Below are 57,671 nucleotides of genomic sequence, written 5' to 3' on the forward strand. Positions count from 1 at the left end.
ATCCCTTCTGGGACGTAGCTAAACTCTCCTATGGAGAGTTTTTTTAAGTTTAAACTTACATACGGCTAGGCGCCGGCAAGCCAAGCACCTGCAGTGCATCCCCTAACGTCTCTTTAGCTTTGGCGGTCAACCAAATGCGAAAGTGCTGGACTTCACCGTCTGCTTTCAGAATCCTGCAAGCCGTATAAAAGTTATTAAACAACGCAGCCAATTGGTAGGCATAACCGCATATTGTATTTGGCGTCAATTCCTTGCTCGCACTGTGCAGAGTATCGAGCCAGCCGCTGATATGCCTCAGCAAAGCTCTTTCGGCGGACTCCAGCGAAGTTATTTTGACCGGATCATTATACTGCTGAATATTCAGTTCCTGCGTTTTCCTTAACACACTACTGGCACGGGCATAAGCGTATAACAAATACACGCCTGTATTGCCTGAGATTTCAGTGGCCTGTTGTAAGTCAAATACCACCTCGGTCTGAAGGCTGAAGCGCAGCAAATAATACCTTATCGCAGCGGCCGCAATCTCTCTGCTGGACGGTCCGCTTTGCTCCGTGCGCTTAGGCTCGATCACGCTCTCCATGATATCCAGTAACTCAGTTACTTTGATTCCAATCCCTTGGCGTCCGGACATGGCATAGGAGCTCTTGCCATCGGATATGTCGATCCCTAGTTCCGAGGCCGACGAAGGGCTCAAAGAGACGACACCGTAGCTTACATGATGCAGCTTCTCCGCTTCTTTCGAATAACCCAATGCCTGAAGCGCCTGCTTCACCATGGCCTGAGGATATTCCTGCCGGTAGTCAATGACGTTAATAACCGAACTGGCTTTGCCGAAATTATTTTTCTCGATCCCGTAAGAGCGGGTTATCCATAAATCACCGGTAAATTTCTGATACGCAAAATCTTTGTCCAGCAAGCCGTATTTCCACAAATGGTATGCAATATCTTTGGCTGTGTAGGTTAAAATACCGTTGGAACGCACCAGAACTTTCTCTGCGGCATGATCGGTTGTTCCCTGCTGCAAGCTGCCCTCAGCCTGACTCTCTGCGTTTTGCTTCAAAACCCAGCAGCCAGCCAGCTTTCCTTCGGTTTCTTGATAAAATGATGGGGTTTTCTGCAGCAACTGAAACGCCGAATGCCAGAACCCTTCTCTTACGATGCTGCTCTCCCAGACGAGGAGATCGTATTGAATACCAAATGCGCTCATATCCTCAAGATGCTCACGAACGATCCGCTCCGCCGCAAGCATGCCAATCCACGATACGTTGGAGTTGCCGCTCTCCAGGTCATGAAGCACTGTGATGCGGTTCTCAGCCAGCTCGGGGTTCATTGCATACGCTTTGTTGGTCGTTGCGTATAGGTCCCAGCAATAATCCCCGAAACGCCCGTGTTCTCCCGGTAAAGGAATGTGCAGCAATCCCACCACGGTATCCGCTAATTGATTGCCTAAATCATCGATGTAATTATGAACTTCGACATGATAGCCGACTCTTCTGAGCAGCCTTACTAACGTATCGCCAATGCATGAGTTCCTTAGATGGCCGATATGCGCTGACTTGTTTGGATTGATGGAGGTATGCTCGATGACTACTTTTTCAGGTGGGCACTCCGGTAGCTCGAATTCACGCTGCATCCATTCTTCCCAGTTGATATATAAATTTAAAAATCCAGGAGAAACGACTTCGATTCGGCTCAATAAATTTTGCATATTCCCCTGTTGGATGATCTTCGCCTTGATTAGCTCTGCGATTTGCAGAGGAGGCTTCCTAAGTGGCTTTGCTAACTGCATCGCGATATTACTGGAATAGTCGCCATGTTCGAGGTTTGCGGGTTGTTCAATTTTGACAGTAAACTCAAAATCGTCTTCGCCTAAGTTTTCAAACAGACTTTGAACAGCATCGGCTACATGTTTCATAACCAAATGACTTAACATTTATAATCCCCCCAATAAAATTTCTTGTTAAAATAAAAAAAGCCCACGTCTCATAAGAGACGAGGACTTATTGTGCTCGCGGTACCACTCTTGTTGTTAAACATAAAGTTCAACCACCTTATAGAATAACGGCTCTGACCGGGGCTTCCTACTTTACAGTTCAGAAGTCCATCTCATGGATCCGCTTCATTATTGACTCCGGCCGGCTCTCACTATCCCGGCTCGCTTGGACGTAGAGGACAATAATTACTCTTCCAATCATTGATTCGCATATAAACTTTGGACTATTATAACCAGATTCGCCAAGAAATATCTACCTTTTTTTGAAGAACCCATTCACCTAAGCAATAATTTCTTTTATCTTGTTTAGAAGAAAACGCTTGCAGTGCGAAAGAGGATATGGTATAAAAAATATAAATCTAAACGTTTAGATTTACGATAATTTATTAATTTGAGGAGGTGGAGTATGGCTAACATTAGCATCAAAGATATAGCAGCCAAAGCGAATGTGTCTACTGCTACCGTCTCCTACGTCCTGAATGGCACACGAAATGTCCGTCCCATAACGCGTGAACGGGTATTGGCCGTGATCGAAGAGCTCAATTATAAGCCGAACGACATTGCCAAGAGCCTGAAGCGCAGACGTACAGACACGATCGGCGTAATTGCGGAAGACGTTACCGTATTTAACACGCCGGAAATTATCGACGGCATTAACGATTACGGCGACCGCCATGATCTGCATATTTTGCTGACGAACCTGCGTCTGGATAAACGGATCGGCCGCGATTTCGATAACATCGACAAGTACAAAAAATATGCTACAAGCGCCGTGTCCGAGCTGCTCAGCAAGCAGGTGGACGGGATCATTTACATTGGCGTACATACCCGAGACTTGAGCGGATTGATCAATACGGAGGGCAAACCGATCGTTTACACGTACGGGTATACTCAGGACGATGTCGCAATTCAATATAACGATGAGCAGGCATCTTATGAAGCAATGTCCTATTTAGTTCAAAAAGGACACCGGCGAATTGCCATAATTAGCGGCTTGATGGACTCGATTCCGTCACGTCTCCGCTTGAATGGATATTACAAGGCAGTAACTGAGTTCGAACTGCCCTTCGATCCGCTCTATATCAAGATGGGGGATTGGGAGCGGGTATCAGGTTACCGGTTGACGAAGGAATTATTGGCTTTGCCGGAGCCGCCGACAGCGATTTTGTCTATGAATGATGTTATGGTTGTCGGGATTCTGGAAGCGGCAAACGAAGCCGGAGTAAAGGTGCCGGCGGACTTGTCCGTGATCGGGTTCGATAATCGTGAATTCAGCGATTATTTGACTCCCCGCATTACAACTATGGATATTCCGTTGCATGAAATGGGATACCAAGCGATGGAGGTTCTCCATGATCTTATGCAAGGAAAGAAAAACGAGCCTATGAATATGCCGGCCTGTCGGTTGATTGAGCGTGATTCCGTAGCTGCCCCGAAGAAATGAAGGAATTTTTTCGTGACAGCTCCTCTTTTCCAATAAAATCTAAACGTTTAAATTTTTGACGGAATGGTGACAACTTGCTGATGGAGGCAAGCTCACATATACATGTACCACACATTAGGGAGGGGTCAAAGTGAAAATGAGCATGAGTACAAGCAAGGGCAAAAGCAGGAACAAAAGATGGTTTATGCTATCCCTGGTAGCTGCGTTGTGTCTCGGTTTGCTGTCCGCCTGTGGCGGCAAAAATGAAAGCGGTGCCAACTCACCTGGGACAGCGGCTAATGGGGGGAATAAAGAAGCATCCGGAAATGAAGTGACGCTTCGTTTTATGACTTGGGATTCCGGACAGACGCTTCAGCCTTACCAGAATGCGATTAATGCTTTTATGGAGAAACACCCTAACATTAAAGTCAAAGTCGAATCCGTGCCTGATAACTACGACCAGAAGTTGCTGACATCGCTCGCGTCAGATACTGCTCCTGATGTGTTTATGGCCTGGAACTATCCGCTGTACGTGCCGGGCGGAGCCCTTGAAGATATGCAAGCCTGGGTAGATAAGGACAATTACGATCTCGGCAAATATTATCCGATCTTAATGGATTACATGAAATATGATGGCAAACTGTGGGGACTTCCGACCACGTATTCCACACGTGCAATTTACTACAATAAAAAGCTGTTTGATGAGGCAGGCGTACCATATCCGCAAGATGGATGGAAGTGGGATGAATTTGTCGATACCGTCCAGAAGCTGACCAAGCCTGGACAATACGGATTCATTATGACGCCGGATGATGTAATGACGATGCAGCCGTATGTCTGGAGCAACGGCGGAGACATGGTAAGCGATGACGGGAAAACGGTTGAAGGCGTGTTGAACAGTGCTGAGAATGTGAAGGCGATGACTTTCCTGAAACAACTGTACGATGCATCCTCCAAAATCAACTCTGCGGGCAAATTCAGCACGAACAACGGCTTGGAATCGTTCCAGACAGGACAAATCGCGATGTTCGACAACGGGATGTGGCCGCTCGGGGACATTCTGAAGGAAGGTAAGCTGGATATCGGAACCGTGACGCATCCTCTGCCGGAGGGCGGCAGCTTAAAAGGCATTATCCATACGTCTGGCTACTCGATGCCGAAGTCGGGCAAGAACAAAGAGGCGGCATGGGAATTGATCAAGTTCATGTCGGGTGAAGAAGGAATCAAAATTATCACTGCGAATAAGTTCGCATTCTCGCCAGTCATCTCCGTAGACGAAGAAAATGGCTATGCCACGGATCCGTACTTGGAAGCCTTTGCAAAAGAATTAGAGGGCAGCGACAAGCTGATTGCGAGCATGCGGAACGAAAAATGGAGTGAGGCTGAGGATATGATTCGCGCAGGGGTGCAGTCGATCTTCTATAATAATGCCGATATTCAGAGCACTTTGAATGATGCGGCCAAGCAGGCTCAAGCGGTTTTGAAATAACGGGTTCAGTATGGATTTACAGTAATGGAAGGATGGGAGGCTTGGGGCTTACAAGCTGACAAGCAAGGACTGCAAAGCTGTCAAGCTGTCAAGCTGTCAAAGCCTCCCCTTCTCCTCAAATTGAGGTGATGACAACATGGCACAATCCAGCGTAGATCAGACTCTATTGAAACGTTCCTTCAGAAGGAAAAGGCTTCGTGAGAATGCGGCGGGCTTATTCTTTATCTCGCCGTGGCTCATCGGCTTTCTTCTGCTGATGTTTGGCCCTATGGTTTTCTCTTTAGGGATCAGCTTCACCGAATGGAATATGGTTGGCAGCCCGAAATTTATCGGCGTTAAAAATTACATCCATATGTTCACGAGCGATCCCTTCTATTTTAAGTCGATGATCGTCACATTTAAATACGTGTTCATTATGGTGCCCTTGCAGGTCGTGTTTGCGATTCTCATCGCTGTCCTGCTCAACCGGGCCACCTATGGCATTAAATTTTTCAGATCGATTTTTTATTTGCCATCCCTAATTCAAGGGGTAACGCTCGCGCTAATTTTTAGCTGGATGCTGAACGACGACTTTGGGCCGGTCAATTATATGCTGGAGTTCGTCGGGCTTCCACGAGTGCACTGGTTGACCGATCCAAACGTTGCTCTATACGCGCTTATATTCATTGCTCTATGGGGCGTCGGCTCTCCGATGGTGCTGTACCTGTCAGCGCTTCGCTCGGTATCCTCCGAATATTACGAAGCAGCGGATATTGACGGGGCAGGACCCGTACGTAAATTTTTCAACATCACAATTCCGCTAATTACGCCGACGATTCTATTTAATATTTTGACGAGCCTGATCTCAGCATTCCAGACGATCGTTCTTGCGTTTGTGCTGACAGGAGGAGGGCCGGCGAACTCGACGTATTTCTATTCTCTTCACGTCTATCGCAATGCGTTCACCCACTTCAAAATGGGTTACGCCTCGGCCATGGCCTGGGTGATGTTCATTCTGATCGTGCTATTGACGGGGCTTGTTCTGGCATCTTCTAAATACTGGGTTCATTATGAAGACGACGGAGGTGGTCGCTAATGCACGCGATAGAGGGCAAAAAACGTATTCAATCTATCCTGTTTATGGTTTTAATTGTGCTCTGTGCAGCAGCTTTCCTCTTTCCGATCGCCTGGATGCTGTCCACTGCGGTGAAAGCGCCGGAGGATATTTTTACAGCCAAGCCGGAGCTCATACCAGCAAATTGGCAGCTGCATAACTTCGCTGATGCTTGGAACGCGCAACCTTTTGGCCGCTTCCTTCTGAATACACTGATCGTAGTGGCCGTATCGACTCCGTTTGCCATGCTGTCCGCTACGATGGTCGCCTTCGGATTTGCCCGGATCAATTTTTGGGGCAGAAATGCTCTGTTCCTTTTCGTGATCGGTACGATGGTAATTCCTTGGGATGTGACGGCTATTCCGTTATACATCCAGTACAACAAGATGGGACTCATTAATACGCTTTGGCCCATGATTTTGCCGGGGGCGTTTGGCTCCGCGTTTTTCATCTTCCTAGCCCGGCAGTTCATTATGGGGGTTCCGCGAGATCTGGATGAAGCGGCTGAGATTGACGGGTGCAACCGCTGGCAGATTTATTGGAGCATCATCCTGCCGTTATGCCGCCCGATCGTGGTCGTCATAGGAGTGTTCCATTTCGTCTGGTGCTGGAATGAATTTTTAACGCCGCTCATTTTTATAAATGACCAGAGCATGTACACGCTGCCGCTCGGAATCAATTTATTTAAGAATGCTTTTAATATTGAATACGAGAAGCTGATGGCGGTATCTTGCTTATCGGTTCTGTTCCCGGCAACGCTGTTCTATTTTACGCAAAATCTTATTCTAGGGGGCATTTCGCTCAGCGGAGTCAAAAAATGATAAAGGTGACAAGACTGAGGGGTGGAGACATATGAACATACTGAGCAATCCAAAGTTTGAACTTGCCTTTACAGAGCGTGGAGCGGTAAAGTCTCTGAGGATGAAGGACGATCCTTACGAGATGAACTGGGTTGTTGATCCCGGTTATATGGCAGAGGCAGGTTATGATGATGTTGATAAGCTGTTCGGGGAATGGACAGCGGAAGTGAACGGACGCACAATAAGAAGCTTCGATCTGATCCCGGCCGTTAGAAAGGAAAGTGATCGTTGTGCTGAAATCTCCTTCAATGCAGAGGGACTGACGATTACACTGACTTATCGGCTTGAAGAGGAGCGGATGATCTGGCATATCGAGAGCTCCAATGCTACGGACAAGGAGCTGCGAATCGATGGATTCCATCTCTGGTTCTCGTTAGCCTATGTGATGTTTCGTGACGAAAACGTGCTGCGCAACATAAGTCAATCTTGTGCGGTATTTGCGCATATGGGAGGGGAATTCCCCAAGTTCGCAGCAATCCGGCGCAGTAATGAGGCACCCCATCTCGGTATTTATGGAAAAAAGGGGCGTTCAGCGGCGTTCGGTTCATTTTGCAGATATGAGAATCGTTTTCTGGAGCAGGTGTCGCCATCGCTTGATGGTCTGCTGTTCCATCAATTATCGCTCGTCGAGGATGGAAGCTCGATGCCGGAATCGGCAGCTGTTGATTGGATTTACAGGGATGAGTATCATCCGTTGATTTTGGAAGCAGGGCAGCGTATGCAGTGGGAGTTTACGTTTGCTGCTTGTCACGATCAGGAGGATTTTTATCAGCAAGCGTTAGTGCATGGGCATCCCCGCTGGACTTATACTCCGGTGTTGACGTCAGGCGGGCTATTTCAAGCGGAGCTGGAGCTTCCGCCCGGCCAGCAGTTCCAGCAGGTTAGGCTGCTTACTACATCGCCTCATCAAGGTGTAGTTCAGGAGGAAGATATTACGGCTTTTTTCGTGGCGGACGACGAGCGTCAAGGGGTATTCCAGGCTGCCTTGCAGCGGACACAGCCGGGGGAGCACAAGCTTGAACTGCTGCTGAAGGATGGGCGCAAAGATGTGCTCGTATGGAATGTGCTTGAACCAATCGACCGTATACTGGAGAAGCGTGCGGAGTGGCTCTGCCGCAACAACTATGACGCAGAGGGAACATCGGGAAGAGCGCATGCATTTTTGCCGCTATCCAATCAGGGAGAGTCATTAGGGAAACTCACGTTCCTCCTCATGAAAAATGGTCTGACGACTCCCGTGCCGGAGCAAGTGGAAAAAGCGGAAGCATCTGCGGTGCTCGATATGAAGCGTCACTGGTTTGAATATGGCAACTTTCTCAAGCCGCGGGCTCTATATGGAAATTTTTATCGTATATTTGATCTGGACTATATCGCCCATGTGTTCTACTTGCTCTCTCGCATGGAAGCTTCGCTGCTTAAACTGAATACGCCGCATACTTATTTGGAGTGGGCGGCGGAAGTGCTTGCTGTCCGGTTGAATCCGGACTGTCACCAAGGCCAGAGGGAGAAGGATGAAACAGGTTTAAGCGGCGTGTTTATATTGTATATCGATGATTTGCTCAAGGATTTATGGGAGGCTGGGATGCTGGAGTGGCATCAAAGGCTGATCCGGCTGTGGAAGGTATTTGGAGACAGGCTGGAGCGGAATGCAAAACCGTTTGCTGGTGCGATTACGGAGCATTTCTATGATAATGCCGGGTTTGGGCCGACATGTGAGACACTGCTCTCCGTTGGGTTGCGGGATGAAGCGGAGCAATACGGTCAGTTGATCCTCGCCAATATCGGCTTCAGCAATGATTACCGGGCGCAGAATCCAGACCGCTGGTGGGAAGCCTTGTCGTACATGATCCATTCCTTATGGGGAGGCCTGGTAGCGGCTTCTTCCCGGGTAGCTTACGAGCATCTTGGCAACCCGCAGTACTTGGAGGCCGCTTATCGTGCGGCGATGGCTGTCTTCAACTGCTATGATTGGAACGTCTCGTCTACGCCGCGCCGCTTGCAGCCTGGAGAAGCTGCTTCGACTTACAGCGTGGCTGCCCCGAATTTGAACATGCCATCCCTGTCGCGGGATCGATTTGGACAATCCGTATTCCGTGACGCGAGCGATCCGTTATTTGCTTCCCTGTTCTCCAATGCGACAGGCGACGATTGGGATATGGGAGAAGAGCTTGTGGCGTACTTGCTCGGATTCGGCACGACGACTTATTTATATCGCGATGCGAAGGGAAAACTTCGCTGTGTCAACGGGTACATTACGAAGGATGAAGATAGCTGGATCATAACCAGCTATGCAGCTTATCCGATGAAATACGTTGTTCAGGAAGAAGGGCTGGTGCTTCAGGCGAACAAAGGCGAAGTGCTAAGGCGGGCTCGGTACTGGGAAGGGAAGCTGTCCGCTCTGGAAGCCGTGCGTGAAGGGGAATGATGAACGGATAACATACCCACAGATAACAATAACCGCAGTCGCAGATCAATTCAGATCTGTAACTGCGGTTATTTATGTAGATATTATGTATTACAGCACCACAATCCGGCGGGCGGCAGCCAAGGACCGCAGCTCGATGTTGAGACTTTCTTTCATTTCATCCGTTAGTTCGAGCGAGAGGCCATAATGGAATACGGCGTTCTCATGTTCTTTCTGCCAGAGAATGCTGCCCGGAAACTTATGTAAATCTTCATTAAGTCGTACGTGAACTGTAGCTTCAATCTGATGGGTTGATGCGCGAAGATCCAGCTTGGTCTGAATTCGGCATCCCGACTTGCTAATATCGATCAGCTCGATTTCTGCTAATTTACTGTTAACAGGAACATTGTTAATCTCCCTGATTTCTATCCAGCAGGGCAAGGGTGTGGTCATTGAATAACGGAAGGGATCCGTTCTTCGTGTTGTCATGGTTACGTCCTCCGTAAATAGGAATATAATCCGGTGATCATAGGGTGTTTCAGGTAAATGATATTATATTATATCGGTTTATGTAAATATTTAATGAGCACTCAAAAATTCTTATAAAAAAAATACTCTCAGAGCTAAAAGAGGTTGTTCAGAAGAGCAGTAAACTCTTCGAACAACCTCATTTTTTTGTTGCAGAGCAGCTACTCGGCGTTGTCAAGCGCTTGCCGGATATCCTCCTCCAGGGCAGATGGTTCCGTTCGCGCGCTGTACTGCTTAAGAATGTTTCCGTTCCGGTCAGCAAGGAATTTGACAAAATTCCATTCGATGTCCCCTGTCCGGTAAGGAGCGGGAACGTGGCTTACAAGATATTCATACAACGGGTGGGCATTTTCGCCCTTGACGTCGATTTTGGCGAAGAGCGGGAAGCTGACCTGGTAGTTCAAATCACAGAAACTTTTGATTTCCGCTTCCGTACCTGGCTCTTGCCCGGCAAATTGATTGCAGGGAAAGCCGAGAACGACCAGTCCTTGTTCGCCATACGTATCATATAATTGCTGCAATCCTTCATATTGCGGAGTTAATCCGCAAGCGCTGGCCGTGTTGACAATCAGCAGCACTTTTCCTTTGTATTGCTCAAGCGTCGCAGTTTCTCCCTCGATCGTTCGGACTTCAAATTGATATAGCTGTGACATTTTCGTTATACCAAATCACAGGCTTCCGCTGGCATCCAGTGGGCATCCTGTCCTTCCCATTTGACATTGCAGCCAATTGGATTCGTTAACGGCATGCTGACCGATTGGCCTGAAGTAAGCTCAGTTAGAGCTCTCTCGAGGTCATTGGTCGTCATTTTTGAAGTCTCGCGAGGGTTGTCCACTCCACGACCCGTATAAACAAGGTGGCGCTGTTTGTCAAATACGAAGAAGTGAGGTGTGCGCAGCGCGCCGTAAGCTTTGGCTGCGTCTTGATCCATATCCCGGAGATAAACCCAAGGGAAGCGGTGTTCCTCCATTCTAAGGATCATATGCTCATAAGAATCATCGGGATGCGTGTTTTCGCTGTTTGCATTAATGCCGACAAAGGCTACGCCTTTGTCTTTGAATTTCTCCGCCGTTTGGCGAGTCACTTCATCGGAACCGACTACGTAAGGGCAATGGTTGCAAGTGAAGAAGACTACCAGGTAATCGGCTGAAGCGAAGCTGTCCAATGAATACAAAGCTCCATCTGTCGCCTTTAGTTCAAAATCGGGAGCCTGGGCTCCAAGCTGCAACGTAAAACTCATGTAATACGGACCTCCTCATCAATAGGTTTGATAGATTGCGTTTCAACATGAGCAGAATTTGGTAGACAGTCGGACGTCTTTATTGTACTCCATTTTGCTTGAGATGCCTAATTGAAAAGCAAATGAAAAGCGAGCTCCTCGACACGTCAAATGAAGATAATTGTCGAAAAAACTCGCTCAGTTATGTATTCAAAACTATTAAAAATGACAACCTTGATTAATGCGATTAGTTACTGAAGCAGCAAGTGAAGGGTGCTGGCCAGGAATAATAACAGGCCGGTTCCGGTCAGGCTGATCAGCAGGGTTACGATAAATTTCACGGCAATATTGGTTGGCAGCCGGAACACGCTGATGTTGGCTGCCGCAGCAAGTATGCCGATTAAGGCGCCGAGCGCTCCTCCGATAAAAACAAATACTAGCGGCAGGAAGCACCATATTTTAGCTACGACAGGAAGCGGTTTAGTAACCTGAATGAACGAGCCGTCAATAATGATATTGGGGACGTCCACTCCGAATAAGTCCTTTTTCCACACAGCCTCTACTTCATGTCCGTCATCACGGCGCAAAATCATCGGTTCCCTTTTCTTGGCGGTAACCACCTGGTTATTCACCATAAGCTTGGCATTGCCGCCAATTCCCGAAGTGACAACCTCCAGCGTTTGATTGGTGAAACCCGCGGGGTAAATCCTGTAACGCATAATCTTCCTCCTTCGTCGAATAAAAATATTTCTTTTATTTATATCGGAGGAAATGGGAAAATCTTCATAGGGCTTATGGGATATATTCAGGTTTTGTGGAATTTTAGCGGATCGTGTTGCAAAATATTTATTTTTAAAAACTCTCCGATGGAGAGTTTTACTATACGTCCCAGAAGGGATACTCGCGCTCCTTGCGCGAGACTCCGTTTGTCCAGCTGCTGCGCATAGCGGACTCACTCCGACGCCCCCCCAAGGGGTTCTCATCCCCTGGACGCAAAAAAACTCTCCCATGGAGAGTTTTACTATACGTCCCAGAAGGGATACTCGCGCTCCATGCGCGAGACTTCGTTCGTCCAGCCGCTCTGCGCGACGTACTCACTTCGACGAACCCCCAAGGGGTTCTCATCCACTGGACGCAAAAAAACTCTCCGATGGAGAGTTTTACTATACGTCCCAGAAGGGATTCGAACCCCTGACCGACGGCTTAGAAGGCCGTTGCTCTATCCAGCTGAGCTACTGGGACATAAAAAAAATATTAAAAACGCAAGCAAAAAATATTTTAACACACCAAACGCTACGAATCAATAGGTAAATAAATAAAAATAATCCTTCATTAATAGCCTACACTTAAGCACCCGCAAATGAAGTCTTGGATACAAGTATTTTTATCTCGAATACGTCTATGCTATAATTTCAATTAATGCAATTATGGAACAAAGGAGGTTGCGCATATCAGCAATTCTCGACCCGATGAAAAGGACAACATTGTTTTATTCCCTAAAACGTTGGATTATTATCAAATCGAGCTGACGCGAATGCTGGAAACGGAACGATACCGCGAAGCCGCGGAGCTCTTGCAATTTTTGCTGCAGTGCCAAGGGCAGGATCCCCGCCATTATGAGGAATGGCAGGCTCTGCTCGATTGGTTGAACAGCGCTTTTCCAAGCTTTGACCAGGGGGATGCGCCCGAAGAGGACGCTTATGCTGAGGAGGATATGGCCAGGCAGCATGCCGAAGCCAAGCTGGCGGAGGATCATCTTTACGTCGAGAAGCTTCTTCATGTCGTAACCGAGAAGCCTTTATCGGAGCAGACCTTCCTTGCGCTGGAGCAGTTGGTGTACCTGGATAGGCCAGAAGTGGACGAGGTGCTGATCCGCTGGATCGAGGGCACGGATATGCATCCGCTGCTACAATACCGCGTGCTACAAACTTTGCAGCGCCGGGGCACGCAGGGAACGCTGAACTTGAAGCGCGGCGGTGAGCCGGTGGAGATTGATATCGAAGCTGTTCCGCTGAAACCTGAGCAATTCCCTGCACCGATACAAGCGGTATTGGAGCGGGTGGGCAACGAGACACAGGTGCATGATCCGACGCTGTTTTATTTTGCCCAGGAGCTCTGGTCGCAGTTCATTATGGCGATCTACGGCACAAAGAATTACCTCTCGATCTTGAGCGAGGAGGATGCGATTATTGATATTTGGGCGGCAGCTCTGCATCTTATGGTCTCGGACAGTCTTCCCGGCGGAAAAAACGATGAGGAACTGAGGACGCTTTATGGCATAACAGATGATTTGAGGTTGAAGTTTGAGCAGGCCTGCCGATCGATGCGGCAGTTCGTCGCTGCGGGCGTAGGCGGTTGATTGAGAATACGGGGATGCATGGCGGTCTCCGAGAACCCTCTCGTTCTGCTCTTGTAAAAACATTTATTGTTGTTTATAATATAGTGGTTATTCTGAACGTGGAATAGAGACAGCTATACTGGAACCATGATAGCTGCTTTATCGCGATTCGGTTTCGGTATTTCAATATAGTAATATGTGAAATTTGGAGGGGAAGGCATAAAATGAAAGCAACTTGGGAAAAAATAGAGAAGAACCTCGGCGTTCTTGAGGTTGAAGTTGAAGCAGAACGCGTATCTGCTGCACTAGATAAAGCGTTTCAAAAAGTCGTAAAGAAAGCAAACGTACCTGGATTCCGTAAAGGTAAAGTGCCACGGTCGATCTTTGAGGCGCGTTTCGGCGTTGAATCCCTTTATCAAGACGCGATCGACATCTTGCTTCCAGAAGTATACACTGAAGCGGTTGATCAAACGGATATTTTCCCAGTGGACCGTCCTGAAGTGGACGTAGAGCAATTTGCGAAAGGACAACCTTTCAAGTTCAAAGCCAAAGTAATCGTTAAACCGGAAGTAACGCTTGGCAACTACAAAGGCCTCGAAGTACCTGTAGAGCCGGTAGAAGTAACTGAAGAAGAAATCAACCAAGAGCTTGAGCGCTTGCAGCAGCGTCATGCTGAACTCGTTGTTATCGATGAAGAAGCAGCCCAAAACGGCGATACTGTAGTCATCGACTTCGACGGTTCCGTAGACGGCGTTCCGTTTGAAGGCGGCAAAGCTGAGCGTTATTCGCTGGAGCTTGGCAGCGGCACATTCATTCCGGGCTTCGAAGAGCAAGTCGTCGGTTTGGCAACGGGAGATTTCAAAGACGTTACTGTGACCTTCCCTGAGACTTACCATGCTGAAGATCTAGCTAGCAAAGAAGCTGTCTTCAAGGTTAAAGTACATGAAATCAAACGTAAACAACTGCCTGAGCTTGATGACGAGTTCGCGAAAGACGTCAGCGAATTCGATACGCTTGCCGAATATAAAGAAGATCTGAAGAAAGAGCTTCTTTCCCGCAAGGAGAAAGACAGCAAAGCAGCACGCGAAGGAGTCGTCGTTGATAAAGCAAGCGAGAACGCTGAAGTTGAAATTCCTGAGTCGATGGTTCAAAGCGAAGTTCAAAACATGGTGCGCGATTTCGACAACCGTCTTCGCTCCCAAGGCATGAACCTGGAAATGTTCTTGAGCTTCTCCGGCCAAAGCATCGAAGATCTGCAGGAGCAAATGAAAGCTGATGCCGAGAAACGCGTTCGCAACAACCTCGTTCTGGAGCAAATCGCGAAGGCAGAAAATATCGTGGCTAGCGAAGAAGAAGTGAACAAAGAGCTTAACGATATGGCTGAAGCGTACAAGCGTACTCCGGAAGAGATCCGCAACATTCTTGCGGCTAACGGTTCGCTTGGCACTTTGAACGAAGATGTAACTCTCCGCAAGACGATTGAGTTCTTGCTTGAGAACAGCAAAGAGGTTCCGGCTGAGAAGAAAGAAGAAGCTAAAGAAGAAGCAACTGAAGAATAGGATGATGGCTTAGCCCATCTTAAGCTTTTGCGGCTTTTGGTAAGAACAAGTTGGACAATGTTAAGGCACGTATATAAGATGCGTGCCTTAATTTTTAACTTTTTTAAAATACATATATTGGTATCGCTAAGCTGGACAAGTCTTTGGTTATATAATACGTTCAGGAAGTCATACACTGTATCGAATGAAAAATGACATGCGCCTTTGAACGTGATAGAATATTTCTGTAAGCGTAAGAATTTGAAAAGGAAAAGAGGTTGGTCGCATGAGTCTGGTACCTATGGTCGTAGAACAAACAAGCCGGGGAGAACGGTCTTACGATATTTACTCGAGACTGCTAAAGGATCGAATTATTTTTCTCAGCAACGCGATTGACGATGATGTTGCCAATCTCGTAATAGCCCAGCTGTTGTTCTTGGCAGCGGAAGATCCTGAGAAGGATATCCATCTGTACATCAATTCCCCTGGTGGTTCGGTTACAGCCGGGATGGGTATATATGATACGATGCAATATATCAAACCAGACGTTTCTACAATTTGCGTAGGAATGGCTGCCAGCATGGGTTCGCTCCTGCTAACAGCGGGTGCTCCGGGCAAACGTTTTGCACTTCCGAATAGTGAAGTGATGATTCACCAGCCGCTTGGCGGTGTGCGCGGTCAAGCCGCGGATATCAAAATCCATGCCGAATGGATCATCAAGACGAGAGAGAAGCTGAATCAGATCTACGTAGATCGGACGGGTCAACCCCTTGAAAAAATCGAACGCGATACAGACCGCGACTTTTTCATGAGCGCGGAAGAGGCTAAGGCCTATGGGATCATAGACCAGGTCATTAGTAAGCCGATTAAACCATAAAGGGGTGTTTACATGTTTAAGTTCAACGATGAAAAGGGACAATTGAAATGCTCGTTTTGCGGTAAATCGCAAGAGCAGGTCCGCAAGCTTGTTGCAGGACCGGGCGTTTATATATGTGACGAATGCATCGAATTGTGCACGGAGATTGTGGAAGAGGAACTCGGACACGAAGAGGAATTGGATCTGAAGGAAATTCCGAAGCCGAAGGAAATTCGCGACATTCTGGATCAGTATGTCATTGGCCAGGAACAGGCGAAGAAGTCGCTGTCCGTTGCAGTATATAATCACTACAAACGTGTTAATATACAAGGCAAGGTTGACGACGTCGAATTGCAGAAGAGTAATATTTTGCTGCTCGGTCCTACGGGCTCCGGTAAGACGTTGCTTGCGCAAACGATGGCAAGAATTTTGAATGTACCGTTCGCGATTGCTGATGCAACTTCCCTGACGGAAGCAGGGTATGTCGGCGAAGACGTCGAGAATATTTTGCTGAAACTGATTCAGGCGGCGGATTATGACGTGGAGAAGGCGGAGCGCGGCATCATTTACATCGATGAAATCGATAAAGTGGCCCGTAAATCCGAGAATCCATCCATTACCCGTGACGTATCAGGTGAAGGTGTGCAGCAGGCCCTCCTCAAAATTCTGGAAGGTACTGTAGCGTCTGTGCCTCCACAAGGCGGACGTAAGCATCCGCATCAGGAATTCATTCAAATCGATACGACGAATATTTTGTTTATTTGCGGCGGGGCCTTTGACGGCCTGGAGCAAATTATCAAGCGTCGGATCGGCAAGAAAGTGATCGGCTTCAACGCAGTGAGCGAAGGGCAGAAGGATCTTAAACCGGGCGAATATCTCTCTATGGTGCTTCCGGAGGATTTGCTTAAGTTTGGTCTGATTCCTGAATTCGTGGGCCGTTTGCCGGTGATCTCCACACTGGAGCCGCTCGACGAGAAAACGCTCGTGCGTATTCTGTCCGAGCCGAAGAATGCTTTGGTGAAGCAGTATCAGAAGCTGCTTGAGCTCGACAATGTGAACCTGACTTTCGAAACGAAGGCGCTTGAAGCAATCGCCCAGGAGGCGATCAAGCGGAACACGGGCGCGCGTGGACTCCGTGCGATTATCGAGGGCATCATGCTGGATCTGATGTATGAAGTGCCTTCGCGCGAGGATATTACGGATTGCGTCATTACGGAGAAGGTCGTTCAAGACAAGACGGTTCCAGAACTGGAGCCGAAGAAGAACAAAAAGCAAGAAGAGAGCGCATAAGGCTTAACGGCCGAATACGCCACAAAATAGATGTCTGGTTCTCCACCTTTGCAAGGGCGCGTGTTAAGTTACGCGCTTGCTTGCAGGGGTGGAGCTTTGACGTTATGGGAGAGGCTTGAAATGACATTCTTGAGACAAGATACCCGGCCGGTCAAAGTCGGCAATCTGACGATCGGCGGCAGTAACGAAGTAATCATTCAGAGCATGTGTACGACCAAGACGGCAGATGTCGCCGCTACGGTGGCAGAAATTCACCGGCTGGAGGAAGCAGGCTGTCAATTGGTTCGCGTGACCGTGAATAATGAAGAGGCTGCAGCGGCGATCAAGGAAATCAAGAAGCAAATTCATATACCGCTTGTGGCAGATATTCATTTCAATTACAAACTGGCCTTGCTTGCGATTGAGAACGGCATCGACAAGGTGCGCATCAATCCGGGGAACATTGGCCGCCGGGAAAAAGTTGAAGCCGTCGTTAAAGCCTGCAAGGAGAAAGGAATTCCGATTCGTATCGGAGTCAATGCGGGTTCTCTTGAAAATCATCTACTCGAAAAATACGGCTATCCTACGCCAGAGGCGATGGTGGAGAGCGCATTGTTCCATATCGGGATTTTGGAGGAACTGGATTTCCACGATATTATCGTGTCGCTCAAAGCATCAGATGTTCCGATGGCTATTGCCGCATACGCTAAAGCCGCGGAGGTCATTCCGTATCCGCTGCATCTTGGCATTACCGAGGCTGGCACGTTGTTCTCGGGCACTGTCAAGAGCGCGGCAGGCATTGGGGCGTTGCTCTCCATGGGCATCGGCTCCACGCTTCGGATTTCATTGAGCGCCGACCCTGTGGAGGAAGTCAAGGTCGCTCGTGAGCTGCTGAAGACTTTTGGGTTGATTTCGAACGCAGCTACATTGGTGTCTTGTCCGACTTGCGGCCGATTGGATATCGATTTGTTTGCAATAGCGAATGAAGTGGAAGAATATATCGCCAATTTGAAAGTACCAATCAAAGTGTCCGTACTCGGCTGTGCCGTGAACGGGCCAGGCGAGGCCCGCGAAGCCGATATCGGTATCGCCGGTGCGCGTGGCGAGGGTCTATTGTTCCGTTACGGGGAAATGATCCGCAAGGTACCAGAGGCCGATCTGGTGTCGGAGCTCAAGAAGGAAATCGACCACATCGTCGAGGTCTACGAAGCGACAGGTGAAATTCCCGGACGCAAGGAGCACCGGCCTGCCACCGCCCAAGCATAAACGATAAGCATTAAGTTGCTTAAGTATAAGGATTGCGTAAGCAGCGTTAAAATAACGCATATGTAAAAAGTGTGTGAGTATAGACCGTCGAATAAAAAACCGTAAACTGCACGGTAAGTGCAGTTTACGGTTTCTTTTGTTATTTAATGTGGGATGGATTAACATTGTGTCGCTGTGATATTAGGATGGCCTTAGTGTACATATGCATGAGCGGGTGACAACTGGGGCGCTATGACTGCTTAATGAGGGACGAAGCTTGACGAAATGGCGTTACATCGTTTATTGGTAGGCTATATCGTTATCGTTTTGTTGGCACCCTGTATTGCTTTTGGAGTCCACCCAAGTCACCTGGCTTTTCAGTGAATAGTTAATAATGAATAATGAATAGTGAATAGTTAATAGTGAATAGTGAATAGTGAATAGTGAATAGTGAATAGTTGATTTGAATACTAATTGCATTTTATACAGTTAGTCCCCCTATTTTTTAAAAAAATACTTGTGCTAGATGTAAATCATGCAGTTAGTTTGCCATAATTGGACTGAAACGTAGAAATAGCCCTAAAATAAATGTAGGTTCTGCAGTTAATCGCCCCCGACCTGGCTAAAACGATTGAACTAACTGTATGAAATACATTTAGTTACCTTAACCATCCTAACTAGCGCATTAGTATGCTCATAACGGATCAACAGCAGTCTCGCAACATCTCCTTAATATCCCGCAACTCGCATCTTTTGTAGCACCCGCTACATCTCGCAACACCCCACAGCATCCCGTAACTCACAGCATCCCGTAACTCACAACATCCCGCAACATCCCCAACATCCCCAACATCCCCAACATCCCCAACATCCCTCACCATCCGATACAATCTGCTATACACCTCGTAAGTTTCTGTACTAACTATCCTCAACTTGTATCATATCGCTTGAATATTTCCTGGATTTCATAAACTTGTTTCAGCTTACAATAGTCTTGCCACGTGCATTAGGATGTTCAATTTCGTATCTTTATCTCACCACGTCCACGTCCACCACCACCAACACCAACACGATCACCTTCAGCCCCCATCTACATCCACCCCCCATCTACATCCACCCATCTACATCCACCCAGTTCCTCCATATACACCACTGTGCTTCGATGCGCGCCCCCTTTGCGCCAATTTAATCCAATTCATGTTCATTCTTAGTTAGCCGCATCTGCAAACAGCCTGAAGAAACTCCCTAACTGGGCCTGAGGTTTTAAGAATGTAACACGGATCGACGTTTTTCTTAATGACATTTTAGCTTTTATTTGCGTTTTATGATGGGCGAATAGGGCAATACTACCATGTATCAGTAAAAGTGTGGGAGGCTCAGTATGATGGAACTGAATGTAATATTGATGTCCGTTCAAATGTTTTTCGCCGTGGTAATCGGCCTTTATTTCTGGAATCAGCTGCGCAGCCAGAGGGGGAACCGGACTGCGGTGGACAAGGAGTCGCGCAAGGAAATGGAGAAGCTGCGTAAATTGCGGGCGGTATCACTGACGAAGCCGCTTGCTGAGCGTACGCGCCCAGCGACTATGGACGACATCGTCGGCCAGAAGGATGGGCTTCGGGCTTTAAAGGCTGCATTATGCAGCGCCAATCCCCAGCATGTCATTATTTATGGCCCGCCAGGGGTCGGCAAGACGGCTGCGGCCAGAGTGGTGATGGAGGAAGCGAAGAAAAATCCGATATCGCCCTTTAAGTCAGACGCCAAGTTTATTGAAATGGATGCGACGATAGCCAGATTCGACGAGAGGGGCATTGCCGACCCGCTCATCGGTTCGGTCCATGATCCGATTTATCAAGGCGCAGGCGCCATGGGGGTGGCGGGAATTCCGCAGCCGAAGCCGGGAGCGGTGACGAAGGCGCACGGCGGCATTCTGTTTATCGATGAAATTGGGGAGCTTCATTCCATTCAAATGAATAAAATGTTAAAGGTGCTAGAGGACCGGAAGGTTTATCTGGAAAGCGCCTACTACAATTCCGAGGATTCCGGGACCCCGGCTTACATTCATGACATCTTCCAAAATGGATTGCCAGCCGATTTCCGCTTGGTTGGGGCGACGACGCGTTCTTCGCATGAAATTCCTCCAGCCCTCCGTTCGCGCTGCATGGAAATTTATTTCCGCCCGCTGCTGCCGGACGAGATTGCGCAAATTGCCGAGGATGCCGTGAAAAGAATTGGCTTCCAGCCGTGCCCGGAGGCGATTGAGGTCATCAAGAAATTCGCGACGAACGGACGGGAGGCGGTGAACATGGTTCAGCTTGCCGCAGGGCTGGCCCTGACCGAGCAGCGCGACCATTTGCTCGCTTCTGATTTGGAATGGGTGGCTACGAGCAGCCAGCTCGCGCCGCGTCCGGATCGCAAAATCAATGAGCAGTCGGAGATCGGCGTTGTCAACGGACTTGCGGTATACGGTCCCAATATGGGTACCTTGCTGGAGATTGAAGCAACGGCAGTGCCCGTGCACAAAGGGAAAGGCGTCCACACGATCACCGGCGTAGTCGATGAAGAAGAAATCGGCGGAGGCAACCGGACGCTGCGGCGCAAGAGCATGGCGAAAGGCTCAGTGGAAAATGTGCTGACCGTGCTGAAGAGCATCGGCCTTCATCCCGCAAACTATGACCTTCATATCAACTTTCCTGGCGGAACGCCGATTGATGGCCCTTCTGCGGGCATGGCGATCGCTACGGCAATTGCATCCGCGATCAAGCGGGTGCCTGTGGACAACCGGATTGCGATGACAGGTGAACTGGGCATCCACGGCAAGGTGAAGCCCGTTGGCGGAGTCGTCGCTAAGGTCGAAGCGGCTTTTCAAGCGGGGGCGACGACCGTTCTCATTCCGAAGGATAATTGGCAGACTCTGTTTGAAGGCCTGCAGGGGCTCAGAGTGATTCCAGTGGAATCGGTATCCGAGGTGTTCCGCCATGTGTTCGGCCCTGAAGCAGAGAAGAACTTTGACCTGTCCTTGGGAAGCGATTCTTTCGTCCCGGCTCCGGCTTCGTTTCTACATGCGGAGTCCCCGCAGAGCGGTACGCTGTAGCTTTGCAGGTTTTATTTGGGAATGAAGGGGGTAACCGTCGGGCATTTCAATGGGGCGGCTGCGCGGAGCAGTCGCTCTTCGTTGGTGTTTTCAAGAAACATTTGCTAAAATAGGACTAATATCTTACGAGAACGTTTGGAGGTGCGAAAGCGATGGGATCCCATAAATCCAAGAGCCGTCGTTTTCCTTTGTTGCCCTTGCGCGGCCTTCTCGTCTATCCGAGCATGGTGTTGCATTTGGACGTAGGCCGGGAGAAATCGGTAAAGGCGCTGGAAAAAGCGATGGTAGACGACAATTTAATTCTCCTCTGTTCTCAATCCGAAGTGAACATAGAAGAGCCGACCCAGGAAGATATTTTCCGCATCGGTACAGTAGCGAAAGTTCGGCAAATGCTGAAGCTCCCTAACGGAACAATCCGTGTATTGGTCGAGGGGGTAGAGCGCGCCGAAATTATTGAATATTTGGACAATGACGAACATTATGAGGTGCTTGCGCAGGAGCGTCCTGAAGAGGAAGTGCTTGATCCTGAGGTAGATGCCCTCATGCGTACCGTGCTGAACCAATTCGAGCACTATATCAATTTGTCCAAAAAGGTAACGCCGGAGACGTTGGCTGCAGTGTCCGATATTGAGGAGGCTGGCCGACTGGCGGATGTTATTACAAGCCATTTGTCGCTTAAAATCAAGGACAAACAGGAGATTCTGGAGACGATCGACGTAAGGAAGCGGCTGGAGAAGCTGCTCGATATATTGAATAATGAGCGCGAAGTTCTGGAGCTGGAGCGCAAAATCAGCCAGCGCGTCAAGAAGCAAATGGAGAAGACACAGAAGGAATACTATTTGCGTGAGCAGATGAAGGCGATTCAGAAGGAACTCGGTGAGAAGGAAGGCCGGGCTGGAGAAGCGGAGGAGCTACGCGCGCAACTGGAGGAGAAGAACCCGCCTGAGCACGTTCGGGAGAAGGTTGAGAAAGAAATCGACCGCCTCGAGAAGATGCCTGCCAGTTCTGCTGAAGGCGGCGTCATCCGCAATTATGTGGATTGGCTGCTTAGCCTGCCTTGGAACGAAAGAACCGAGGATGACCTTGACTTGGCGAAAGCGGAGCAAGTGCTCGACGAGGATCATTATAGCTTGGATAAGCCGAAAGAGCGCGTGCTGGAATATTTGGCGGTGCAGAAGCTTGTGAAGAAGCTCAAGGGGCCGATACTCTGCCTAGTAGGACCCCCAGGGGTAGGGAAAACCTCGCTTGCCCGCTCGATCGCCCGCTCGCTAGGCCGGGAATTCGTGCGGATTTCCCTAGGCGGCGTCAGGGACGAGGCCGAGATTCGCGGCCATCGCCGCACTTATGTGGGGGCGATGCCGGGCCGAATTATCCAGGGCATGAAGACGGCGGGGACGCTGAATCCCGTATTTTTGCTCGACGAGATCGACAAGATGGCCTCCGATTTCCGCGGGGATCCATCCGCTGCGCTGCTGGAAGTGCTGGATCCCGAGCAGAACAACACGTTCAGCGATCATTTCATCGAGCTTTCGTTCGATTTGTCGAACGTCATGTTCGTCACCACGGCGAATGCGGTGCACAACATTCCGCGTCCGCTTCTGGACCGGATGGAGATGCTCTATATTCCGGGCTACACCGAACTTGAGAAACTGCAAATCGCCTCGCGTTACCTGCTTCCGAAGCAGAAACGCGACCATGGGTTAGAGCCGGAGCAGCTCGAGATCGGCGAAGAGAGCCTGCTGCGGACGATTCGGGAATACACCCGGGAATCGGGCGTGCGCAATTTGGAGCAGCAGGTTGCGGCCTTATGCCGCAAAGCGGCCAAGAAAATCGTTTCCGAGGATGCCCAGCGCATCGTGATCGAACCGGATGATATCAAGGATTATTTAGGCGTGCCGAAATACAGGTACGGCGTAGCCGATCTGGAGGATCAGATCGGGACGGTGACCGGGCTAGCCTGGACGGAAGTCGGCGGTGAGACACTGGTCATCGAGGTAACCGTCGTTCCGGGAACCGGCAAGCTGACCTTGACTGGGAAGCTTGGCGACGTCATGAAGGAATCCGCTCAGGCCGCTTTCAGTTATACGAGATCCAAAGCAGCCGAGCTGAGTATTCCGCTTGATTTCCATGAGAAGAATGATATCCATATTCATATTCCGGAAGGGGCCATACCGAAAGACGGGCCTTCCGCAGGCATTACGATAGCTACGGCGTTAATCTCCGCGCTGACGAACCGCTATGTCTCCAAAGATGTGGCAATGACCGGTGAGATCACGCTGCGGGGGCGCGTGCTGCCAATCGGCGGCTTGAAGGAGAAATCGCTGGCCGCCCATCGTGCGGGCTACAAGAAGATTTTACTTCCTAAAGACAACGAGCGCGATTTGCGGGATATTCCAGACAGCGTGAAGGAAGAAGTTGTTTTTGTTCCTGTGTCCCATATGGACCAGGTGCTGGAGCACGCCCTCGTAGACCAATCCGGGATCCATTAGAGAGGAATTCACCTATGAAAGTAACGAATGCAGAATTTGTGATCAGTGCCGTACGCCCTGATCAATATCCAGGAGACGCCCTGCCGGAAATTGCTCTGGCCGGGCGCTCCAACGTTGGCAAGTCATCCCTGATTAACCGGATGATTAACCGCAAGAACCTGGCACGTACCAGTTCCACGCCGGGAAAGACGCAGCAATTGAACTATTACCGTATTAATGATCAATTGTATTTCGTCGATTTGCCAGGATACGGCTATGCGAAGGTATCGAAGACGCAGCGCCAGGTATGGGGACAGATGATTGAGAAGTATTTGCTCGAGAGGGATCGCCTGAAGCTGATTCTTCTCGTCATTGATTTAAGGCATCCCCCGACCAAGGATGACGAAATGATGTACGATTGGCTCAAGCATTACGACCTGCCCGTCTGCGTGGTCGGCACGAAAGCGGATAAGATTCCGAGGTCCCGCTGGCAGAAGCATATTAAAATCATTAAGGATTCACTCGTCCTCCGGGCGATGGATGAGTTTGTCATGTTCTCTTCCGAAGAGGGAATCGGTAAGGACGAGCTGTGGAGCCATATTAGCCGCCATACCCTTGGGGAGCAGCAGGCAGAGCAGGAAGCCTCCGAATGAAAAATTATAAGAATCGATGGTTTACAAAGGGATTTGAAGGAGTTGCAGCAGGAAAGTGAGCATGCAGGGGGATTTTTGCAGCTGAGAACGGCTAAATCCGTTTTTTTCTGAAAAATGGCAGGAATTCACGTTTTGGACGCTGAGCAATACCTTGATTGAGTAGTGTATAATTATAATTAAGGATTGCTAAAAGAATTGAGGAGATTTTTATGGCTCAGCGGTTAGCCACAGAATATGTTAATGCCAGTTTACGATTGTCGGAAGTTCAGATGTCTCAGTTTATTCACAAGGTATACGATCCTCATGTGCGCCAGCGGGTAAAAGTGCTGGATAATGGCGGCCAAGAGGTGGTGCTGGAGGATGATAGCGGAGAAGAAGTCCATCTGCCTTTTGACCGTAAGGACGGATATTACGTCTGTGAGTTGTCTTTCCGCTTGGAAAAACCCCATTTAACTAACGTAATGCGACTGTTATTTGCCGCTTTCAAAGGCTCGGGAATGGTTACGCGCATTTATAACGGATTCATGATGATGTATTATTATCAAGAGGGCCGCGTACGCAAAATCGTGGAGTATTCCCGCGATTCCTACAAATTGGTTTACGAGCACAAGGATACGGTTGGTGAACTGCAGCGCATTTACCGCAATAATGATGTGGAGCGGGAAATAGAACGGATTCACCGCGAGGTGAACGCTCTTCTGGACCAGCGTTTTGTTGCTGAGGACGCCAAGGTTGTGCAGCGGATCGATAGTGAGCTTCGCAAGCATACCCGCCGTTTGTTCGTACTGGAAGCCTGAAGAGGCTATAAATAATTTTCTAGACGGTTGTCACCATTGACGAGAGAATGACATAAAGTGGTAAGGAAAACTACCCTAATGCTAGGGTAGTTTTTTTCCGGGCAAACAAACAAACTTTTTTTGCGAAAAGTGTTGCATTTGTTACGGATAGATGGTATTTTTAATCTCGTTGAAAAGAATATAGGAACCAGGATTCACTCAGGACATGGAGATGTTGCGAGAGATTTTTCCCTCGAGAAGTGAATGACGTAGGTCCTAGCGGATGAAATTTTTTCAAACATTTTATTCCTAGGAAGGGGGAACCGAAGGATGGAATATTCAACTTTCGGAAGACACGTTGCTGTTGATACTTGGGGAGTCGACTTTGAGGTACTGAACAATGCAGAGCTATTGCAAGCTCATTTGGTGGAAGCTGCTGAATCTTGTGGAGCAACGGTATTGTCCGTGCAATCCAAACAGTTCGAACCGCAAGGTGCGACGGTACTTGTGTTGTTGTCGGAGAGCCATCTCTCGATTCATACGTATCCTGAGAGAGGGTTTGCTGCTATTGATTGCTATACTTGTGGGGAGACGGTTGATCCGCAATTGGCGATCGATTACCTGGTGTCCGTATTGAAGCCGGAGAAAATGTACGCGAAGAAGATCATTCGCGGGCTGGGCGAACTTGAAGTTGTAACGCCGGTTATTAATCAAGTAGAGCTCGTATAAAGAAGAAATTGAAGGCTCAGTGGTTTCGTAGCTCATAGTTTGCGAAAAATTGGGTAAAATAAGATAACCATGGAGCATTTCCATGGTTATTTGTTTTTTGGCGGAATATTTTGGTTATCTTCATAAAGTGTTCATAAAACGCTCATCAAAACCGCCGAGGAATTTGCTGCTCCTGTGATATAATTAACATAGTTTGTTTTCGATCGATGCTATGACATCTTAACAAGGCAGGTGAACTTGCAATGCACATCGTCGTAGTCGGGTTGAACTATCGAACAGCGCCTGTGGAAGTCAGAGAACGTTTTACTTTTGCCGAACGGGATTTGCCGCAAGCGTTGCAAGAGTTGAAACGCACCAAGAGTGTATTGGAAGGCGTCATTATAGCAACCTGCAACAGAACGGAAATATATGTCGTGGTTGACCGCTTGCATATGTGCGGTTATTTTATCCGCAGCTTCATGGAGCAGTGGTTTGGTATTCCTAGACAAGAGTTTACCCAACATTTATACATGTATGAGGACGAGCAGGCTATCCGTCATCTATTCCGGGTCGCTTGCGGCCTGGATTCAATGGTGCTTGGCGAGACGCAAATTCTAGGACAGGTTCGGAGCGCTTTTCTGCTCTCTCAAAGCGAGAAGGCTACGGGCACCTGGTTTAATATGCTCTTTAAGCAAGCGATAACTTTAAGCAAAAGAGCCCATTCGGAAACGGCGATCGGCGAGAGTGCCGTATCGGTGAGCTATGCGGCCGTCGAGTTGGGCAAGCGGGTATTCGGCAGCTTTGAGGGCAAGAAGGTGCTTATCCTTGGTGCCGGCAAAATGAGCGAACTGACGGCGAAGCATTTGAGCGGAGGCGGCGCGGAAGAGGTGCTTGTGGCTAATCGTACCTTTGGCCGTGCGCAGGAGTTGGCAGCCAAATTCGATGGTATCCCTTGCTCCATGCAAGAAGCGATGCAGCGAATGCAGGATATCGATATTTTGATCAGTTCTACCGGGGCGGATGGCTACGTCATTACATCGTCTCAGGTGCAAAGCAGCATGAAGCAGCGGCCGGATCGGCCATTGTTCATTATAGATATAGCGGTGCCTCGCGATATCGACCCAGCGATCGGGGAGCTTGATAATGTGTTCCTGTACGATATTGACGATCTGGAAGGTATCGTGGAGAGCAACATGGAGATGCGCCGCGGCGAAGCTCTTAAAATCGACTGGATGATTGAAGAGGAAATGCGCGTGTTCGCCAACTGGCTGCAAACGCTTGGGGTCAGACCGGTGATTCGCGCGCTGCAGGAGAAGTCGTCCTCGATTCACGAGAGTACGATGGAAAGTCTGTTCAATAAGCTGCCTGAGCTGGATGAACGGCAGCGGAAGGTCATACGGCGATTGACCAAGAGCATCGTGAACCAGATGATGCATGATCCGATTAACCGGATCAAGGAAATGGCCGGAGAGGAGCATGGGGTGGAAGCACTCGAAATGTTCTCGCAAATTTTCGCGCTGGAGGAGCAGCTTGAGGCTCTGTCCGAATCTTCTACTACTGCGGATAAGCAGAATAGTGCGACTCAGGAGACTTCGGCGCAAGAACAAAAAGGGAAGAAGAAAGAGCCGTCACTTAAAGCGGAGACCGAGCTTCCGCTCGTGCAGGTATCGGTATGAAGCGGTAATCCGCTCAGATCTTCATCCTTGAATATATGTCAGGATCATAATTGTATGCCCTGAGCCTTCTGTTTTATTTCTCGTATTGCATTAGGGTGCAATCCGTAAAACGGAGGGTGCAGGGCATTTTTGGCGATATATACAAGTGTATGCTTCGGAGTTCAAGCTCCTCTTTTGGTGTAACATGCAATGTTCAGGCGGGCGGACGTGGCAAAATAAATGATGGTAGGTTATGCTATTATCAATGTAAAATGACGTATATATGATTCGCCGGCCATGGCTGGATATAGGAGTGGTGAGCATGAACGTCCCACATTATATTCCCGTGATGCTGAACTGTACAGGTAGGCGCTGCGTCGTCGTTGGCGGCGGGGTAATCGCTGAGAGGAAAGTTAGCGCGCTGCTGGCATCCTCCGCGGAGGCAACCGTCATCAGCCCTTCGCTTACCCCTTACTTGATGTCCTGTTACGAGAAAGGGCAGCTGCACTGGATAACGCGGGAATATCGGGAGGGTGATTTAAGCGGGGCTTTTTTGGCATATGCGGCTACGGACGACAGTGAGGTGAACGGAGCCGTCGTGTCGGAGGCGGAGAGTCTGGGCATGCCGGTGAACGATGCTGGCGATGGGGCCCGGGGCAACTTTATAACGCCGGCCTCAATCCGCAGGGGCGGCTTGATCGTGGCCGTATCGACTTCTGGAGCAGGTCCAACAGTTTCCCGAAGGCTGTGTGAGGAAGTCGACGAGCTAATTGGGGAGCATTACGAGATTTATATTGATTTTTTAAGTGACATCAGGGTAGGGATTAAAGAACAAGTGCCTGACCGCGGCAGACGCCAGTTATTGTTTAAAGCGTTAGCCGAGATGGATATATTGACAGAAATTCGTGAAGGACGATTTCGTCCTTGGAGCGAAGAGAAGCTTGCTACATGGATTGATGCATACCGGGAGGAATGAAGATGAATAAACGTACGATTGTCGTTGGAACTAGACAAAGCCAATTGGCGCTGACGCAGACCGGTCAGGTCATCGACGCGCTGAAAGCGATATGTAAGGAGCATGCGCTGCCCTATGATTTCGAGATTCGCAAAATCGTGACAAAGGGCGATCGTATTCTGGACGTAACATTATCGAAGGTCGGGGGCAAAGGCTTGTTCGTGAAGGAAATCGAGCAAGCGATGTTGAACGGCGAAATCGATATGGCGGTACATAGCATGAAGGATATGCCTTCTGTGCTGCAGGAAGGTCTCGTAACCGGTGCGGTTCCGCGCAGGGTCGATCCTAGGGATGCGCTGATTTCAAGGAACGGTCTGAGCTTGGATGAGCTTCCGGAAGGAGCAAAGATCGGCACAAGCAGTCTGCGCCGTTCGAGTCAGCTGAAGAAATACCGTCCGGACTTGAAGCTGGAATGGATTCGGGGCAATATCGATTCCCGGCTGCGCAAAATGGAGACGGAGGGCTTCGATGCCATTATCCTTGCTGCGGCGGGCTTGTACCGGATGGGTTGGGAGGAACGGATCACTTCATTTTTGCCGGTAGAGGTATGTTTGCCAGCTGTAGGTCAGGGGGCGCTTGGCATTGAATGCCGTGAAAGCGACGAGGAGGTGCGGCATCTTCTCTCGTTATACAATGACCGGGACACCGAGCTGACGGTAGCGGCAGAGCGCCAATTCTTGCGCGTATTGAACGGAGGCTGTCAGGTTCCGATCGGTGCATATGCGACCCTGGTTCAGGAGGATTCAGGGACGGGAACCTCGCGCATCGAATTGACGGGAATGGTAGGAACGCCGGACGGGCGGCTTGTCCTGAAGGATGTTCTGACCGGTGAGGATCCGTTGAAGCTGGGCGATGAGGTCGCAGCAAAGCTGGTCTCCAAAGGTGCAGACGAAATTTTGGCGGAAGTCAGGGAGTGAGTGATGGGGATGGCTGGCAAGGTATACTTAGTCGGGGCAGGGCCCGGCGATGCGAGATTGATAACGGTAAAGGGATTGCAGTGCCTGGAAAAAGGGGATGTCGTCGTATATGACCGGCTGGCTAATCCCAGCTTGCTGAAGAAAATGAAGCCGGGAGCGGAGAAGGTCTACGTAGGCAAGCTGCCAGACCGCCACACGATGAAGCAGGAGGAAATCAATCAGCTGCTCGTGGATTTGGCACTTACAGGGAAGACTGTTGTCCGTCTGAAGGGCGGCGATCCGACGATCTTTGGCCGCGTGGGTGAGGAGGCCGAATTGCTTCGCAAGCATGGAATCCCATATGAGATCGTGCCCGGGATTACCGCGGCGATCTCGGTTCCTGCCTATGCGGGCATTCCGGTAACCCATCGGGATATGGCATCTTCCCTGTCCATCATTACTGGGCACGAGAGCCCCGAGAAGCTGGACAAGTCCATCAACTGGGAGAAAGTGACGAATGCGACGGGAACGCTGATCTTTATGATGGGCGTAGCCAAAATCGGATATATCAGCAGGCAGCTCATTACGTACGGGAGGTCTCCCGATACGCCAGTGGCTCTCGTACGCTGGGGAACACGGGCAGAGCAGGAGACCTTGACCGGTACGCTTGAGGATATCGAGCGCAAAGTGCAGCAGGCGAACTTTCAGCCCCCTGCCGTCATCGTTGTAGGGGACGTCGTGATGCAGCGAGAGCATTTGAAGTGGGCGGAGACTCTGCCGCTGTTCGGAACGCGTGTCCTTGTTACCCGCGCCCGCAGTCAAGCCAGCGAGCTCGCTGCGCAAATCGAGGATTTGGGCGGGGAGCCGTATGAATTCCCTGTTATCGATATACGCCAGCCACAGGACGAGGAGCAGATTGTTCATGCGAATGCAGCTTTGAGCAGGCTGGAAACGTATGATTGGGTGTTTTTTACAAGTGTCAATGGGGTGGAGTATTTCTTTAAACACTTGGAAAAACTGGAACAAGACATCCGCTCGCTTCACCGTGCGAGAATCGCCGCAGTTGGCCCGGCGACGAAAGAAGCGCTGCGCGCCCGCGGAATTGCCGCTGAGGAACTGCCTGGCCAATTCCAGGCTGAAGGCATGTTTGAGGCCTACGGCGGCGAAATGCTCGCCGGACAGCAGGTGCTGCTGCCGCGGGGAGACCTTGGGCGCAATTGGCTGCCCGAGGTTCTGCGGGAGAAGGGTCTGACCGTCACCGACGCAGTGATGTATGAGACCGTGCCTGCTGGCGAAGAAGACGATGAGCTGCTGAAGCTCATCGAAGAGGACGGCATCCATGTCGTGACCTTCACCAGCTCGTCGACGGTAAAGAACCTGGTTGCAGCCCTGAAAGGCATGGGACTCGCTGACCCTGTTCAGGCATTGTCAGGCGCCGTGATCGCCTGCATCGGCCCGCTTACCGCGCAAACGGCGAGAGATCATGGCTTCAATGTCGATATTATGGCTGAGGAGTCGACGATCAACAGCCTTGTCCAATCGCTTTGCGATTGGCGTGCCCGCATTCGTGGATAAATAGCCCTCATAATTTATATTTTTTGCGCCGCAGTTAGCGTATCCCCGTAGGGGAGAGCGCCAATACCGTAATCAGTAGCAGTAAGAGGCACGCCGCAAAAGTAACTAATCCCTGCACGGCAGTGAGCGAATCCCCCAGGGGACAGCGCCTCTTACAGCCAGCTAAACTCATATACAGCAAATCAACTCCACCCACCGACCCAGACAGCAGGAGCGTCTAACGTAGAGCGGGCCCGTCAGGGCGGCAAGCGACTGATTGCACGGAGCTTGCCCGGGAGCATCATCCACTGCAGGGTTGAACAGAATGTTTCCCAGGTCGCCCAGGGGCGCCACAAGTAAGACGTACCCGAAGGGGGAAAAGCGTTCCACGTACCAACCTAAGCGCATCCCCGTCAGGGGACAGCGATGCAGGAGCGCCTCTGCAACTCCCCCGTTCCCTGATTTGCGGGAGTCCAGAGGGCGCAGCCCTTGGAGCCCTCCCTTACGACAAGGGAGGGTTTGGGTGGGTTGGGATCAATCGAAAGGATGGGACAAAACAAATGACATTTCCAATCGTAAGACACCGCCGTTTGCGGCAATCGGCCGCGATTCGCGGCATGGTCCGCGAGACCGTGATCACAGTCGATGATTTCGTACAGCCGATATTCGTCACCTATGGCAGTGACGTAAAGAATGAAATTTCTTCGATGCCGGGAGTATTCCATTTCTCCTTAGACCGCCTCCAGGAGGAAGTGAAGGGCATCGTCGAACTTGGCATTCCCGCGGTACTGCTGTTCGGCATACCTGAGCAGAAGGACAGCGTAGGAACATCGGCCTTCATCGAGAACGGAATCGTGCAGGAGGCCACACGGCTTATTAAATCTTGGTATCCCGATCTGCTCGTGGTTGCGGATACTTGCTTATGCGAATTTACGGATCACGGCCATTGCGGCATGGTTCACACTTTTGAACGGGACGGCCATGTCTGCGGGGATGTATTGAACGACGAATCCTTGGAACTGCTGGTTAAGACGGCAGTGTCGCAGGCGCAGGCAGGCGCTGACATCATCGCTCCATCGAACATGATGGACGGCTTCGTCCAAGCGATTCGTCATGGATTAGACGAAGCAGGCTTTGCCCATGTGCCGATCATGTCGTATTCCGTGAAATACGCCTCGGCATTTTACGGCCCGTTCCGGGAAGCTGCGGATTCAGCGCCGCAATTCGGCGATCGCAAGACGTATCAGATGGATCCTGCCAATGCCCGCGAGGCTCTGCGCGAAGCGGAGACGGATGTGCTGGAAGGTGCGGATATGCTCATGGTTAAGCCGGCATTGGCCTACATGGATGTCATTCGCATGCTCCGGGACCAATTTGATTTGCCGATCGTGGCCTACAATGTGAGCGGCGAATATTCCATGGTCAAAGCTGCGGCTCAACAAGGCTGGATAAACGAGCGGGCGATCGTCAGCGAAATGCTGCTTGGGATGAAGCGGGCGGGCGCTGACATTATCATTACGTATTTTGCTAAAGATGCAGCACGCTGGCTGCGCGAAGGTAAATAACGCAATTTAATAGACCAATGATTAAGCAAGGAGCGTGACGTCAATGAGTACAATTATCGGACGCAAAGGGGAAGAACGGTCCTATCAAGCATTTGAAGAAGCGAAAAAAGTGCTGCCGGGCGGAGTCAACAGCCCGGTGCGCGCGTTCAAGTCCGTTGGGCTAACTCCAATTTATATGGATCATGGAATCGGTTCGCACATTTACGATATCGACGGGAATAGCTATATCGATTACGTGGGATCATGGGGCCCGCTAATTATGGGCCATGCCCATCCAGAGGTCGTTAAGGCGCTGCAGGAGACGGCTGCAAAGGGGACCAGCTTCGGCGCGCCTACGCTGCTCGAGACGCAGATGGCCCAGCTCGTTGCAGAGCGCGTGCCGTCCATTGAAGTTGTGCGGATGGTTAACTCCGGGACAGAGGCTACGATGAGCGCGATCCGTCTGGCTCGTGGTTACACAGGACGCAGCAAAATCATGAAATTCGAGGGCTCCTATCACGGTCATGCCGACAGTCTGCTCATTAAAGCGGGTTCCGGCGTAGCCACCCTGGGGCTTCCGGATAGCCCAGGCGTGCCGGAGAGCATTGCTGCGAACACCATTACCGTTCCGTATAATGACTTGGAATCCGTTCAATTAGCGTTTGAGCGTTTCGGCGAAGAAATCGCAGGCATAATCGTGGAACCGATCGCGGGGAATATGGGCGTCGTTCCACCACAGCCCGGATTTTTGGAAGGGTTGCGCCGCATTACGACGGAATACGGCGGCCTGCTTATTTTTGATGAGGTCATGACTGGCTTCCGCGTTCATTTACACTCCGCTCAAGGACTGTTTGGCATTACTCCGGATTTGACCTGCCTTGGGAAAGTGATCGGCGGGGGACTGCCGGTCGGAGCTTACGGCGGTAAGCGGGAAATTATGGAGCAGATCGCTCCTTCCGGTCCAATCTATCAGGCGGGAACGCTTAGCGGCAACCCGCTGGCTATGATTGCTGGATTCACTACGCTGTCGCTGCTTACGCCAGAGGTCTATGACCGTCTCGAGCGCTTGTCAGCGAAGCTGCAGGCAGGGCTCGAAGCGAATGCGAAGGAGGCGGGAATCCCTAGCGTGATCAATCGCATCGGCTCGATGGTCTGCCCGTTCTTTACGAATGAGCCGGTCGTAAACTACGATACGGCAAAGACCAGTGATTTGGATCTGTTCCGCCGCTATTTTGCAGCGCTGGTACAGGAGGGAATCAACATCGCTCCGTCTCAGTTCGAAGGCATGTTCGTATCCGGCGTTCATACTGACGAGGACATTGATGCCACGATCGAGGCGCATCGCAAAGCGCTGCAGAAGCTGTGAGCATACGGATTGCAGGCACTAGACGGGGAGAGTGGCTAGAGCTGATGCCCGGCAGGCTCCCCATGCCGGCAAGCGGTGACCGTTATGAAGCGGCGATGGGATGGCTGGAGGGCAATCTAGGCTTTCCAGTCAAGCTTCGGCACATGCTTGAAGCCGAGCAGGGCATCAAGCTGGCGGGGGATCGGCTGCGCCTGCGGCTTTTTCCGCCAAGGATATCGCAATATGAGCCTATGCAGCCGGATCATCCGCTGCAAATCTTGTACGAGGACGATTTTTGCCTCGTTGTACATAAGCCCGCAGGGGTCAAAGTGCATCCCGATGGACATAGCCGCCAGGCGACTTTAGCCAATATGGTCGCAGCGATCTATTCGGAACGCGGAGAGCCTGTTGCGCCCGAGCATATACACCGGCTGGACGAATATACGTCCGGCCCGGTGCTATATGCCAAGAACGCCTATTCCCAGCTTAAGCTGGACGCAGCGATGGCGCGCAAGGAAATCGGCCGCATTTACGTTGCGCTGGTACAAGGCACAGTAAGTCCTGCTCTCACCGTGATCGATCAGCCGATCGGCAAGGATCGGCATCATAAAGCGCGGCGGCGCGTATCCCAATCGGGCCAACATGCGGTAACGCGCGTAGAGCTGCTGGAGGCCTATCCGGCTGCAAGCCTCGTTCGGCTAACGCTTGAGACGGGGCGCACGCATCAGATACGGGTCCATATGAGCTATGCGGGGCACCCGCTTATCGGGGACGCTTTATACGGGGGCAGCACCAAGCTGACGTCTCATCAAGCGCTTCACGGCGAAAGTTTGATCTTTGCCCACCCGCTTACGGGAGAGGCCTTGTCTGTGCAGGATCCTTGGCCTACAGGCTGGAAAGAGCTGCTTAGGCGACTCCAAGCCTAGCCAAAGCAGGATTGGGATACATGTAACAGTCCATGATGAGCGGCGTTCGATCGGCAAAAACCAGGCATGCACTCCTTTTTCAAGCATATAAATAAAACGAGCGATGATTTGAACCATGTCATCCATGGGATGCGAAATCATGTTTGGAAATGCTGAAAGGAGGTATCATTCTTGGCTGATCAATCCTACGGTCTGAGGTTTGATATTTATGAGCGCGTTCATTTACCGGAAGATGTGGTTGGGGTTGAAGAATTGGAGGAAATCGAGCTTTTTCCTCAGATTCAGGTGATCCCTGGCGAGGAGTATGCCGCGCTTCGCGGCCATTTGCTGCTGTCGGGGCTTTACCGGGGGCAAGGGGAGAGCTGCAAGCTGGAACACTGGATTCCGGTTGAAATTACGATTCCGCTGAGCCGGGTAAACAAGCTGGAGGAGATTGCCGTCGAAATCGAGAATTTTGATGTGGATCTGCTAAGTGCCCGCAGCTTGAATATTACCGGAGTTTTGTCGCTTAAGGGCATTGAGACGAATACGCTGGCGGGAAGCGAAGAATGGAAGGACAGGGAATTTATAGCGGCGCATGAATCCTACCAGGATGAGCCGGGCGAAGTTGACCTGGCAGAGCCATCGTCCTTTGAGGCATGGAGTGGGGAGGAAGACCGGCTAGAGGAGCAGATCTCCGAGGGGCTGGTGTCTGGAGGCAGAGAGGACTATGCTTCCCAGCAAAGTTTTTTGGAGGCTGCTGAGGTCCCGGATTTGCCGGAATTTCCGGAAAACGGCCATCAGAACGTGATTTCATGGACGGACGATTCGCTGCTCTCATCCCCATCGCTATGGAAGGACAAGGCGATTCCTGCAGACGAAATTCGGGAGGTTGTGCAGCAAGCAGAAGAGAATCTCGCTGCGTTCAAGGAAGAAGAACAACGCGATGAGCCTAAGGGTCACCCCTTCATAAGCGAGCGCGAGACCCACGGGACCGATGCCGTCGAGGTCGTACAGGCTGTTTCGAAGGAAACAGATCATTCGGGCTCCTTGGAGCTCGATGCGGATTCTGAACCGATATTGTCGGCATCCATCGAATCGGAGTCTGCGGGAGATTTGGCTCATGAAGACTCGGAGCCGGAGATCCGCCCCCAGCTCGAGGAGAAAAAAGAGCTGAAAATCGCCCTAAACAGTAAGAAGGCGGATGAAACGATACAAGGAAATGATGTTGGCATCACCAAGCTGTTATCCACCCATCGGCCGAACAAAGAAGCGGAAGGTTCTTTAGAGCAGGAAGAAGGCAGTGTAAAGGTGGCGGCTGAAGAACACGGGGACGAAGAAGATGTCCGCTGGAAAAATTTATTTATTGGCAATACGGAGGAGCAGACCCCATTTCGGAAAATCCGGCTCGTCATCGTTCAGCGCGAAGAGACCTTGGATGAAATAGCCGAGCGGTATAATCTCAGCACGAGGGAACTACAGCTTTACAATCGGCTGGCTGAGCATAGTTTGGCGGAGGGGCAGGTTTTATATATTCCGTAAATTAATTTTGCCGGAATCATATATATATGAGCAGACTGCGCATACTTTGCGCAGTTTTTTTTTGATAAGGTCATGGGGCAAGTTTTCTGATGCTAACAAAATTAACTTTGTTAGTATAAATTTTAAATTTATTTAAAATAAAATCACCGTAAATCTTGTATTATTTTTACTATTTATGGTATATTTGTGTCTAGATGGCGAACATTCACTTTTTTAACCATTGTTTGTCGTCGACAATTCTATCTTTTATGTCATTTCGTCATATTAACTCGGCCTAATGACAAAATTTTGTGAGAAGGGGGGAGGAAACAAGGAGAATCTGTTAATTTCTACGGAAAATTTCGGGATGAGTCAGGAAAGGAGAGCAAGGGCAGACGGGAAACAACAGGAACTGCATATTCGAAAGGCTACATTTTGAGAGCGCATACATTTCCCAAGCGAATGGTTTAATTATTAAATTTATAACAGGAGCTGAAAGAAATGATAAAGTATTTGCCCAAACGCACTGCTATGCTTGCGTTGATTTCGACACTGGTTGTTACGATGTTAACACCTTTCGGAAATCAAAACGCTCAAGCGGCAGAGGCCCATGTGGACAACCCTTATGTTGGCGCGACAAAATATATCAACCCCGACTATGCTACATTGATCGATACTTCGATTGCTAGAGTCAGTGACAGTACGTTGAAAGCCAAAATGGAAACTGTCAAATCATATAATACCTATGTATGGCTTGACCGCATTGCGGCGATTTACGGCGGAGAGGATAATGGCAACCGCCGCAGCCTCGAGGGGCATCTGGACGCTGCCTTGGCTCAGAAGCAAGGCAACACGCCAATTGTTGCAGAGATCGTCATTTACGATTTACCTGGCCGGGATTGTCATGCCCTGGCATCCAATGGAGAGCTGCCATTGACGCAAGCGGGCCTGCAAACATATAAAACTGACTATATCGATGTAATTGCTGATATTTTCTCCAAGCCTAAATACCAGGACATTCGGATCGTTACGGTTGTTGAACCGGACAGCCTTCCGAACTTGGTTACCAACTTGAGCACTCCGGCATGCGCCGCAGCCAACTCCAGCGGCATCTATGTGGATGCCGTCAAATATACGCTCAATAAGCTGGCTGTCATCCCTAACGTATACACTTATGTAGATATTGGCCACTCAGGCTGGCTCGGATGGGATGATAACCGTCAAGGTACCATCCAGTTATATACCCAATTGGCTAAAGCTACGAATGCCGGCTTTGCCAGCATCGATGGTTTTGCTTTGAACACGGCGAATACAACTCCATTGGTAGAGCCGAATTTGCCGGATCCGAACCAAAATGTAAACGGCATGCCGCTCAGATCCGCCAATTTCTATGAGTGGAATCCATACTTCAGCGAAGCTGATTTTGCCGCGGGTCTGTATTCGGGCTTTGTGTCTGCCGGCTGGCCAAGCAGCCTCGGCTTCATTATCGACACATCCCGTAACGGCTGGGGCGGACCAGACCGGCCGACCAGTGCGATTGGCTCCACGATTGACCAAATCGTAAATTCGGGCCGCGTGGATCGCCGCCAGCATCGGGGCTTGTGGTGCAACAACAGCGGCGCTGGCATGGGGAGAGCGCCAGAGGCTGCTCCGTCAGGATTCCCTGCTTCGCATATCGACGCTTTTGTCTGGGTTAAGCCTCCGGGGGAATCCGACGGATCCAGCTCTGCAATTCCGAATAACGAAGGCAAAGGCTTCGACCGCATGTGTGATCCGACTTTTCAAACCCAATACGGTATTTTGACGGGTGCGCTACCAAACGCTCCTGTATCCGGCCATTGGTTCCATGATCAATTTGTCATGCTCGTCCAAAACGCGTATCCGGCTATCCCGGCGAATGGCGGGGGAGGACCGGTAGACCCGCCTCCGACGGCTCCGGCCGCACCGACTGGCCTCAGCGCAACGGGTGGCAACGGACAAGTCTCCTTAAGCTGGAACGCTTCACAAGGTGCGACCAGCTATACAGTCAAACGCTCCACGACGAGCGGCGGGCCGTATGCTACGCTAGCAACTATTAGCGGCACTAGCTATACGGATACCGCGGTCACTAACGACACGACTTATTACTATGTGGTCAGTGCAGCCAATAGCGTGGGCACAAGCGTGAATTCCTCCCAAGCATCTGCGCTTCCTCAAGGGGGAGGCACGACTCCGAATCCTGAGCCGACCGGTGATTTGGTGGTTCAGTACAAGGCTGGGGACACAAATGCAACCGATAATCAATTCAAACCGCATTTTAACATCGTGAATAACGGCTCAACGCCTGTTGACCTTAGCCAATTGTCACTCCGCTATTACTTTACGGCGGATGGCTCTCAGCCGATGCAATTCAACTGCGATTGGGCGATGGTTGGCTGCTCGAACCTGACAGGCACGTTTGTCAAAATGAGCCAAGGCAAGACGGGAGCCGATACCTACTTGGAAATTAAGTTCAATGCGTCAGTTGGAACGCTTGCTCCTGGAGAAAGCACAGGTGACATCCAAACACGCAACAATAGCAGCGATTGGACTAATTTGGATGAGAGCAACGACTACTCCTTTGATGCTACGAAAACTTCTTATGCCAATTGGGACAAAGTGACTCTGTACCAGAACGGAACTTTGGTGTGGGGGATTGAACCTTAAAAAACTAACCAGGAACGGCGTCGATGTGGCGCCGTTTCCTTCAACTAAGGAGGATTCGGCATCTAACTGAAATTTAAGGCAAGCTCACGGCTGGACGTACGTACGATATTTCCGCCGCAATTCGGCTAAAGAACGCCAGCAGCGGACGAATCTTGATTACGATGCAGCAGAGCGACGGAAGCGGCGATAACTATCTTCGCGTAGCCGAATCGCCAGTGACGGACAGCGCTTGGATGACATTGAGAGGGTCGTTCCTGTATGAGCCTTCGGGTGCGGTCACGTCGTTGAAGCTTTATTTTGAAGGTCCCGATGCAGGCGTAGATTTTTACGTCGATGACGTTGTGGTTGCCGAAAGGGCAGATATTGACTGGAAGGCGGAAGCCATTGCACGGATCGAGCAGCTCCGCAAAGGCGACGTGCAAATTCTCGTGACCGATGAAGAGGGACGTCCCATACCGGGTGCAAACGTCGAGGTACAGCAGACCAGACACGGTTTTCCTTTTGGTTCGGCGATGAGCAGCACGGTGCTATCCAATAGCCAGTACAGCAATTTTTTTAAGGAGCATTTCAATTGGGCCGTATTCGAAAATGAGTCCAAATGGTATTCCAATGAGACCAGCAGGGGCAATGTCAACTATAGCGTGGCCGACCGGATGATGGAGTTTGCCGAAGCGAACGGCATTACGGTGCGGGGGCATACGATACACTGGGAGGTTGATCAATATCAACCCAGTTGGGTTCGCAAGGCGATGGATGATCGAATCACTAGCGTTGTGAATCATTTCAAAGGCAAATTCGTTCATTGGGATGTGAACAACGAAATGATGCACGGCAGTTTTTTCAAAGATCGGCTAGGCGCATCGGTTTGGCCTTACATGTACCAAAGAACGAAGGAGCTTGATCCGGACGCCAAGCTGTTCGTCAACGATTATAACGTGATCAGCCAGCCCGGCGACAATGATTACAAGCTTCATATCCAGGAGCTGCTCGGCCAAGGCGCGCCTATCGACGGTATCGGCGTGCAAGGGCATTTCGGTGCAACGATCGATCCGATCGTGGTGAAGTAGAGACTGGATAATTTGGCGACCCTGGATTTACCAATTTGGATTAGCGAATATGATTCTACACAGCCCAATGTAAATATCAGGGCGGACAATCTTGAAGCACTTTACAGAACAGCCTTCAGCCATCCGGCGGTAGAGGGGATCATGATGTGGGGCTTCTGGGCCGATAACCACTGGCGGGGCGCGGATGCGGCAATTGTGAACATGGATTGGTCCTTGAATGCAGCAGGGCAAAGGTTTATCGCTCTGATGGACGAATGGACAACGCATCAGACCGGGACGACATCGGCCAATGGCCAATACGCTTTCCGGGGGGTTCATGGCACTTACGACTTCACGGTAACGAAAGGCAATCTCCGCGCGACAGAAACCTTCGAACTGACGCCGGGAAGCGGCGTGCTGTCAGTAGCCGTCCAGCTTAAAGAGTCCGGCGGCGAACCTGGTCCTATCCCTACTGGAGAAATGAGAGCAATGATTATTCTTTCGAGCCGGCTAAAACGTCGTTTACTAAATGGGAGAAAATAACCTTGTACCGTAACGGACAGTTCGTGTGGGGAATCGAACCCTGAGACGGTCAATCATTTTAAAGGAGGAAAGTTTATTTGATGAAGAATCCTAGAAAATCTATAAAGCTGTGGATTTATGCGGCGATCATTGCCATCGTGCTGCCGATCATTTGCATTTACCCTCCTCCAGCCGCGGAGGCGGCCGGAATCGACGGATACCTTCATACTGAAGGGAATAAGATCGTAGATAGCTCCGGACGGGAGGTTCATTTCAGCGGGGTGAACTGGTTTGGCTTCGAGACGGGAAACAATGTGGTTCATGGGCTGTGGGCCCGCAATTGGGAAGAGATTTTGGACGATATTCAAAGGCTCGGATATAACTCGATCCGTCTTCCGTTCAGCAATGAAGTGCTGAATCCAGGAAAAATGCCGGATTCCATTGATGCAACAAAAAATCCGGATCTAGCCGGCTTAAACTCGATTCAGATCATGGACAAAATCATCGAAGGAGCAGGGCAGCGGGGGTTGAAGGTCATATTGGACAACCATCGCTCCAATGCGGGGGTCAGCGCTCAAGAGAGCGGGCTGTGGTATACAGCCGATTATCCGGAGTCCCGCTGGATTGCGGACTGGGAGTCCTTGACGCGCAAATACTTGAACAATGATACGGTAGTAGCGATGGATTTGCGCAATGAACCGCATGCCGCCGCTTGCTGGGGCTGCGGGGACCCGGCGACCGATTGGAGAATTGCGGCCGAGAAGGCGGGCAATGCCATACTCGCGATCAACCCGAATCTGCTCATTTTGGTGGAAGGGAATGAGTGCTACGCCCCGGGCGGCAACAACGACCCCTGGACAGGGGCGGATTGTACCTGGTGGGGCGGCAACTTGCAGGGAGCTAAAGATTATCCGGTCCGTTTGAACGTGCCGAACAGGCTGGTCTATTCTCCGCATGAGTATCCGGCCAGCGTATATAATCAACCGTGGTTCAGCGCTCCGGATTACCCGAGCAATTTGCCTCAGGTATGGGAGAAATACTGGGGTTATTTGAAGCAGGATTATCCGATTCTGTTCGGAGAATTTGGCACCCATCTCGCTACCGAGTCGGACAGGCTCTGGCTGAATTCATTGGCGGATTACATCCGGCAGCATGGGTTAAACTGGACCTTTTGGTCGCTGAATCCGAACTCGGGTGATACCGGAGGACTTTATTTGAACGACTGGAAGACGATCGAGCAGGCCAAACAGGCTGTTCTGGAAACGATCCAGTATCCGAAGATCGGTTCAGCATCGCCGGGGTCTGGAACACCTGCCGCACCTGAGGGATTAAGCGCCGTGTCTTCGGATCAGCGCGTCGCGTTAAGCTGGACCAGTGCAGGTCAAGGGGCGTCTTACAACGTCAAGCGCTCTACGCAAAGTGGAGGTCCTTATATGATGGTTGCGACGGTAAGTTCGAACAGCTATGCGGATACGGGGCTGACAAACGGCGTCACGTATTATTATGTGGTTTCTGCGGTCACAACTAGCGGGGAGTCCGCCAATTCCAGACAGGTTGCTGCAACGCCGCAGACCGGTGCGACCACGGGGGATCTGGAGGTCCATTACCGTGCCGGCAATACGAACCCTTCCGATAATCAGGCCGCTCCGCATTTTAATATCGTGAACAAAGGCCAGAGCTCCGTCGCTCTAAGCGGCATCACGCTTCGCTATTGGTACACACCGGAAACAGGCAAGACCCCGGTTTTTAATTGCGATTATGCCGCCGTGGGCTGTGCTAACGTAAACGGAAAATTTGCTACTGCCGGGGACGGCCGGGCTTACGTAGAGATCTCTTTCGAACCCGGTGCAGGCTCCATTTCCGCAGGACAACAGTCCGGCGATATTCAGTTAAGATTTCATTATACGGATTGGAGCAATATGAATGAGTCCGACGACTATTCTTTTAATCCGAATCAAACCGCCTACAAAGCTTACGACAAAGTAACGCTATATCGGAATGGAACGCTAATTTGGGGGAACGAGCTTTAATCAAATGATAACGAAATGAAAAGAGGGAGCAGGAATGACTAGCTTAACGGAGAGTTTGAGAAGCAGTGTAAGGAGCTTTGTAAAAATAATCGCGATCATGCTCATTTTCGTGCTGGCGATATCCGGTTTGTTACCAGCAGGAGTTCATGCGGACACCGACCCTAGCCCAATTCGGGTAAACCAAATCGGTTACTTGCCCGGGGCTGATAAAATAGCCACGATCGTTAGCAATTCGGCGTCCCCGCTTGCCTGGGAGCTGCGCAAGACAGGAGGCAGCGTGGCGGCTCAAGGGCAGACCCATGTATACGGCCTAGATCAGGCTTCCGCCGATCGCATTCATCATGCCGATTTTTCGTCCGTTTCGGAGCAAGGCACTTATAGACTGTGGGTTTCCGGATTAGGAGAAAGCGTGCCGTTTGCCATTAACGGCAATTTATATCCGAACCTGCCTAGCGAGGCGATGGAATATTTCTACTTCCACCGGATGGGCGTAGACATTCAGGCGCAATACTTGAGCAACGCTGCTTTTGCCCATAAAGCGCTGCATCCGGGAGACAATTCGATCGGCTGTTATAACAGCTGGTGCGGAAACGAAAGACTTAATGTGAAAAATTCATGGGCAGATGCAGGAGACTTCGGAATCTACCCCGTGAATCAGGCGATATCGGCCTGGACGCTGCTCAATCTATACGAGCGTTACCCCGGGGCGTTCCCGGACGGCTCTCTGAACATCCCGGAGAGCAGTAACGGCATCCCCGATATTCTTGACGAAGTTCTGTTCGGCTCGACTTTTATGAAGGGAGTCATGCCTTCGACAGGACTGGCCTCGCATAAAATTCATAATGACAATTGGAGCGCGTTTCCGGTAACGAATATCGATGCTGAGAACAGCATGAATCGTCAAGCCCAGCCGCCTTCCACGAACGCGACCTATGCCGTGGCCCGCAACTTGGCGCATCTGGCTCGCTTGATCAAGCCGTATAAAGAAGCGGAAGCCGCAGATATGTGGAGCATTGCCAAGGAGGCCTGGACACGGGCTTCGGCGAATCCGAATGTTCTCTATACCTCGCAAACGCCTGACGCTCCGGGCGGCGGGGATTATGACGACATTCGCACAAGCGATGACCGGTATGCTGCGGCCGCAGAATTATATTTGACGGCCTATGCGTTAGGTGACAGCAATACATCATCCTATAAAGCAGCGGTAACTTCATCTCAGCATTACCGCGAGGTATCCCAGTTCGACTGGCAGTCTACCGCTACGACAGGAACGCTGTCTCTATTGTCGGCTCAAAACGATCTGCCAGCCTCTGATCTTCAGGCCATGAAGACGAATGTGCTGAACCAGGCAAACGGGTTGCTCACGACACTAAATGGAGAAGGATACCCTGTGCTGCTGCCGGGGAACAAAGGTTATGACTGGGGCTCCAACTCTATCATTGCCAACAAAATGATACTGCTCGGCTACGCGTACGATCTTAGCCAGAACCTGAATTATTTAAAAGCGCTGAACCAGGCGATGGATTATTTCATGGGCAACAATGCGATGAGATTATCTTATATTACGGGTTACGGCCAATACTTCGAGACGGACACGCATGACCGCTGGGCTTGGGGCAAATACCAGAGCGGCGTATCGTATCCGAAGGGCTGGCTGTCCGGTGGGCCAAACAACACGGTGATCAACGATTCGGCGACGCCAATGGGAATGCCGGCGGCCAAGTCATATGCGCCGAAGAACACGGCTCCTGATGCCTGGGTGTCCAAAGAGAATACGATCAACTGGAATGCGCCGCTTGTGTGGATTTCAAAATATATTCAAGACCATAGAGAGCCGCTAGGCGGAGGGACGAACCCGAACCCGAATCCAAACCCTGACCCGGGCCCAGGACCAGGACCAGGACCGGACCCGAATCCGGGACCTAGTGGAGATTTGATCGTTCAGTACAAAGCCGGAGACACGAATGCAACCGACAACCAATTCAAGCCTCATTTCAATATCGTAAACAAGGGGACCACGGCAGTGCCTTTAAGCGAGTTGAGCCTGCGGTATTACTTTACAGCTGACGGCAATAATCAGCTGCAGTTCAACTGCGATTGGGCCATGGTCGGCTGCTCTAACCTGAGCGGAGCGTTCGTAAAAATGAACCCGGGCAAAGCGAACGCCGATACCTATTTGGAAATTACGTTCAAAGCGGCAGCGGGTTCGCTGCAGCCTGGCGGACAAACCGGGGATATCCAGGCACGCAATCATGCGAGCAACTGGACGAACCTCAACGAGAGCAATGATTATTCTTTTGATCCTACGAAGACCGCTTATGCAAATTGGGACCGCGTAACACTGTACCATAACGGAACGCTGGTATTCGGAAACGAGCCTTGATTGCCGGGATGGCTCTACGTAGTCATTCAGACCAAATATTGACTCCCAGTCCATTTCACGCTATGATAATATGGATTAACTTAAATAACCGTGTGAAAAGACATGGAACGGGAAGAGTAGGCAGTGAGCCCTTCAGAGAGCGGGATTGCAGCGCTGGAAGATTCCGCAGGATGCAGCTGGCCGAAGTCACCCGGGAGTCGCTTGTTTGAGCAGCTATTCAGTTTGTAGCTGTTAGAACGGGCCGGTAGCAGCCGTTATCTGTACGAGTGTTGTGAGTTTCTCGGCGATTCCGCGAATGTAGCGGTTTCGGGGCTGAGTAACCTGCAAAACAAAGGTGGTACCGCGAAAGTAAAGCCTTTCGTCCTTTGAGACGAGGGGCTTTTTGTATTTTTTGAGCAAGACTAGTCTGATTACGCTAAGGCAATGCTGAATTGTAACGGAGGTTGAAATTATGTCAGAGATCCAAGAGCATTCGTCGGCGAATATGCCGACAACGTATGATCCCAAGGCTGCAGAACAGAAATGGTACCGCTATTGGATAGAGGGCGGCTTCTTCAAGGCGGGTCAAATACCGGAAGCCAAGCCGTACACGATCGTCATTCCCCCGCCGAACGTAACGGGTATGCTTCATATCGGGCATGCGCTGGACTTTACGCTGCAGGATATCTTGATCCGCACGAAGCGGATGCAGGGCTACGATGCTTTATGGCTGCCAGGCTCCGACCACGCTGGAATAGCTACGCAGACGAGAGTGGAGCAGACGCTTCGCGCAGAAGGAATCTCCCGCTATGATCTTGGCCGCGAGAAGTTTCTCGAGAAAGTATGGGAATGGAAAGAGCATTATGCCGACACGATCCGCGAACAATGGGCGAAAATGGGCTTCTCGCTGGACTATTCCCGCGAGCGGTTTACTTTGGATGAGGGGTTGTCCAAGGCTGTTCGCGAGGTGTTCGTCAAGCTATATGAAAAGGGCCTGATCTATCGCGGCAAATATATCATTAACTGGGATCCTGCGGCCCGTACGGCCCTCTCGGATATTGAAGTGGAATATAAAGAGGTCAACGGCCATTTGTATCATCTGCAATATCCGCTTAAGGACGGCAGCGGCTTTATTACGGTAGCTACGACCAGACCCGAGACGATGCTAGGGGATACGGCTGTAGCCGTTCATCCTGAGGATGAGCGGTACCGCCATCTGATCGGCCAATCGCTCGTGCTGCCGATCGTGAATCGTGAAATTCCGATTGTTGCCGATGAATACGTCGATAAAGAATTCGGCAGCGGAGCGGTGAAGATTACCCCTGCCCATGACCCGAATGACTTCGAGTTAGGACTGCGTCATGACTTGCCGCAAATTACCGTTATGGATGAGAGCGGCAAGATGAATGAGGCGGCCGGCAAATACCAAGGACTGGATCGCAGCGAGTGCCGGAAGGCGATCGTAGCCGATCTCAAGGAATCCGGCGTTCTCGTAAGGATTGAAGACCATGTTCACCAGGTCGGACATAGCGAGCGCTCCGGTGCCGTGGTCGAGCCTTATTTGTCGACGCAATGGTTCGTTAAAATGAAGCCGTTGGCAGAAGCGGCGATTGCTGCTCAAAAATCAGGCAAAGGCGTTCATTTCGTACCGGAGCGGTTTGAGAAAATCTATCTGCACTGGATCGAAAATGTCCGCGACTGGTGCATCTCCCGCCAATTGTGGTGGGGACACCGCATCCCGGCTTGGTACTGCGAATCCTGCGGCGAGCTGCATGTCGGAAGAGAAGCCGTGGATACCTGCGCCAAATGCGGCGGGCATGAACTGGTACAGGACAACGATGTTCTGGACACCTGGTTCAGCTCTGCCCTGTGGCCGTTCTCCACGCTCGGCTGGCCGGATGAGGATAGCGAGGACTTCAAGCGCTACTTCCCAACGGATGTTCTCGTTACTGGATACGACATCATTTACTTCTGGGTAGCGCGGATGATTTTTACCGCCCTTGAATTTACCGGAGAAATTCCGTTCAAGGACGTGCTGATTCATGGATTGGTGCGGGACAGCGAAGGACAGAAAATGTCCAAATCGCTGGGTAACGGCGTTGATCCGCTGGAAGTTATCGAGAAATACGGCGCGGATGCTATGCGCTACATGATTTCGACCAGCAGTACGCCTGGCCAGGATTTGCGTTTCCATTGGGAACGCGTCGAGCAGGCCCGCAACTTTGCGAATAAAATCTGGAACGCCTCCAGATTTGCGTTAATGAATTTGGAAGGTGTAACATTTGAGGATATCGATATTCAAGGCGACCTGTCGACTTCTGACCGCTGGATTCTCCACCTCTTCAATGAGACGGCCCGTAACATTACCCGCCTGATTGATGCCTATGAATTCGGGGAAACCGGCCGGGAACTCTACAATTTCATCTGGGATGATTTATGCGATTGGTATATTGAATTCGCTAAGCTATCGTTCTATGGCGATGATCCTGTGGCCAAAAGAAAAACGCAGTCCGTGCTTGCCTATGTGCTTGACCGGACGCTGCGCCTGATCCATCCTTTCATGCCGTTTATTTCCGAGGAAATATGGCAACATTTGCCGCATCGCGGCGAAACGATCACGCTGGCCGAATGGCCGCAGTTTGATCCGGCGCTTGAAGCACCGGACGCCGTACGCGAAATGAATTTGCTGATCGACGTCATCCGCTCCGTTCGGAATATCCGGGCGGAAGTGAATGTGCCGATGAGCAAGCAAATTGAATTGATTGTGAAGCCGGGCTCCGCCGAACTGCTGGACATCATTGAGCGGAACAGCCACTACATCCGGCGTTTCTGCAACACTTCACAATACGAGGCTTCACTGAGCGCAGCTGTTCCAGATAAGGCGATGACAGCCGTCGTAACGGGAGCCGAGCTGTACTTGCCATTAGCAGGCCTGATTGATATCAGCCAGGAGATCGCCCGTCTGGAGAAAGAGCTCGATCACTTGAACAAAGAGGTAGAGCGCGTAGAGAAAAAGCTGGCGAACGAAGGCTTCGTATCCAAAGCACCTGCCAAGGTCATCGAGGAAGAACGCGCCAAAATGGCTGATTATGCGAGCAAGCGCGATAAAGTGCTGGCGCGGATCGCTGAATTGAAAGGCTAGAAGCAAGGTTAATAAACTCAGTACAGCAGGAGCCTGATTCGCTTTATTCGGCTCTTGCTGTACCTTTCCATATTTTGAAGCAGCATTTTAGTTCAATACATTAACGAAGGTGAATGTGACATGGGGGTTAATCTTTCGGAAGAAATCCAGCTGCCGTTGGCAAGTTACACAGATGCGGTAGAGTGGATTAACAGTTTGATACCGTTTGGCATCCGTCCGGGTCTGGAGCGTATTCAGCGGATGATGGAGCACTTTGGCAACCCGCAGCGAAGACTGAAGTTCATACATGTGGCCGGAACGAACGGCAAAGGCTCCTCCTGCGCTTTTTTAAGCTCAACGCTTAAGGAGTGCGGATACGACGTAGGGATGTTCACATCCCCTTACATTACGAAATTTACGAACAGATTCCAGTTTAACGGAGAGGATATTCCAGAGGAGACTCTGTTAAGCTTGGCTAACCGTATTGCTCCCGTTGTGAAAGAGATCGCTGCCACCGAGTTAGGATCTCCAACAATGTTTGAAGTGAGTACGGCGCTTGCAATTCTCTACTTCGCGGAAGTATGCTATCCCGATGTCGTAGTATGGGAGACTGGGCTCGGGGGCAGAATGGATGTTACGAACCTGGTTACTCCGATCGTGTCCCTTATTACGAATGTGGGCATGGATCATACCGATATTTTAGGAGATTCCCTAGAGGACATCGCCCGCGAAAAAGCAGGCATCATTAAGCCCGGCGTACCGGTAGTCAGCTGCGCTAGCCAGCCTTCCGTTATCGCCATTCTGAAAGAGACGGCGAAAGAGAAGGGTTCGACACTCTATTTGCTCGGAGAGCAGTTTCATTATGAGGGCGGCGGCTTAAGTGGACGAACCCAAAGCATTCAGTTTAAGGGTCCTTTTCGGAACATGGATATCGAGCTGTCGATGCTTGGCGGGCACCAATGCACGAATGCTGCCGGGGTTTTGATGGTGCTGGAGGTACTGCGTCAATATATGGCCTTCGTTCTCGAGGATGAGCAGCTGCTGTCCGGATTCAAGAACGCCTTCTGGGCAGGCCGGCTGGAGCAGGTGTCAGATCAGCCTCGTATCGTTCTGGACGGCGCGCATAATCCCGAAGGAGCAGAGGCGCTCGCAAGAAGCCTTCCGGAAGCATTCAGCTACCGGAAGCTGAATTTGATGATGGGTATGCTCGCTAATAAGCATCATCGTGAATACTTGGAGCATATATTACCAATAGTGGATACGCTTATTCTGACCGAGCCCGATTTTCGCAAGAAAATGGATGCGGATTCGCTGTATCAGTTCGTGGAGCAAATGCGGAAGGATATGGCGAAGGCGGATCTTGAAGTCATTGTGGAGCGTGACTGGAAGCGTGCGCTGGCACTGCTGCAATCACGGACGGAACGGGAGGATCTTGGGGTCGTTACAGGCACGCTATATATGATTTCGGACGTGCGGGCAACCCTTTTGCATCAAACCGATTCTGAAAAAGGCTGGTGACCATATTGTTGAATACGACAGAACAACATGTACATTTTATCGGGATCGGTGGCTATGGAATGAGCGCTATTGCCCGCGTTATGCTGGAAATGGGCTACACCGTGACCGGTTCGGACGTCGCTTCCCAGGAGTTAACGGAGAAGCTGGCGGCCAAAGGAGCTAAAATTTATATTGGACATACTAAAGAGCAGGTGCATGGAGCGGATTTAGTTGTGTACTCAACTGCGCTGCCAAAGGACAACGTTGAGCGAGTGGCAGCCGAGGAGCAGGGAATTCCGGTCCTGCATCGTTCGCAAATGCTGGCAAGGCTGCTGAATGAACGTACGGGCGTAGCCGTTGCGGGAGCACACGGCAAAACGACGACCTCCTCCATGATCGCTCTAGTGATGGAGCAGTGCGGAACGGATCCTACCTATATTATCGGCGGCGAAATTATGGATATCGGCACGAATGCCAAAGCAGGGCAAGGCAAATGCGTCGTTGCCGAGGCTGATGAGAGCGATGGCTCCTTTCTCCAGTACCATCCTTCGCTTGGCATCGTTACGAATATTGAGGCGGACCATTTGGAAAATTACGGCGGCGACTTCGGCAAGCTGAAAGAGGCCTACGTGCGGTTTCTGAATCAAATCAAACCGGAAGGCAAAGCGATCGTATCCGGAGATGACCGGAACATCCGCGACTTGCTGCCGAAGCTGCAATGCGAGGTCGTCACCTACGGCATTGAAAAGGCATGCGATTATACGGCGACAGATATTGAGCTTGGGGACCGGAAGGTTACGTTCACGATAAACCGTGGCGGGCAGCCCCTGGGCCAAGTCAAGCTGTCGGTTCCCGGCAGACATAATGTCTACAATGCCATGGCCACGGTAATTACCTGTCTTGAGTCAGGCATTTCTTTTACGGAGATCGCCGAGGCGATCCAGCATTTTCATGGCGCAAAACGCCGATTCCAGGTGCTGGGCGAGAGCCGCGACATTCTGGTCATCGATGATTATGCCCATCATCCGACAGAGATCGAGGCGACGATTGCCGCAGCTAAGGCGACCGGAAAACGGATTATTGCCGTATTCCAGCCCCAGCGGTATTCGCGAACCTTCTTCCTATTGGATGCGTTCAGCCGCGCGTTTGGCGGAGCGGATGAAGTAATCATTACGGATATTTACTCACCTGCGGGAGAGAAGCAGATTGAAGGAGTCAGTTCTTCGAAGCTGGTGGAGCTGATCAAAGTCAACAGTAATGCCGGAGCAAGACATCTGCCGACAAAGCAGGACGTCCTTGAAGACTTGCAAGGGCGGCTGCAGCCTGGCGATCTCGTCATTACGATGGGTGCCGGCGATATTTGGAAGGTAGGGCATGAGTTGGCCAAGAGCCTGGCCTAAGCAAGTTATAAAGGAGCTGTCCCAAGCGCAGTTGTTGTCTGCGGAGGACAGCTCCTTTCTGTTTTTCTTCAACGCTCTATAATTGGCCCCCATACCACGTCAAGGTGCCTAGCGCATAGGATATTGCATATCCCAGCGCTATACCGGCCAGCACGATGCCCATGAACATCCAATCGCGCAGGCGAATGCTCATTTGGCAGTAGAAATCCCGTTTGCCGCCGGTAAACCCGCGTGATACCATAGCGACGGCTACACGCTCTGACTTGCGAATAGCGCTAGCCAGGAGAGGGATGCTGTAACGTTTAAAAGCATGGAGCATCGAGCGGATATTGCGCTTTTCCCGCCATATCCCCCGCATCCGGTGGGCCTGCTGCATAATGCGAAGCTCCTCGCGGAACAGAGGCAGGAAGCGGAATCCGGCCAGGATGCCGTACGCTAGCTTTGGCGGCAGCTTGCATTGCTGCATGAGACTAAGCATAAATTTGACGGGTTCCGTCGTCAGGACGAACATGAGCGATAGCGCCGAGAACATTAGGGTGCGCAAGGCGAGTGAGAGGGCCAGATTGAAACCGGCCTCCGTCAGCTTCAGCGTTCCCCACGATAAGAGCAGGGGGGAGTCCTGCGGCAAATTGGAACGCGGAAAAAGCGCGGCCGTCCAGAAATAACCGATGGCCATAATAAAGAAGGGCACGAACAAGAACAGCCATCTGCGCCAGGAAATCCGGCCGAATATGACGGTGACGATCAATATATAAATCAGGCTGACGGAAATGGTGACCGGGTCGAAGGCGAGCGACAGCAGAATAACCCCTATAATGACGGTGAGTCCTTTGATCGAGGGATTCATTTCATTCAAGAACCCGCCAAATGCGCCTGATCGTATCATACGAGAACCTCCCCACAGGTATCTTGTGTTCTTTGGAGCGCTGATCTCAGCTTATTTTTCAAATGGGCTGTGAGCGGAGGGACGAGCTTATGCGCCCGAAGCTGCTCCTCAGGCCAATCCCATAATTCTTCAGGGCGTCCGTCCCATTGAATGCTCCCCTCGCCCAGCACGATGACCCGATCGGCAAATTGCTGGACAAGCTCCATATCATGGGTAATCATGATGACGGTCAGTCCGCGGTCTACCCGGGCGCGCAGCGAATTCATCAGCTCCAGGGCCGAGTAGGCATCCTGGCCGAAGGTCGGCTCGTCGCACAGCAGCACCTGCTGTTCCTCGGACAACATCGCGGCTACGCTTAATCGGCGTTTTTGCCCTTGACTGAGGGCGAAGGGACTGAAATCACGGCGATGTTGCAGGCGATATTGCTCAAGCTGTGAATTGACCCGTTCGGATACCGCCTCCTCGGGCAGTTTCTGCAGCCGCAGGCCAAAGGCCAGCTCGTCATAGACGGTATCAGTGACGAATTGATGCTCCGGATGCTGGAAAATAAGGCCGACGCGCTTTCGCAGCTCATGCTCCGGCCAATCCGGCAAAGGTTGGCCGGAGAAGTTGATTCTGCCGGAGGACGGCTCTAATATCCCGGACAAGAGAGCGGCGAGAGTCGACTTCCCCGCCCCGTTCTGGCCGACGAGTGCAATGAACTGCCCGGCCGGGATCGATAGGGACAGCCGGTCAAGGATTTTCTTTCCGCCGCTGCGCTCGAAGGAAAGGCTATCGATCAACAGCAAGCCATCCTGGCCGTTTGGATCGGCGGATCCTCCGTCAGGCAGCACAGTCTGGAAGGTTTCGGTTTGCTCCAGCTGTTGAAGCAGCGTTCTTTTTACAGAGTCGGGTTTGCTCAGCCATAGCTCGGTCAATTCATCCCTGGTGATCGGCTGCCATGTAGGCTTCTTCTCTATTTGCAGCTGCTCGTGGAGGCGAACGGCTCCTGGCATCCATATCCCCAAATGTTGTGCTTCTTCTTTGGAATTGGCAAAATAGGTCCGCGGTTCTCCCTCGTACACAAGTTTTCCACCCGTACCCATCACGGCAAGGCGGTCTACATAAGGCATCCAGGCATCAAGCTGGTGCTCAATAAGCAAGATACTCATTTGCCGCTGCTTGCGAATAGAGTGAATGAGACCGGCCAGCTGCGAGCAGGCGAGCGGATCCAGATTGGATGTAGGCTCGTCAAGGATGAGCACTTGCGGATTCAGGGCTAATGCGCAGGCCAGTGCCAGCCGCTGCTTCATTCCTCCAGATAAAGTATGGATATGTGCGTTCCGCCAGCCGGTCAGTTCGACAAGCTGCAGCGCTTCGTCAATCTTTGCGCTGATTTGTTCCCGCGGACAACCGATGTTCTCCAGGCAAAAAGCAAGCTCTTCCTCCACCTTGAGCATGCAAAATTGACTGTCCACATCTTGGAACACGATTCCTACCTGCTGCGCAATCTCCCCTGGGTCTTGTCCTTCGAGGGATTCGCCATGCAGATAAACGCCGCCAGTCACCAGGCTATCGATGGCTGAAGGATACACCCGGTTCAGGCAGAGGGCCAAGGAGCTTTTCCCGCAGCCGCCCGGGCCGAGAAGCAGCATTACTTCGCCTTGGTGCAAACGGAGAGAAATTGAGGAGAATACTAGCTCCTCCCCCTCCTCGCTAAAAGCCAGGGATAAATCTTTCGTCTCCAAAACAATCGGTTTATCCATCGTATCTTGATCCGGTAGCGCTGTATTCATTACAGCTTCACCGAAGTTCGTTTTTGATTAGCGTTTTGGGCTGCGGCCTTTCCAATGGGGAAGCTTCTCAGCACGCCTGTGCGGGCCAGCGCATCGGATATCCATTTACCCAACAGGCCGGCGATGACCGCTCCGCTGATAACCCGGACGATGAACATGGAGATGACAAGACCCGTGGACAATGCGGCAAACCCGGAATGGAAGAAGCCCCAAGCGAAGCTGAATACGGCGGCGCCTACGCCTGCTCCCATGAGCACTGGCGTGTTGTAGTAGCGGTATCTTACGGCGGCGAAGGCTGCTTCCGCGCCGAGACCTTGAATAAAGGCGGACAGGATCAGAATCGGGCCGGTGACGTTGCCGATCAATACCTCGATCGTTCCGGCGATCGTCTCGGACAGCAGGGCTGCTCCAGGTTTGCGCAAAATATAGGCCGAAATAATCGAAACGATAAACCATATGCCAAAGATGACCTCATATCCCATCGGACCCATAAAGCCGACGAGCACATTACCTACCTGCAGGAAAATCAAGTACACGACAGCAAATACGACAGACAGCGAGCTGAGAACGATAATGTCGCGAAGCTTCCAGGATGACATCCTTATTCCCCCTTCCTCTGCACATGATCCGGTTTAGTTGATGGACTGTTGCAGGAGATCGTCGCAGTCATGACTAGATGGGAGGTCTTGGTGCTCGAGGTGACGAAGGCGTTCTCGAGCGACCGGAAAACCTGATGGGCATTACCGTCCAAGCGGCTGGCGTAATGAATCCCGCCGGAGAACGTCCCCTCGGCTTCCGCAGCTTTTACCGCATCATAGATAACGTCCATATAGTGGGGCACCCCCATCGGATAGAGCGCGAATTGAGCTGCGGTATCTACCGAAGTGTCGTTCCCCTCGTTTAAGCGGACATCGTCCTCGGACATGTAGACGTCTCCTTCCGTATCTCCCGGGCAGCCGACGGAGAAAGTTGCGCTGAGCGCGACATGCTCGCCGCTCTTTGCCGCTTGAAGAAAGATGGATTTAACGACGTCGAACACATGCTCATGGCGGCCGCGCACGCAGGTGCTGACGTCATCGCTCTGAACCCAAACCTTGGACGTGTCGGTATGCTCCAGTGCTTCGAGAATGATCGGGACGAACCGGTCGCTCATCGGAAACAAAGAGAACCGGCAGCCGACGATGCGGCTGGTGCCGCAAGCCACAGCTTGAATGTTTTGCTCGATCGGATTGTTGTTCATGTTACTTTTCCTCCCTTGGATAAATTAATCATTGCCTGGAACGACAAAAAAACCGCACCCGAAGAGTGCGGTTTTATCGATCCAAGCCTGTGCTTGCTTTAATATATTAAAGTGAACATGCAGCGCTATTCATCGTTTCCCCGCACTTCCCCACGCTAGTATGATCTAGATCGGGTGTAAAGGGTTAACCGTTCCTCAATCGGGAACGATCTCTCAGCCAGCAAAGGCACCCCTAGTGCATTTCTCCGTTATGCGGTTGTCAATGGTTCCCATTATACAGAGTTCCATTAAATTGTAAAGACCTCGCCTAAATGAACTGGTCTATATTCTCGCAAATATTCATATTGTAACGGTAGAAGAGAGGACAAGGAGCGTGCGGATCGTGAACAAGGCGAAGATGACATTCCGGTTCGATGAACACGGGCGGGAAGCCCGCCATGCACAGGGGGCCTGGGACCAGCAGGGGATAAAACCCGTCCCCGCTCCAAGGCATGACAAGGAGCCTGAGCAATCGGATCAGGGACCCAAAGATATTACCACAGCTTACCGTGCGGTAGAAACGATGGACTATTGGGGAGATCCTTTTACGGATCATACCGGAACAGGGATTGCCGTATTTCCGGAGCACTCCGAACCAGGCGGCGGTGATTATTATTTTCGCCAAACGCGAACCTCCTGGTGGAAGGTTGCCGGCTCGCTGACCGGGGCGATCGTGACCGGGGCGCTCTTTGGATTCGTCGTTCTGTCGATGTTCAATCAGGAAATGTCGGTGCCGATCCCCGGAATTAGCGTGCCGAAGCAGGAGGCAGCCGGAGAAGCGGCAGATATCCCTGTGCTGGGCAGCCTAATCACGGAGGAACAGGCTCCGCTCGTGCAGGTCGTTCTGCCTTCGCAAAGCTATCATTTTCTGCAGTACGGCGTATTCAGCACGGCGGAAGGCGTCGCGCTAGCCCAGGAACAATTACGCTCCGCAGGCATCGCTGCTGCGCGGGATACCTTGGATGAGAAGCGGGTATACGCAGGAGTCTCCCCTAATCGCGAAGAAGCTAAATTGCTTAGCGGGAGGCTGAAAACGGGGGGTGTCCACCTTATTTTGCATGAGATTGCCTTGCCGGAATCCGTTACCGTGGAATATAAGGGGGATGCAGCATCCCTTCAGCAATATTTGGCGCAAAGCGCGGATCTCGCTTACATGCTGAGCTCCTCCTCGGCAGCTCTTCTGGGAGAAGCTACCCCTGAACGCCAGAGCCAGGAGGAGATCGGCCAGTTAAGGGAAAGCCATCAGTTGTGGACCAAGAGCGCTGCCTCGGTTCGGGGCAAACTGACATCTTCCGCAGAGGCTGCAGCGAAGGAAATGGAGAAGGCGATGAACAGTGCGGTCGAGGCGATGGAGGAATTTAATGAGAAGGGCGAGCAGACCATGCTCTGGGAAGTGCAAAATGAAGCGATGCGGTTCATTCTGGCAGAACAAGAGCTGGTCGGAGGCAAAGAGGGGCCGTGAACGAACAATCGAAAGGCAGGGAATTGGAAATAGTTGCCCCTGCCTTTTTTATGTTTGTATTGCCGATCAATTAACCTTATAATAATGAAGTGCTAAGTGTCAAAAAATGGCGAGGTTAACAGCTCTGAACTTATTCGGGCGAAGGCCGAGCAAAGGAGAATCCTAACTTGGAATTTGCAGCTTCATCATCGCGGCATGTAATATTGGCCTCGTCTTCACCACGCAGACGGGAATTGCTGGCTTCCTTACATATTCCGTTTGAGGTTATTCCAAGCGAAGCGGACGAAACTACACCGGAGCAATGGGAGCCGGAGCAAATCGTCATGGAGCTTGCGCTGCGCAAGGCCAAGGCGGTTCAAACATCGCTTGAGCAAGCATCGCGCGAAGCCGTGATCATCGGCAGCGACACGATCGTCGTCTTGGATGGACATGTGCTCGGCAAGCCCAAGGATGAAGCGAAGGCAGCTTCGATGCTCCGTTCATTGCAGGGACGAAGCCACTATGTGTATACTGCCATTGCTTGCATTGATGCGAATAGCGGACGAACGGAAGTCGAATATCGCCGTACGGCCGTTACGATGAGACCCGCAGCCGAGGATGAAATCGCCGCATATGCCAGGACCGGAGAAGGCTTGGACAAAGCGGGCGCTTATGCGATACAAGGACTCGGGTCGATTTTTGTCACAGGAATCGAAGGCTGTTATTTCAATGTGGTCGGACTGCCGCTTTCCTTGCTGAGCGAGATGCTCTGCCGTTTTGGAATCCAAGTGTTAAGGTAATCGATTCCAGCCGAAAACGATGTAACAAATAACTTCATATGTACGTTGTTTAAGAAGAGGAAGAGATAAAGCATATCCTTCCGTAATGAATTTGCTGGCGGCCGGTTATCCGGACCAATGCCTAATCATTCGGAAGCGAGGGATATGAATGGATACGCCGCAATATTTGCTGCGCGATATGCCTTTTGAGGAAAGACCTAGAGAACGCATGATGCAATTCGGAGCCGGATCGCTCAGTAATGCCGAGCTGCTGGCGATTTTATTTCGCACGGGTACCCGGGATGAATCGGCTATACATCTGGCTCAGCGTGTGCTGAGTGGAATTGGCGGGCTTCGCAATCTTGTGGATCTCAGTCTGGACGAGCTGATGAAGCTCAAGGGCATCGGCCCGGCCAAAGCGGTGCAGCTTAAAGCAGGAATCGAGCTGGGGCAGAGGCT

At 51.0% G+C, this 57,671-nt stretch carries 43 protein-coding genes, 1 tRNA gene, 1 pseudogene, 1 riboswitch and 2 other annotated features (1 of these 48 running past the window's edge); of the genes and pseudogenes, 35 read left to right on the top strand and 10 right to left on the bottom strand.

The features are described 5' to 3' along the window. Positions 1-55: 55 nt before the first annotated feature. Entirely contained in the window at positions 56-1,933 is a 1,878-nt protein-coding gene (locus ACYUJT_RS23460) for an arginine--tRNA ligase (RefSeq protein ID WP_460326978.1), read from the bottom strand. 52 nt (positions 1,934-1,985) lie between these two features. Beyond that, positions 1,986-2,204, bottom strand: a binding site (T-box leader). A 195-nt stretch (positions 2,205-2,399) separates the two neighbouring features. Here ACYUJT_RS23460 and ACYUJT_RS23465 point away from each other — a divergent pair. From ACYUJT_RS23465 to ACYUJT_RS23485, 5 genes are all read left to right on the top strand, one after another. Beyond that, on the top strand, positions 2,400-3,437 hold the full coding sequence (locus ACYUJT_RS23465; protein ID WP_460326980.1) for a LacI family DNA-binding transcriptional regulator: 1,038 nt from the start codon (positions 2,400-2,402) through the stop codon (positions 3,435-3,437). Positions 3,438-3,573: 136 nt separating this feature from the next. After that, a complete protein-coding gene (locus ACYUJT_RS23470) occupies positions 3,574-4,905 on the top strand; it encodes an ABC transporter substrate-binding protein (protein WP_460327103.1) in 1,332 nt (443 codons plus the stop codon). Between the two features lie 136 nt (positions 4,906-5,041). Next, the gene (locus tag ACYUJT_RS23475; RefSeq protein ID WP_460326982.1) at positions 5,042-5,980 is read left to right on the top strand and encodes a carbohydrate ABC transporter permease; all 939 of its coding nucleotides are present in this window, start codon (positions 5,042-5,044) and stop codon (positions 5,978-5,980) included. After that, positions 5,980-6,819, top strand: coding sequence for a carbohydrate ABC transporter permease (locus ACYUJT_RS23480; RefSeq protein ID WP_460326984.1), 840 nt, complete (start codon positions 5,980-5,982; stop codon positions 6,817-6,819). The genes ACYUJT_RS23475 and ACYUJT_RS23480 overlap by 1 nt, the downstream gene beginning before the upstream one ends. Positions 6,820-6,850: 31 nt before the next feature. Then, the gene (locus tag ACYUJT_RS23485; RefSeq protein ID WP_460326986.1) at positions 6,851-9,283 is read left to right on the top strand and encodes a hypothetical protein; all 2,433 of its coding nucleotides are present in this window, start codon (positions 6,851-6,853) and stop codon (positions 9,281-9,283) included. 90 nt (positions 9,284-9,373) lie between these two features. Here ACYUJT_RS23485 and ACYUJT_RS23490 read toward each other — a convergent pair whose 3' ends face one another. The 5 genes from ACYUJT_RS23490 to ACYUJT_RS23510 form a co-directional block, all read right to left on the bottom strand. Beyond that, positions 9,374-9,751 carry a PilZ domain-containing protein gene (locus ACYUJT_RS23490; RefSeq protein WP_460326988.1) on the bottom strand — a complete coding sequence of 126 codons (378 nt, stop codon included), beginning with the start codon at positions 9,749-9,751 and terminating at the stop codon, positions 9,374-9,376. A 200-nt stretch (positions 9,752-9,951) separates the two neighbouring features. After that, the gene (locus ACYUJT_RS23495; RefSeq protein WP_460326990.1) at positions 9,952-10,443 is read right to left on the bottom strand and encodes a glutathione peroxidase; all 492 of its coding nucleotides are present in this window, start codon (positions 10,441-10,443) and stop codon (positions 9,952-9,954) included. Positions 10,444-10,448: 5 nt separating this feature from the next. Next, positions 10,449-11,030 carry a thioredoxin family protein gene (locus ACYUJT_RS23500; RefSeq protein ID WP_460326992.1) on the bottom strand — a complete coding sequence of 194 codons (582 nt, stop codon included), beginning with the start codon at positions 11,028-11,030 and terminating at the stop codon, positions 10,449-10,451. 230 nt (positions 11,031-11,260) lie between these two features. Next, positions 11,261-11,728, bottom strand: a complete 468-nt coding sequence (locus tag ACYUJT_RS23505) for a hypothetical protein (RefSeq protein ID WP_460326994.1) — start codon at positions 11,726-11,728, stop codon at positions 11,261-11,263. 449 nt (positions 11,729-12,177) lie between these two features. Continuing rightward, positions 12,178-12,251 (bottom strand) — tRNA-Arg (locus ACYUJT_RS23510). 292 nt (positions 12,252-12,543) lie between these two features. Between ACYUJT_RS23510 and ACYUJT_RS23515 the strand changes: the two genes are divergently transcribed. The 27 genes and pseudogenes from ACYUJT_RS23515 to murC all read left to right on the top strand — a co-directional run bounded on the left by ACYUJT_RS23515 (position 12,544) and on the right by murC (position 51,052). Next, on the top strand, positions 12,544-13,368 hold the full coding sequence (locus tag ACYUJT_RS23515) for a hypothetical protein (protein WP_460327105.1): 825 nt from the start codon (positions 12,544-12,546) through the stop codon (positions 13,366-13,368). A gap of 203 nt (positions 13,369-13,571) precedes the next feature. Continuing rightward, positions 13,572-14,906, top strand: coding sequence for a trigger factor (gene tig, locus ACYUJT_RS23520; protein ID WP_460326996.1), 1,335 nt, complete (start codon positions 13,572-13,574; stop codon positions 14,904-14,906). Between the two features lie 265 nt (positions 14,907-15,171). After that, entirely contained in the window at positions 15,172-15,762 is a 591-nt protein-coding gene (gene clpP, locus ACYUJT_RS23525; RefSeq protein WP_460326998.1) for an ATP-dependent Clp endopeptidase proteolytic subunit ClpP, read from the top strand. A gap of 12 nt (positions 15,763-15,774) precedes the next feature. After that, entirely contained in the window at positions 15,775-17,031 is a 1,257-nt protein-coding gene (gene clpX / locus ACYUJT_RS23530) for an ATP-dependent protease ATP-binding subunit ClpX (protein WP_155611495.1), read from the top strand. A 120-nt stretch (positions 17,032-17,151) separates the two neighbouring features. Beyond that, the gene (gene ispG, locus ACYUJT_RS23535) at positions 17,152-18,276 is read left to right on the top strand and encodes a flavodoxin-dependent (E)-4-hydroxy-3-methylbut-2-enyl-diphosphate synthase (protein ID WP_460327001.1); all 1,125 of its coding nucleotides are present in this window, start codon (positions 17,152-17,154) and stop codon (positions 18,274-18,276) included. 1,363 nt (positions 18,277-19,639) lie between these two features. After that, entirely contained in the window at positions 19,640-21,349 is a 1,710-nt protein-coding gene (lonB, locus tag ACYUJT_RS23540) for an ATP-dependent protease LonB (RefSeq protein WP_460327002.1), read from the top strand. Positions 21,350-21,501: 152 nt separating this feature from the next. Next, positions 21,502-23,838 (top strand): endopeptidase La, encoded by a 2,337-nt coding sequence (gene lon / locus ACYUJT_RS23545; RefSeq protein WP_460327004.1) that lies wholly within the window; start codon positions 21,502-21,504, stop codon positions 23,836-23,838. 14 nt (positions 23,839-23,852) lie between these two features. Then, positions 23,853-24,470: a ribosome biogenesis GTP-binding protein YihA/YsxC gene (gene yihA, locus ACYUJT_RS23550; RefSeq protein ID WP_460327006.1), complete on the top strand. Its 618-nt coding sequence runs from the start codon at positions 23,853-23,855 to the stop codon at positions 24,468-24,470. Between the two features lie 209 nt (positions 24,471-24,679). Further along, positions 24,680-25,267, top strand: a complete 588-nt coding sequence (locus ACYUJT_RS23555; protein WP_460327008.1) for a non-ribosomal peptide synthetase module — start codon at positions 24,680-24,682, stop codon at positions 25,265-25,267. A gap of 309 nt (positions 25,268-25,576) precedes the next feature. Continuing rightward, on the top strand, positions 25,577-25,975 hold the full coding sequence (gene speD, locus ACYUJT_RS23560) for an adenosylmethionine decarboxylase (protein WP_055105570.1): 399 nt from the start codon (positions 25,577-25,579) through the stop codon (positions 25,973-25,975). 242 nt (positions 25,976-26,217) lie between these two features. Further along, a complete protein-coding gene (gene hemA / locus ACYUJT_RS23565) occupies positions 26,218-27,630 on the top strand; it encodes a glutamyl-tRNA reductase (RefSeq protein ID WP_460327011.1) in 1,413 nt (470 codons plus the stop codon). Positions 27,631-27,931: 301 nt separating this feature from the next. After that, positions 27,932-28,585, top strand: coding sequence for a precorrin-2 dehydrogenase/sirohydrochlorin ferrochelatase family protein (locus ACYUJT_RS23570; protein WP_460327013.1), 654 nt, complete (start codon positions 27,932-27,934; stop codon positions 28,583-28,585). A gap of 2 nt (positions 28,586-28,587) precedes the next feature. Further along, positions 28,588-29,541 carry a hydroxymethylbilane synthase gene (gene hemC / locus ACYUJT_RS23575; RefSeq protein WP_460327015.1) on the top strand — a complete coding sequence of 318 codons (954 nt, stop codon included), beginning with the start codon at positions 28,588-28,590 and terminating at the stop codon, positions 29,539-29,541. 9 nt (positions 29,542-29,550) lie between these two features. Further along, a complete protein-coding gene (gene cobA, locus ACYUJT_RS23580; protein ID WP_460327017.1) occupies positions 29,551-31,095 on the top strand; it encodes a uroporphyrinogen-III C-methyltransferase in 1,545 nt (514 codons plus the stop codon). Positions 31,096-31,634: 539 nt separating this feature from the next. Continuing rightward, positions 31,635-32,639: a porphobilinogen synthase gene (gene hemB, locus ACYUJT_RS23585; RefSeq protein ID WP_460327019.1), complete on the top strand. Its 1,005-nt coding sequence runs from the start codon at positions 31,635-31,637 to the stop codon at positions 32,637-32,639. 43 nt (positions 32,640-32,682) lie between these two features. Continuing rightward, positions 32,683-33,984 carry a glutamate-1-semialdehyde 2,1-aminomutase gene (gene hemL / locus ACYUJT_RS23590; RefSeq protein WP_460327021.1) on the top strand — a complete coding sequence of 434 codons (1,302 nt, stop codon included), beginning with the start codon at positions 32,683-32,685 and terminating at the stop codon, positions 33,982-33,984. Next, a complete protein-coding gene (locus ACYUJT_RS23595; RefSeq protein WP_460327024.1) occupies positions 33,981-34,889 on the top strand; it encodes an RluA family pseudouridine synthase in 909 nt (302 codons plus the stop codon). The genes hemL and ACYUJT_RS23595 overlap by 4 nt, the downstream gene beginning before the upstream one ends. Positions 34,890-35,060: 171 nt before the next feature. Beyond that, a complete protein-coding gene (locus tag ACYUJT_RS23600) occupies positions 35,061-36,410 on the top strand; it encodes a LysM peptidoglycan-binding domain-containing protein (protein WP_460327027.1) in 1,350 nt (449 codons plus the stop codon). A gap of 480 nt (positions 36,411-36,890) precedes the next feature. Beyond that, positions 36,891-39,074: a glycoside hydrolase family 6 protein gene (locus tag ACYUJT_RS23605; protein WP_460327029.1), complete on the top strand. Its 2,184-nt coding sequence runs from the start codon at positions 36,891-36,893 to the stop codon at positions 39,072-39,074. A 92-nt stretch (positions 39,075-39,166) separates the two neighbouring features. Beyond that, positions 39,167-39,376: pseudogene (locus ACYUJT_RS23610) on the top strand (carbohydrate binding domain-containing protein); the annotation flags it as partial. A gap of 39 nt (positions 39,377-39,415) precedes the next feature. After that, on the top strand, positions 39,416-40,141 hold the full coding sequence (locus tag ACYUJT_RS23615) for an endo-1,4-beta-xylanase (protein ID WP_460327108.1): 726 nt from the start codon (positions 39,416-39,418) through the stop codon (positions 40,139-40,141). Positions 40,142-40,153: 12 nt separating this feature from the next. Beyond that, positions 40,154-40,663 (top strand): hypothetical protein, encoded by a 510-nt coding sequence (locus tag ACYUJT_RS23620; protein WP_460327031.1) that lies wholly within the window; start codon positions 40,154-40,156, stop codon positions 40,661-40,663. An 80-nt stretch (positions 40,664-40,743) separates the two neighbouring features. After that, on the top strand, positions 40,744-42,672 hold the full coding sequence (locus tag ACYUJT_RS23625) for a cellulase family glycosylhydrolase (protein WP_460327034.1): 1,929 nt from the start codon (positions 40,744-40,746) through the stop codon (positions 42,670-42,672). Positions 42,673-42,706: 34 nt separating this feature from the next. Beyond that, a complete protein-coding gene (locus ACYUJT_RS23630; protein ID WP_460327036.1) occupies positions 42,707-45,055 on the top strand; it encodes a glycoside hydrolase family 9 protein in 2,349 nt (782 codons plus the stop codon). Between the two features lie 94 nt (positions 45,056-45,149). Then, positions 45,150-45,424, top strand: a binding site (T-box leader). A gap of 82 nt (positions 45,425-45,506) precedes the next feature. Next, positions 45,507-48,176 carry a valine--tRNA ligase gene (locus tag ACYUJT_RS23635; protein ID WP_460327038.1) on the top strand — a complete coding sequence of 890 codons (2,670 nt, stop codon included), beginning with the start codon at positions 45,507-45,509 and terminating at the stop codon, positions 48,174-48,176. Positions 48,177-48,296: 120 nt separating this feature from the next. Then, positions 48,297-49,673: a bifunctional folylpolyglutamate synthase/dihydrofolate synthase gene (locus ACYUJT_RS23640; protein WP_460327040.1), complete on the top strand. Its 1,377-nt coding sequence runs from the start codon at positions 48,297-48,299 to the stop codon at positions 49,671-49,673. Positions 49,674-49,681: 8 nt separating this feature from the next. Beyond that, entirely contained in the window at positions 49,682-51,052 is a 1,371-nt protein-coding gene (murC, locus tag ACYUJT_RS23645) for a UDP-N-acetylmuramate--L-alanine ligase (RefSeq protein ID WP_460327043.1), read from the top strand. A gap of 76 nt (positions 51,053-51,128) precedes the next feature. On the opposite strand, the gene ACYUJT_RS23650 is transcribed toward murC, so the two are convergent. Genes ACYUJT_RS23650 through ACYUJT_RS23665 form a run of 4 tightly spaced genes read right to left on the bottom strand, consistent with a single transcriptional unit; the run spans position 51,129 to position 54,953 of the window. Then, on the bottom strand, positions 51,129-51,938 hold the full coding sequence (locus tag ACYUJT_RS23650) for an energy-coupling factor transporter transmembrane component T family protein (protein WP_460327045.1): 810 nt from the start codon (positions 51,936-51,938) through the stop codon (positions 51,129-51,131). Continuing rightward, on the bottom strand, positions 51,935-53,713 hold the full coding sequence (locus tag ACYUJT_RS23655) for an ABC transporter ATP-binding protein (RefSeq protein WP_460327047.1): 1,779 nt from the start codon (positions 53,711-53,713) through the stop codon (positions 51,935-51,937). The genes ACYUJT_RS23650 and ACYUJT_RS23655 overlap by 4 nt, the downstream gene beginning before the upstream one ends. Further along, entirely contained in the window at positions 53,713-54,312 is a 600-nt protein-coding gene (locus tag ACYUJT_RS23660; RefSeq protein ID WP_460327049.1) for an ECF transporter S component, read from the bottom strand. The genes ACYUJT_RS23655 and ACYUJT_RS23660 overlap by 1 nt, the downstream gene beginning before the upstream one ends. A 2-nt stretch (positions 54,313-54,314) precedes the next feature. Beyond that, a complete protein-coding gene (locus ACYUJT_RS23665) occupies positions 54,315-54,953 on the bottom strand; it encodes a YkoF family thiamine/hydroxymethylpyrimidine-binding protein (protein WP_460327051.1) in 639 nt (212 codons plus the stop codon). A 130-nt stretch (positions 54,954-55,083) separates the two neighbouring features. Further along, positions 55,084-55,197: riboswitch (TPP riboswitch) on the bottom strand. Between the two features lie 138 nt (positions 55,198-55,335). Here ACYUJT_RS23665 and ACYUJT_RS23670 point away from each other — a divergent pair. From ACYUJT_RS23670 to radC, 3 genes are all read left to right on the top strand, one after another. Beyond that, the gene (locus tag ACYUJT_RS23670) at positions 55,336-56,454 is read left to right on the top strand and encodes an SPOR domain-containing protein (protein ID WP_460327053.1); all 1,119 of its coding nucleotides are present in this window, start codon (positions 55,336-55,338) and stop codon (positions 56,452-56,454) included. A 167-nt stretch (positions 56,455-56,621) separates the two neighbouring features. Further along, entirely contained in the window at positions 56,622-57,233 is a 612-nt protein-coding gene (locus ACYUJT_RS23675; protein WP_460327055.1) for a Maf family protein, read from the top strand. A gap of 148 nt (positions 57,234-57,381) precedes the next feature. Continuing rightward, positions 57,382-57,671, top strand: the start of a protein-coding gene (gene radC, locus ACYUJT_RS23680; protein ID WP_460327057.1) for a RadC family protein. 400 nt of this gene lie beyond the right edge of the window; 290 of the gene's 690 nt are visible here — the first part of the coding sequence; its start codon is at positions 57,382-57,384; its stop codon lies beyond the right edge, outside the window.

This window comes from Paenibacillus sp. YSY-4.3 (genome assembly GCF_054767475.1).

Excerpts from the sequence above, each read along its gene's own strand:
- ACYUJT_RS23460 (WP_460326978.1), bottom strand. The coding sequence starts at position 1,933 with ATGTTAAGTCATTTGGTTATGAAACATGTAGCCGATGCTGTTCAAAGT.
- ACYUJT_RS23465 (WP_460326980.1), top strand. The coding sequence starts at position 2,400 with ATGGCTAACATTAGCATCAAAGATATAGCAGCCAAAGCGAATGTGTCT.
- ACYUJT_RS23470 (WP_460327103.1), top strand. The coding sequence starts at position 3,574 with ATGAGCATGAGTACAAGCAAGGGCAAAAGCAGGAACAAAAGATGGTTT.
- ACYUJT_RS23475 (WP_460326982.1), top strand. The coding sequence starts at position 5,042 with ATGGCACAATCCAGCGTAGATCAGACTCTATTGAAACGTTCCTTCAGA.
- ACYUJT_RS23480 (WP_460326984.1), top strand. The coding sequence starts at position 5,980 with ATGCACGCGATAGAGGGCAAAAAACGTATTCAATCTATCCTGTTTATG.
- ACYUJT_RS23485 (WP_460326986.1), top strand. The coding sequence starts at position 6,851 with ATGAACATACTGAGCAATCCAAAGTTTGAACTTGCCTTTACAGAGCGT.
- ACYUJT_RS23490 (WP_460326988.1), bottom strand. The coding sequence starts at position 9,751 with ATGACAACACGAAGAACGGATCCCTTCCGTTATTCAATGACCACACCC.
- ACYUJT_RS23495 (WP_460326990.1), bottom strand. The coding sequence starts at position 10,443 with ATGTCACAGCTATATCAATTTGAAGTCCGAACGATCGAGGGAGAAACT.
- ACYUJT_RS23500 (WP_460326992.1), bottom strand. The coding sequence starts at position 11,030 with ATGAGTTTTACGTTGCAGCTTGGAGCCCAGGCTCCCGATTTTGAACTA.
- ACYUJT_RS23505 (WP_460326994.1), bottom strand. The coding sequence starts at position 11,728 with ATGCGTTACAGGATTTACCCCGCGGGTTTCACCAATCAAACGCTGGAG.
- ACYUJT_RS23515 (WP_460327105.1), top strand. The coding sequence starts at position 12,544 with ATGCTGGAAACGGAACGATACCGCGAAGCCGCGGAGCTCTTGCAATTT.
- tig (WP_460326996.1), top strand. The coding sequence starts at position 13,572 with ATGAAAGCAACTTGGGAAAAAATAGAGAAGAACCTCGGCGTTCTTGAG.
- clpP (WP_460326998.1), top strand. The coding sequence starts at position 15,172 with ATGAGTCTGGTACCTATGGTCGTAGAACAAACAAGCCGGGGAGAACGG.
- clpX (WP_155611495.1), top strand. The coding sequence starts at position 15,775 with ATGTTTAAGTTCAACGATGAAAAGGGACAATTGAAATGCTCGTTTTGC.
- ispG (WP_460327001.1), top strand. The coding sequence starts at position 17,152 with ATGACATTCTTGAGACAAGATACCCGGCCGGTCAAAGTCGGCAATCTG.
- lonB (WP_460327002.1), top strand. The coding sequence starts at position 19,640 with ATGGAACTGAATGTAATATTGATGTCCGTTCAAATGTTTTTCGCCGTG.
- lon (WP_460327004.1), top strand. The coding sequence starts at position 21,502 with ATGGGATCCCATAAATCCAAGAGCCGTCGTTTTCCTTTGTTGCCCTTG.
- yihA (WP_460327006.1), top strand. The coding sequence starts at position 23,853 with ATGAAAGTAACGAATGCAGAATTTGTGATCAGTGCCGTACGCCCTGAT.
- ACYUJT_RS23555 (WP_460327008.1), top strand. The coding sequence starts at position 24,680 with ATGGCTCAGCGGTTAGCCACAGAATATGTTAATGCCAGTTTACGATTG.
- speD (WP_055105570.1), top strand. The coding sequence starts at position 25,577 with ATGGAATATTCAACTTTCGGAAGACACGTTGCTGTTGATACTTGGGGA.
- hemA (WP_460327011.1), top strand. The coding sequence starts at position 26,218 with ATGCACATCGTCGTAGTCGGGTTGAACTATCGAACAGCGCCTGTGGAA.
- ACYUJT_RS23570 (WP_460327013.1), top strand. The coding sequence starts at position 27,932 with ATGAACGTCCCACATTATATTCCCGTGATGCTGAACTGTACAGGTAGG.
- hemC (WP_460327015.1), top strand. The coding sequence starts at position 28,588 with ATGAATAAACGTACGATTGTCGTTGGAACTAGACAAAGCCAATTGGCG.
- cobA (WP_460327017.1), top strand. The coding sequence starts at position 29,551 with ATGGCTGGCAAGGTATACTTAGTCGGGGCAGGGCCCGGCGATGCGAGA.
- hemB (WP_460327019.1), top strand. The coding sequence starts at position 31,635 with ATGACATTTCCAATCGTAAGACACCGCCGTTTGCGGCAATCGGCCGCG.
- hemL (WP_460327021.1), top strand. The coding sequence starts at position 32,683 with ATGAGTACAATTATCGGACGCAAAGGGGAAGAACGGTCCTATCAAGCA.
- ACYUJT_RS23605 (WP_460327029.1), top strand. The coding sequence starts at position 36,891 with ATGATAAAGTATTTGCCCAAACGCACTGCTATGCTTGCGTTGATTTCG.
- ACYUJT_RS23625 (WP_460327034.1), top strand. The coding sequence starts at position 40,744 with ATGAAGAATCCTAGAAAATCTATAAAGCTGTGGATTTATGCGGCGATC.
- ACYUJT_RS23630 (WP_460327036.1), top strand. The coding sequence starts at position 42,707 with ATGACTAGCTTAACGGAGAGTTTGAGAAGCAGTGTAAGGAGCTTTGTA.
- ACYUJT_RS23635 (WP_460327038.1), top strand. The coding sequence starts at position 45,507 with ATGTCAGAGATCCAAGAGCATTCGTCGGCGAATATGCCGACAACGTAT.
- ACYUJT_RS23640 (WP_460327040.1), top strand. The coding sequence starts at position 48,297 with ATGGGGGTTAATCTTTCGGAAGAAATCCAGCTGCCGTTGGCAAGTTAC.
- ACYUJT_RS23650 (WP_460327045.1), bottom strand. The coding sequence starts at position 51,938 with ATGATACGATCAGGCGCATTTGGCGGGTTCTTGAATGAAATGAATCCC.
- ACYUJT_RS23655 (WP_460327047.1), bottom strand. The coding sequence starts at position 53,713 with ATGAATACAGCGCTACCGGATCAAGATACGATGGATAAACCGATTGTT.
- ACYUJT_RS23660 (WP_460327049.1), bottom strand. The coding sequence starts at position 54,312 with ATGTCATCCTGGAAGCTTCGCGACATTATCGTTCTCAGCTCGCTGTCT.
- ACYUJT_RS23665 (WP_460327051.1), bottom strand. The coding sequence starts at position 54,953 with ATGAACAACAATCCGATCGAGCAAAACATTCAAGCTGTGGCTTGCGGC.